General features: G+C 43.5%; 59 protein-coding genes (1 of these 59 running past the window's edge). 33 read left to right on the top strand and 26 right to left on the bottom strand.

What is annotated here, in order from left to right; genetic code table 11:
- The first annotated feature begins 173 nt into the window (after positions 1–173).
- From ACX17N_RS11345 to rdgB, 7 genes are all read left to right on the top strand, one after another.
- Positions 174–2,462 carry a TonB-dependent receptor gene (locus ACX17N_RS11345; protein WP_458892675.1) on the top strand — a complete coding sequence of 763 codons (2,289 nt, stop codon included), beginning with the start codon at positions 174–176 and terminating at the stop codon, positions 2,460–2,462.
- A gap of 103 nt (positions 2,463–2,565) precedes the next feature.
- Positions 2,566–3,249, top strand: a complete 684-nt coding sequence (locus tag ACX17N_RS11340; protein WP_458892674.1) for a Fe2+-dependent dioxygenase — start codon at positions 2,566–2,568, stop codon at positions 3,247–3,249.
- Positions 3,250–3,687: 438 nt separating this feature from the next.
- A complete protein-coding gene (gene leuA / locus ACX17N_RS11335) occupies positions 3,688–5,385 on the top strand; it encodes a 2-isopropylmalate synthase (protein WP_458892673.1) in 1,698 nt (565 codons plus the stop codon).
- Between the two features lie 82 nt (positions 5,386–5,467).
- Positions 5,468–6,628, top strand: coding sequence for a homoserine O-succinyltransferase MetX (gene metX / locus ACX17N_RS11330; RefSeq protein WP_458892672.1), 1,161 nt, complete (start codon positions 5,468–5,470; stop codon positions 6,626–6,628).
- Positions 6,628–7,221, top strand: a complete 594-nt coding sequence (gene metW / locus ACX17N_RS11325; RefSeq protein ID WP_016168236.1) for a methionine biosynthesis protein MetW — start codon at positions 6,628–6,630, stop codon at positions 7,219–7,221. Before metX ends, metW begins: the two co-directional genes overlap by 1 nt.
- The gene (locus ACX17N_RS11320; protein ID WP_458892671.1) at positions 7,218–7,805 is read left to right on the top strand and encodes a tetratricopeptide repeat protein; all 588 of its coding nucleotides are present in this window, start codon (positions 7,218–7,220) and stop codon (positions 7,803–7,805) included. Before metW ends, ACX17N_RS11320 begins: the two co-directional genes overlap by 4 nt.
- 187 nt (positions 7,806–7,992) lie before the next feature.
- Positions 7,993–8,619, top strand: a complete 627-nt coding sequence (rdgB, locus tag ACX17N_RS11315; RefSeq protein ID WP_458892670.1) for an RdgB/HAM1 family non-canonical purine NTP pyrophosphatase — start codon at positions 7,993–7,995, stop codon at positions 8,617–8,619.
- 55 nt (positions 8,620–8,674) lie between these two features.
- Here rdgB and ACX17N_RS11310 read toward each other — a convergent pair whose 3' ends face one another.
- Positions 8,675–9,553, bottom strand: a complete 879-nt coding sequence (locus ACX17N_RS11310; RefSeq protein ID WP_458892669.1) for an AEC family transporter — start codon at positions 9,551–9,553, stop codon at positions 8,675–8,677.
- Between the two features lie 156 nt (positions 9,554–9,709).
- Between ACX17N_RS11310 and tatA the strand changes: the two genes are divergently transcribed.
- The 4 genes from tatA (at position 9,710) to ACX17N_RS11290 (ending at position 13,522) form a co-directional block, all read left to right on the top strand.
- Positions 9,710–9,928 (top strand): Sec-independent protein translocase subunit TatA, encoded by a 219-nt coding sequence (gene tatA, locus ACX17N_RS11305; RefSeq protein WP_458892668.1) that lies wholly within the window; start codon positions 9,710–9,712, stop codon positions 9,926–9,928.
- Positions 9,929–9,946: 18 nt separating this feature from the next.
- The gene (gene tatB / locus ACX17N_RS11300) at positions 9,947–10,411 is read left to right on the top strand and encodes a Sec-independent protein translocase protein TatB (RefSeq protein WP_458892667.1); all 465 of its coding nucleotides are present in this window, start codon (positions 9,947–9,949) and stop codon (positions 10,409–10,411) included.
- The gene (tatC, locus tag ACX17N_RS11295; protein WP_458892666.1) at positions 10,408–11,190 is read left to right on the top strand and encodes a twin-arginine translocase subunit TatC; all 783 of its coding nucleotides are present in this window, start codon (positions 10,408–10,410) and stop codon (positions 11,188–11,190) included. Before tatB ends, tatC begins: the two co-directional genes overlap by 4 nt.
- Positions 11,191–11,347: 157 nt before the next feature.
- On the top strand, positions 11,348–13,522 hold the full coding sequence (locus ACX17N_RS11290) for a PhoX family protein (protein ID WP_458892665.1): 2,175 nt from the start codon (positions 11,348–11,350) through the stop codon (positions 13,520–13,522).
- Between the two features lie 45 nt (positions 13,523–13,567).
- Here the strand turns inward: ACX17N_RS11290 and ACX17N_RS11285 are convergent, their stop codons facing one another.
- The gene (locus ACX17N_RS11285; RefSeq protein ID WP_458892664.1) at positions 13,568–14,356 is read right to left on the bottom strand and encodes an NRDE family protein; all 789 of its coding nucleotides are present in this window, start codon (positions 14,354–14,356) and stop codon (positions 13,568–13,570) included.
- Positions 14,357–14,449: 93 nt separating this feature from the next.
- On the opposite strand from ACX17N_RS11285, the gene lgt reads away from it, so the two are divergent.
- The 3 genes from lgt (at position 14,450) to ACX17N_RS11270 (ending at position 16,124) form a co-directional block, all read left to right on the top strand.
- Positions 14,450–15,259, top strand: coding sequence for a prolipoprotein diacylglyceryl transferase (lgt, locus tag ACX17N_RS11280; RefSeq protein WP_458892663.1), 810 nt, complete (start codon positions 14,450–14,452; stop codon positions 15,257–15,259).
- Positions 15,260–15,357: 98 nt separating this feature from the next.
- The gene (locus ACX17N_RS11275; protein WP_458892662.1) at positions 15,358–15,741 is read left to right on the top strand and encodes a hypothetical protein; all 384 of its coding nucleotides are present in this window, start codon (positions 15,358–15,360) and stop codon (positions 15,739–15,741) included.
- Complete coding sequence (locus tag ACX17N_RS11270) at positions 15,741–16,124, top strand: hypothetical protein (RefSeq protein ID WP_458892661.1); 384 nt, start codon at positions 15,741–15,743, stop codon at positions 16,122–16,124. Before ACX17N_RS11275 ends, ACX17N_RS11270 begins: the two co-directional genes overlap by 1 nt.
- A 77-nt stretch (positions 16,125–16,201) precedes the next feature.
- Here ACX17N_RS11270 and ACX17N_RS11265 read toward each other — a convergent pair whose 3' ends face one another.
- On the bottom strand, positions 16,202–16,711 hold the full coding sequence (locus tag ACX17N_RS11265) for a peptidoglycan amidohydrolase family protein (RefSeq protein WP_458892660.1): 510 nt from the start codon (positions 16,709–16,711) through the stop codon (positions 16,202–16,204).
- 408 nt (positions 16,712–17,119) lie between these two features.
- Here ACX17N_RS11265 and thyA point away from each other — a divergent pair, with 408 nt between their 5' ends.
- The 5 genes from thyA to msrA all read left to right on the top strand — a co-directional run bounded on the left by thyA (position 17,120) and on the right by msrA (position 20,818).
- Positions 17,120–17,962, top strand: a complete 843-nt coding sequence (thyA, locus tag ACX17N_RS11260; protein WP_458892659.1) for a thymidylate synthase — start codon at positions 17,120–17,122, stop codon at positions 17,960–17,962.
- Between the two features lie 71 nt (positions 17,963–18,033).
- A complete protein-coding gene (locus ACX17N_RS11255) occupies positions 18,034–18,546 on the top strand; it encodes a dihydrofolate reductase (protein WP_458892658.1) in 513 nt (170 codons plus the stop codon).
- A 24-nt stretch (positions 18,547–18,570) separates the two neighbouring features.
- On the top strand, positions 18,571–19,608 hold the full coding sequence (locus ACX17N_RS11250; RefSeq protein WP_458892657.1) for an Lnb N-terminal periplasmic domain-containing protein: 1,038 nt from the start codon (positions 18,571–18,573) through the stop codon (positions 19,606–19,608).
- A gap of 109 nt (positions 19,609–19,717) precedes the next feature.
- Complete coding sequence (locus tag ACX17N_RS11245; protein WP_458892656.1) at positions 19,718–20,173, top strand: META domain-containing protein; 456 nt, start codon at positions 19,718–19,720, stop codon at positions 20,171–20,173.
- Positions 20,174–20,293: 120 nt separating this feature from the next.
- The gene (msrA, locus tag ACX17N_RS11240) at positions 20,294–20,818 is read left to right on the top strand and encodes a peptide-methionine (S)-S-oxide reductase MsrA (RefSeq protein WP_458892655.1); all 525 of its coding nucleotides are present in this window, start codon (positions 20,294–20,296) and stop codon (positions 20,816–20,818) included.
- Between the two features lie 54 nt (positions 20,819–20,872).
- Here the strand turns inward: msrA and ACX17N_RS11235 are convergent, their stop codons facing one another.
- From ACX17N_RS11235 to ACX17N_RS11215, 5 genes are all read right to left on the bottom strand, one after another.
- On the bottom strand, positions 20,873–21,277 hold the full coding sequence (locus ACX17N_RS11235; RefSeq protein WP_458892654.1) for an ExbD/TolR family protein: 405 nt from the start codon (positions 21,275–21,277) through the stop codon (positions 20,873–20,875).
- Positions 21,277–21,900, bottom strand: a complete 624-nt coding sequence (locus ACX17N_RS11230; RefSeq protein WP_458892653.1) for a MotA/TolQ/ExbB proton channel family protein — start codon at positions 21,898–21,900, stop codon at positions 21,277–21,279. The genes ACX17N_RS11235 and ACX17N_RS11230 overlap by 1 nt, the downstream gene beginning before the upstream one ends.
- A 20-nt stretch (positions 21,901–21,920) precedes the next feature.
- Entirely contained in the window at positions 21,921–22,691 is a 771-nt protein-coding gene (locus ACX17N_RS11225) for a TonB family protein (protein WP_458892652.1), read from the bottom strand.
- Between the two features lie 215 nt (positions 22,692–22,906).
- The gene (gene purU, locus ACX17N_RS11220; protein WP_458892651.1) at positions 22,907–23,773 is read right to left on the bottom strand and encodes a formyltetrahydrofolate deformylase; all 867 of its coding nucleotides are present in this window, start codon (positions 23,771–23,773) and stop codon (positions 22,907–22,909) included.
- Between the two features lie 80 nt (positions 23,774–23,853).
- Positions 23,854–24,546 carry a TetR/AcrR family transcriptional regulator gene (locus ACX17N_RS11215; protein ID WP_458892650.1) on the bottom strand — a complete coding sequence of 231 codons (693 nt, stop codon included), beginning with the start codon at positions 24,544–24,546 and terminating at the stop codon, positions 23,854–23,856.
- 115 nt (positions 24,547–24,661) lie between these two features.
- Here ACX17N_RS11215 and ACX17N_RS11210 point away from each other — a divergent pair, with 115 nt between their 5' ends.
- The 4 genes from ACX17N_RS11210 (at position 24,662) to ACX17N_RS11195 (ending at position 28,548) form a co-directional block, all read left to right on the top strand.
- The gene (locus ACX17N_RS11210) at positions 24,662–26,110 is read left to right on the top strand and encodes a coniferyl aldehyde dehydrogenase (protein ID WP_458892649.1); all 1,449 of its coding nucleotides are present in this window, start codon (positions 24,662–24,664) and stop codon (positions 26,108–26,110) included.
- Positions 26,111–26,275: 165 nt separating this feature from the next.
- Positions 26,276–26,512, top strand: coding sequence for a 50S ribosomal protein L28 (gene rpmB, locus ACX17N_RS11205; protein ID WP_000048256.1), 237 nt, complete (start codon positions 26,276–26,278; stop codon positions 26,510–26,512).
- 16 nt (positions 26,513–26,528) lie between these two features.
- Entirely contained in the window at positions 26,529–26,684 is a 156-nt protein-coding gene (gene rpmG, locus ACX17N_RS11200) for a 50S ribosomal protein L33 (RefSeq protein ID WP_003654787.1), read from the top strand.
- Positions 26,685–26,829: 145 nt separating this feature from the next.
- On the top strand, positions 26,830–28,548 hold the full coding sequence (locus tag ACX17N_RS11195; RefSeq protein WP_458892648.1) for a cation:proton antiporter: 1,719 nt from the start codon (positions 26,830–26,832) through the stop codon (positions 28,546–28,548).
- A 52-nt stretch (positions 28,549–28,600) separates the two neighbouring features.
- On the opposite strand, the gene ACX17N_RS11190 is transcribed toward ACX17N_RS11195, so the two are convergent.
- The 12 genes from ACX17N_RS11190 to ACX17N_RS11135 all read right to left on the bottom strand — a co-directional run bounded on the left by ACX17N_RS11190 (position 28,601) and on the right by ACX17N_RS11135 (position 40,566).
- The gene (locus ACX17N_RS11190; RefSeq protein WP_016168262.1) at positions 28,601–28,879 is read right to left on the bottom strand and encodes a hypothetical protein; all 279 of its coding nucleotides are present in this window, start codon (positions 28,877–28,879) and stop codon (positions 28,601–28,603) included.
- 107 nt (positions 28,880–28,986) lie between these two features.
- Complete coding sequence (locus tag ACX17N_RS11185; protein ID WP_458892647.1) at positions 28,987–29,490, bottom strand: DUF6586 family protein; 504 nt, start codon at positions 29,488–29,490, stop codon at positions 28,987–28,989.
- A 479-nt stretch (positions 29,491–29,969) separates the two neighbouring features.
- Positions 29,970–30,221, bottom strand: coding sequence for an RNA recognition motif domain-containing protein (locus ACX17N_RS11180; protein WP_458892646.1), 252 nt, complete (start codon positions 30,219–30,221; stop codon positions 29,970–29,972).
- Between the two features lie 74 nt (positions 30,222–30,295).
- Positions 30,296–32,284, bottom strand: a complete 1,989-nt coding sequence (locus tag ACX17N_RS11175) for an ATP-dependent helicase (RefSeq protein WP_458892645.1) — start codon at positions 32,282–32,284, stop codon at positions 30,296–30,298.
- 91 nt (positions 32,285–32,375) lie between these two features.
- Positions 32,376–33,530, bottom strand: a complete 1,155-nt coding sequence (locus ACX17N_RS11170) for a glycerate kinase family protein (RefSeq protein ID WP_458892688.1) — start codon at positions 33,528–33,530, stop codon at positions 32,376–32,378.
- Positions 33,531–33,627: 97 nt separating this feature from the next.
- Positions 33,628–34,200, bottom strand: coding sequence for an HdeD family acid-resistance protein (locus tag ACX17N_RS11165; RefSeq protein ID WP_458892644.1), 573 nt, complete (start codon positions 34,198–34,200; stop codon positions 33,628–33,630).
- A gap of 133 nt (positions 34,201–34,333) precedes the next feature.
- A complete protein-coding gene (locus tag ACX17N_RS11160) occupies positions 34,334–35,092 on the bottom strand; it encodes a hypothetical protein (protein WP_458892643.1) in 759 nt (252 codons plus the stop codon).
- 5 nt (positions 35,093–35,097) lie between these two features.
- On the bottom strand, positions 35,098–35,901 hold the full coding sequence (locus ACX17N_RS11155; protein ID WP_458892642.1) for an NYN domain-containing protein: 804 nt from the start codon (positions 35,899–35,901) through the stop codon (positions 35,098–35,100).
- A 90-nt stretch (positions 35,902–35,991) separates the two neighbouring features.
- Positions 35,992–38,637 carry a type I DNA topoisomerase gene (gene topA, locus ACX17N_RS11150; RefSeq protein WP_458892641.1) on the bottom strand — a complete coding sequence of 882 codons (2,646 nt, stop codon included), beginning with the start codon at positions 38,635–38,637 and terminating at the stop codon, positions 35,992–35,994.
- Positions 38,638–38,673: 36 nt separating this feature from the next.
- Positions 38,674–39,123 (bottom strand): ammonium transporter, encoded by a 450-nt coding sequence (locus tag ACX17N_RS11145; protein ID WP_458892640.1) that lies wholly within the window; start codon positions 39,121–39,123, stop codon positions 38,674–38,676.
- A 70-nt stretch (positions 39,124–39,193) separates the two neighbouring features.
- Positions 39,194–40,186: a hypothetical protein gene (locus tag ACX17N_RS11140; protein WP_458892639.1), complete on the bottom strand. Its 993-nt coding sequence runs from the start codon at positions 40,184–40,186 to the stop codon at positions 39,194–39,196.
- A gap of 134 nt (positions 40,187–40,320) precedes the next feature.
- A complete protein-coding gene (locus tag ACX17N_RS11135) occupies positions 40,321–40,566 on the bottom strand; it encodes a SlyX family protein (protein ID WP_458892638.1) in 246 nt (81 codons plus the stop codon).
- 33 nt (positions 40,567–40,599) lie between these two features.
- On the opposite strand from ACX17N_RS11135, the gene ACX17N_RS11130 reads away from it, so the two are divergent.
- The gene (locus ACX17N_RS11130) at positions 40,600–42,498 is read left to right on the top strand and encodes an ATP-binding cassette domain-containing protein (RefSeq protein ID WP_458892637.1); all 1,899 of its coding nucleotides are present in this window, start codon (positions 40,600–40,602) and stop codon (positions 42,496–42,498) included.
- 109 nt (positions 42,499–42,607) lie between these two features.
- On the opposite strand, the gene ACX17N_RS11125 is transcribed toward ACX17N_RS11130, so the two are convergent.
- Positions 42,608–43,579, bottom strand: a complete 972-nt coding sequence (locus ACX17N_RS11125) for an acyltransferase family protein (RefSeq protein ID WP_458892636.1) — start codon at positions 43,577–43,579, stop codon at positions 42,608–42,610.
- A 388-nt stretch (positions 43,580–43,967) separates the two neighbouring features.
- Here ACX17N_RS11125 and lpxL point away from each other — a divergent pair, with 388 nt between their 5' ends.
- Positions 43,968–44,906 carry an LpxL/LpxP family Kdo(2)-lipid IV(A) lauroyl/palmitoleoyl acyltransferase gene (gene lpxL / locus ACX17N_RS11120; RefSeq protein WP_458892635.1) on the top strand — a complete coding sequence of 313 codons (939 nt, stop codon included), beginning with the start codon at positions 43,968–43,970 and terminating at the stop codon, positions 44,904–44,906.
- 98 nt (positions 44,907–45,004) lie between these two features.
- Positions 45,005–46,114, top strand: coding sequence for a glycosyltransferase family 4 protein (locus tag ACX17N_RS11115; protein WP_458892634.1), 1,110 nt, complete (start codon positions 45,005–45,007; stop codon positions 46,112–46,114).
- A gap of 301 nt (positions 46,115–46,415) precedes the next feature.
- Here the strand turns inward: ACX17N_RS11115 and ACX17N_RS11110 are convergent, their stop codons facing one another.
- Positions 46,416–47,528 carry an endonuclease/exonuclease/phosphatase family protein gene (locus ACX17N_RS11110; protein WP_458892633.1) on the bottom strand — a complete coding sequence of 371 codons (1,113 nt, stop codon included), beginning with the start codon at positions 47,526–47,528 and terminating at the stop codon, positions 46,416–46,418.
- Positions 47,529–47,715: 187 nt separating this feature from the next.
- Here ACX17N_RS11110 and asd point away from each other — a divergent pair, with 187 nt between their 5' ends.
- From asd to truA, 5 genes are all read left to right on the top strand, one after another.
- Positions 47,716–48,834: an aspartate-semialdehyde dehydrogenase gene (asd, locus tag ACX17N_RS11105; RefSeq protein ID WP_458892632.1), complete on the top strand. Its 1,119-nt coding sequence runs from the start codon at positions 47,716–47,718 to the stop codon at positions 48,832–48,834.
- A 142-nt stretch (positions 48,835–48,976) separates the two neighbouring features.
- Complete coding sequence (locus tag ACX17N_RS11100) at positions 48,977–50,401, top strand: FimV/HubP-related protein (protein WP_458892631.1); 1,425 nt, start codon at positions 48,977–48,979, stop codon at positions 50,399–50,401.
- Positions 50,402–50,468: 67 nt separating this feature from the next.
- Positions 50,469–51,764, top strand: a complete 1,296-nt coding sequence (locus tag ACX17N_RS11095; protein WP_458892630.1) for a FimV/HubP family polar landmark protein — start codon at positions 50,469–50,471, stop codon at positions 51,762–51,764.
- A gap of 46 nt (positions 51,765–51,810) precedes the next feature.
- Complete coding sequence (locus ACX17N_RS11090; RefSeq protein WP_458892629.1) at positions 51,811–52,779, top strand: asparaginase domain-containing protein; 969 nt, start codon at positions 51,811–51,813, stop codon at positions 52,777–52,779.
- 18 nt (positions 52,780–52,797) lie between these two features.
- Positions 52,798–53,595 carry a tRNA pseudouridine(38-40) synthase TruA gene (gene truA, locus ACX17N_RS11085; RefSeq protein WP_458892628.1) on the top strand — a complete coding sequence of 266 codons (798 nt, stop codon included), beginning with the start codon at positions 52,798–52,800 and terminating at the stop codon, positions 53,593–53,595.
- Positions 53,596–53,671: 76 nt separating this feature from the next.
- On the opposite strand, the gene ACX17N_RS11080 is transcribed toward truA, so the two are convergent.
- On the bottom strand, positions 53,672–54,679 hold the full coding sequence (locus tag ACX17N_RS11080) for an AraC family transcriptional regulator (protein ID WP_458892627.1): 1,008 nt from the start codon (positions 54,677–54,679) through the stop codon (positions 53,672–53,674).
- Between the two features lie 229 nt (positions 54,680–54,908).
- Here ACX17N_RS11080 and infA point away from each other — a divergent pair, with 229 nt between their 5' ends.
- Together infA and ACX17N_RS11070 are read left to right on the top strand one after the other, a co-directional pair.
- Entirely contained in the window at positions 54,909–55,130 is a 222-nt protein-coding gene (gene infA, locus ACX17N_RS11075) for a translation initiation factor IF-1 (RefSeq protein WP_001284370.1), read from the top strand.
- A gap of 138 nt (positions 55,131–55,268) precedes the next feature.
- Entirely contained in the window at positions 55,269–55,661 is a 393-nt protein-coding gene (locus ACX17N_RS11070) for a hypothetical protein (RefSeq protein WP_458892626.1), read from the top strand.
- 58 nt (positions 55,662–55,719) lie between these two features.
- Here the strand turns inward: ACX17N_RS11070 and leuB are convergent, their stop codons facing one another.
- The 3 genes from leuB to leuD form a co-directional block, all read right to left on the bottom strand.
- A complete protein-coding gene (gene leuB / locus ACX17N_RS11065) occupies positions 55,720–56,799 on the bottom strand; it encodes a 3-isopropylmalate dehydrogenase (RefSeq protein WP_458892625.1) in 1,080 nt (359 codons plus the stop codon).
- A gap of 35 nt (positions 56,800–56,834) precedes the next feature.
- The gene (locus tag ACX17N_RS11060) at positions 56,835–57,404 is read right to left on the bottom strand and encodes a hypothetical protein (RefSeq protein ID WP_458892624.1); all 570 of its coding nucleotides are present in this window, start codon (positions 57,402–57,404) and stop codon (positions 56,835–56,837) included.
- Positions 57,405–57,505: 101 nt separating this feature from the next.
- Positions 57,506–57,671, bottom strand: partial view of a 3-isopropylmalate dehydratase small subunit gene (gene leuD, locus ACX17N_RS11055; protein WP_458892623.1) — the end only. The gene runs 485 nt beyond the window's last position; 166 of the gene's 651 nt are visible here — the last part of the coding sequence; the start codon falls outside the window, past its right edge; it ends in the stop codon at positions 57,506–57,508.

The following is a 57,671-nucleotide window of genomic DNA, read 5'->3' as shown; positions in this document are numbered from 1 at the left end:
TCTATATTTATATAAAATCATGCAGTTACATACAAAATGTTACACAATCTCATTAATTTTTACATTTTCATTACGCCTATTAATCGACAATTCCAATCATTTACAATTGGTAAAATAAATAAGAATTATTATTATTCGCATACGAATTTTTACTACTCTTTGTGAGTTCAGAAATGTCTTTTATTAAAACGCGTAAAAAATTAGTGTCGACGGCAATTGCCTCTTCTTTATCTGTTATCGCAACAACTGCAATCGCTCAGGATGACGCGACACAACTTCCAACAATTCATACTGAAGCAACTCAAGAAGAATCTTTAAAAGTTGATCAATCTGCAAATGCAAAATTTGTCGCACCACTAAAAGATACGCCTAAATCCGTTTCTGTGCTTTCGCAAAAATTACTCAAAGAAACCAATTCAAATACGTTGTTAGAAGCCTTACGCTATGAACCAGGGATCACTTTGGGTGCTGGTGAAGGCGGTACACCTTTTACAGACATGCCATATATTCGTGGTTATAGCGGTCAATCGTCTATCTATGTGGATGGGGTTCGTAATACTACTTCTCAAAGCCGCGACATGTTTGCCATTGAACAGGTTGAAGTCATTAAAGGCTCATCTTCTGCTCTTGGTGGCGGTGGTAGCGTTGGCGGAAGCATTAACCTGATTCCTAAAGTTGCTCATGAAGGCGACACTTATCAAGGCAGCGTTCAAGGCGGAACCGACAACTATAAGCACATTCAGTTAGATGCCAACAAAGATTTTGGTAATGGCGTGGCTGGTCGTGTCATTGTCATGGGGCATGAAAATGAAAAAGCCGGACAAAGTGATGGTGCTGAATTTGCGCGTGCGGGTATTGCAACCAGTCTCGCCTTTGGTCTAGGTTCTGATACTCGCGGTTCTGTAGGCTATTATTATTTACGCAGCAATGATGAGCCAGATGCAGGTATCCCATTCAACAATGCCAATCCAAGCAGCCCTCCTGCTGGCGTAACAGTAACACCAGGCGATGGTAAACCTGTCAGCGTTAAAGCGGGTACCTACTACGGCTGGAAAGCTCGCGACTTTGATAAACGTGAAAATCAAATTGCGACTTTCAAACTCGAGCATGATTTCAATGACAACCTGACTTTGTCGAACATTGCCACGTATAACAAATCTAAATCTGATTATATCTACACCAATGCAGATGACTCTAAAGGCAACATCTACCGTGGTACTGTTGCTCGTCGTGCTCTAACCCGTATTTTGGATACTGATGCGTATAGCGACCAATTATCGTTGCGCGGTAAATTCAATACTGGTGCATTAAAACACTCGTTTAATGTAGGAACCGAATGGAGCCTGCAAGAAACCGATCAAGGTGTACATACTTTTACCAATGCTGCTGGTGAAACTACATCGACCATTTTAGACAGCAATATTAAAAACTGTACTTCAACTGCTGCTATGTCAAATGGCTGGTGTACAAGTTTAAACAATCCAGGTAACGGTTTGTTTACCGATACTATTGGTAGCATTAAAGGCCAGTCTACTACTCGTAGCCAAACCATGTCTGTGTATGCTTTAGATAGCATTGAATTTAACCCACAATGGTTACTTAACTTAGGTATCCGTTGGGATAAATTTGAAACTGAGAAAAAATACAATAAAGACGTAGCGGGACGTATACCTCATAAAGCGGGTGACAAATTAGAAAGTGATACAGATTTCTTCACTTACCAAGCTGGTTTAGTTTTTAAACCAACAGAAGAAGGTAGCATTTATTTAAGTTACGCTACTTCAGCTAATCCTGTAGGTGTTTTAGCAGAAGGTGATTCAAGTTCAGACTCTATCAGCGATTCTGGTATTGCAAGTGCAACAGCTAATGCCCTCAAGCCAGAAGAAGCACGTACTTTTGAAATTGGGACCAAATGGGACTTATTTAATAATCGTGCCAACTTAACTGCTGCCATTTTCCGTACTGAGAAACAAAATACTCGTATTCAGATTGACCCAACTACAACAGCGAATGCAGGTGAAAGCCGTGTTGATGGTTTCGAAGTCAGCTTAAACGGTAAAATTACCAACAAATGGGAAGTTTCAACGGGTTATAGCTACTTAGACAGCGAAATCACTAAAGCGGCATACAATGCAATCGCACAAGAAGGTAAACCACTACCATTCGTCGCGAAAAACAGCGCAACACTATGGTCAACTTACCGTGTTATGCCGAAGTTAACTTTGGGTGCAGGCGCAGAATATCGTGATCAAGTTTTTGTTAACACAACTGCGCCAAAATACTTACCGACTTACACCATTTACAATGCCATGGCGAAATATGATGTAAACCGCAATGTGAATGTTCAGCTGAATGTAAATAATATTTCAGATAAACGTTATTTCACGAGTGCTCATGCTGCACACTACGCATTTGAAGGCAATGGTCGCAATGCGGTATTGGCCATCAACTTTAAATACTAAGACTTAATTCCATATATTAATTATGGAATTAACTTAAGTTAAGATAAAATAGCCTCTGCCCAGAGGCTATTTTTATAACCATTTATTAAGAAGGATATAGGCTGTGATTCATCACATTCCAAATGTTTTATCCAAAGAACAAGTCGCTGAATTCCGCCAATTGATGGCAACAGCCAATTGGGTGGGTGGAAAAGTCACAGCTGGCACCCTCTCTGCTTCAGTCAAACAAAATCAACAATTATCCGAAAATGATCCGCTCACCCATCACCTGAGTGAATTGGTAATTCAAGCGATTTGGAAAAATCCAATTTTTCAAGCCGCCGCATTGCCGCATCAAATCATTCCCCCACTGTTTAACCGCTATGACGAACATGAAAGTTTTGGTTTTCATGTTGATAACTCGATTCGGCTGATTCGTGGGACCTCACAACAAATGCGCACGGATTTATCCTGTACATTATTTTTAAGTGAGCCCGAAGAATATGATGGTGGCGATTTGGTGATTGAAGACACCTATGGTTATCATGAAGTGAAGTTACCCGCAGGCGATGTTGTGCTCTATCCTGCAACCAGCTTACATGAAGTGAGTAGCATTACTCGAGGTACACGTTTTGCTTCTTTCTTTTGGGTACAAAGCTTAATACGTGAGGACCAGAAACGACATCTCCTGTTCAATCTCGATGAAAGCATTCGTCAATTACGTAAAGATCATGATGATGCTTATCCAGAAGTGATGAAATTGACCAATATCTATCACAACTTAATTCGAATGTGGTCAGAATTATAAGTATTGATCTCAGTTTCTTATCTAGTTTTTCAAAAATTACAATTTTCTTGGGAAATTTTTTCTGATATTAAAATAATAATGCAAAATTAGAAAAACATTTCCCTTGCAACCTCATTAGAATAAATGATGAACCTTTGCACGATATCCAATTTTCGCCTAGACTCCATTGAGCTGTATGCGAATGATTGCATAAGTGAAATCTCTGTCTTGATCTTGATGGTTACATGATGAAAACGAATGATATTTTTGCTTTTCCGACTCACGCTCAACCTAAAATGAATCTCCTGATGTTGCGCCACGCGCGCGTATAAAAATTTTGCTATTTTTAAGCAATCCCCCCTGAATATCCCTTTAATTTTGTTGAAATAGACACCATATATTAGTAGTACGTTGCATTTTAATAATACCGAGCAACCGGCACTACACAAGGAGTTCCTCATGATGTTGGCTGATCCAAGTAAAAAATACCGTCGCATGTACCAGCGTGTAGACTTGCCTGACCGTCAATGGCCAAACAAAGAAATTACCCAAGCGCCGATTTGGATGAGTACCGACCTTCGTGACGGTAACCAAGCAATTTTTGAACCGATGGACATGGAACAAAAATTTAAAATGTTCCAAATGTTGGTCAAAATTGGCTTTAAACATATTGAAATTGGCTTCCCTTCGGCATCGCAAATTGACTTTGACTTTACGCGCAAGTTAATTGAAGAAGGTCATATTCCTGATGACGTCTATATTGAAGTTTTGGTTCAAGCACGTGATCACTTAATTCAACGTACCTTTGAATCTTTACAAGGGGCTAAACGCGCAATTGTGCACATCTACAACTCAAACTCTCCGACCTTCCGTCAAAAAGTATTGAATGTGGATATTGCAGGTGCAAAACAATTAGCGATTAACGCAGCAGAAAAAGTCAAAGAATATGCAGCACAGCAACCAGAAACTGAGTGGGTCTTCCAATACAGCCCAGAATGTTTCTCTGCAACTGAATTAGAAGTTGCCAAAGACGTCTGTGATGCTGTGACTGAAATCTGGGATGCTCGCCCAGAACAGAAAGTCATTTTGAACTTGCCTGCAACCGTAGAAGTATCTACACCAAATGTTTATGCCGACCAAATTGAATGGATGCACCGTAACATTGCCCGTCGTGACGGCGTGATTATTTCTGTGCACTGTCACAATGATCGTGGCTGTGGTATCGCCGCTTCTGAATTGGCGATTATGGCGGGTGCTGACCGTGTAGAAGGTTGTGTGTTTGGGAATGGTGAACGTACAGGTAACGTTGACGTAGCAGCAATTGCCTTAAACATGTACACCCAAGGTGTGGCACCAAACTTGGACTTCTCCAACATTAATGAAGTCATTGCCACTGTAGAAGAATGTACGGGTTTACCTGTCCATCCACGTCATCCATATGCTGGTGACTTGGTCTTCACAGCGTTCTCTGGTTCACACCAAGACGCGATTAAAAAAGGTTTTGAATACCAGAAAAATGAAGAAATCTGGGACATGCCATACTTACCAATCGATCCAAAAGACTTGGGTCGTGACTACGATGCGGTGATTCGTGTTAACTCACAGTCAGGTAAAGGTGGTATTTCATACTTGTTAGAATCGAACTACAACGTGGTGTTGCCGCGTCGTTTGCAAATTGAATTCTCACAAGTGGTTCAGCAAGTAGCGGATGAAGAAGGGGTCGAAGTTTCAGCACAACAAATCTGGGGCTTGTTCCAAAGCACCTATGTTGGAACCAAAGATGCACATTATTCAGCGAAAAATTACCGTTTGTCGGATGAAAATGGCAACCAAGTGATTGAGTTAGATATCGAACTTAATGGTGAAACTCAACATTTACGTGGTGAAGGTAACGGCCCGATTTCTGCAATGTTGAATGCACTTCAATTACCAATTGATGTCTTGAACTATGAAGAACGCAGCATTAGCTCTGGCGCACATGCGAAAGCCTTGGCCTTGATTGAGATTCAGGTGAAAGGTACTGGTAAGTCGGCCTTTGGTGCTGGCGTCCATGACAACATTGTTACGGCATCGATTGAAGCAATCCTTGCTTGTACCAATCGCTTAATTGAACAAGGTGTGCTTAGCACTGAACAAGTGATTGCTGCCGCAGTTTAAGCATAAAAAAACTTTAGAAAGGATACCCTCAAGTGGTATCCTTTTGTTTATTGATCGAAAAAATTTAAGGCGAAGTATTTCTGTGTCTTTTCCAGCTGACTCAGTGGGCCTCGTAACCCCACAAAAGTTCCAATTCGAAGAGCCGTTAGAACTTGAATGTGGTCGTGTTTTACCACGTTTTGAAATGATGGTTGAAACCTACGGCACGCTCAACGCAGATCACTCGAATGCCATTCTCATTTGTCACGCCTTGTCGGGACATCACCATGCTGCGGGTTATCATCATGCAGATGATAAAAAAGCAGGTTGGTGGGATGCGTGTATTGGTCCTGGTAAAGCGATTGATACTTCTAAATTCTTTGTAGTTGCCTTAAATAATATTGGCGGCTGTAGTGGCTCTACGGGTCCTATCTCACCCAATCCAGAAAATGACAATCGTCCCTATGGCCCCGACTTTCCTTTAGTCACCGTGCGAGACTGGGTCAAAACCCAAGCCATGCTGTCTGATCGCTTAGGTATTCAAACTTGGTATGCGATTATTGGTGGATCTTTGGGCGGTATGCAGGCGTTACAATGGTCGGTCGATTATCCTGAGCGTTTACAGAAATGCGTGATTATTGCCAGCGCGCCAAAACTCTCCGCACAGAATATTGCTTTTAACGAGGTGGCGCGTCAGTCGATCTTGTCGGATCCTGACTTTCATCAAGGTCGTTATTTAGAACATGACAGCTATCCGAAACGCGGCTTAATTTTGGCGCGTATGGTTGGTCACATTACCTACCTGTCTGAAGAAGCCATGAAACAAAAATTTGGACGTGACTTAAAATCCGGCAAATTTATGTACGGTTTTGATGTCGAATTCCAAGTCGAAAGCTATTTACGTTACCAAGGCGAACAGTTCAGCCGTAATTTTGATGCCAATACTTATCTGATAATGACCAAGGCACTGGATTACTTTGACCCTTCCCGTGAATACGAACATTCATTGACCCAAGCGATGTCTCAGACCCAATGTAAGTTTCTGGTGGTGTCATTTACCACGGACTGGCGCTTTACGCCTGAACGTTCACAAGAAATTGTAGATGCTTTAATTACCAATCATAAACCGGTCAGCTATTTAGATATTAGCGCAGAACAAGGTCATGATTCGTTCTTGTTCCCGATTCCGCTGTATGTCAAATCATTACGTGCATTTTTAGGTGGTGAAGAACAGCTTAAATCTACCCCTAAGGAGGCTGTGTAATGCGTATCGATCATCAACTGGCAGAGGCATGGATTAAACCAGACTCTAAAGTGCTTGACTTGGGCTGTGGTGATGGCGAATTGCTGGCACACATGAGCAAACAGCACAACATTCGTGCATATGGCTTAGAAATTGATCAGGAAAAGATTGCAATTGCCATCAGTCGAGGGTTAAATATTATTCAGCAGGACTTAAATTTAGGTTTAAGTCGTTTTGCCGACCAGTCTTTCGACTATGTGGTCATGGCACAAGCTTTGCAAGCAGTAGATGCGCCTGACGTATTATTACGTGATATGGTGCGCGTGGGGAAACAAGCCATTATTACCTTTCCAAACTTTGCGCATTGGAAGACACGTTCTTTCTTAGCATTAAAGGGAATGATGCCTGTTTCAGAAGCATTACCGTATATGTGGTATAATACTCCAAATATCCACTTATGTACTTTTCGTGATTTTGAAGCACTTTGTGCAGAAAACAACATCCGAATAATTAATCGACTTGCCGTAAATGGGGATCAGCAAGGTAGTTTACTGAGTAAACATATCCCGAATCTGTTTGGTGAAGTCGCAATTTATCGAGTGAGCGCACTATGAAAAAATTATTACTAAGCACACTAGTTTTTGGACTTTTTAGCATTCAGTCTCATGCTGAGTATGTTTCGCCATCTGCTTCCATTGCTAGTCAAGCTGCCCAATATTCTACCATGGACATTGGTAACCTAGTGAAAGCGGCAAAAGCAGGACAACCTGCGGCACAGTTTTACTTAGGCACCAAATACCAAACTGGTAAAGACATTAAGCAAGATGACCGTCAGGCGTTTGCTTGGTTTAAAGCTGCTGCTGATCAGGGTTTATCCCCTGCTCAGTTAAATGTTGGTCGTATGTATGCCGATGGCGTCGGTGTGGCCAAGAATGAAACTTTGGCTCGCCAATACTTTGAAAAGGCAGCCAGCCATGGCGACAACCGTGCCAGCTTTAACCTTGCCATGATGGAAGAGCAAAAGAAAAACTACATTGGTGCTTACCAGTGGTACGAACTTTCTACCCGTGATGGCATGCTCGACAACAAAGTGATTTCGATGTCTGAAGGCAAGAAAACTGCTTTGGCGGCCAACTTGACTCAAGACCAGATTCGTTTGGCACGTGACCGTGCGGACAAATGGATTCAGGCACAGTAATTTGTGTTGCATTTTAAAAGCACCTTCGGGTGCTTTTTTATTGCCCTGTGGTTTGGACTGGCAAGTTTTGCAAACACGAAAAGCCAGATTAATTTTCGTGCGCTCTCAATCTCATTCAAAAAATCGCCTGCTTGATGGCGGCTAAAATCGACTACACTAAGCCAATTCCAACATAAGGGTAATTTTCATGTCTGCACAAGATTGGCTATCTCAAGGCACATTGGTACTTGCCAGTAATAACAAAGGTAAAATTGCTGAATTTGAGAAACTCTTTGCCGAGCTTCAACTCCCAGTCCACGTTGTGCCACAAGGGCAACTGAACATTGAAGATGCGGTTGAAGATGGCTTGAGCTTTGTTGAAAATGCCATCATTAAAGCCCGCCATGCCAGCCGTATTTCAGGCAAACCTGCAATTGCCGATGATTCGGGCATTTGCGTGCCGGTTTTAGGCGGTGCACCAGGCATCTATTCTGCGCGTTTTGCAGGTGAACATGGCGATGATGCGGCCAACAATCAGAAACTCTTGGCCGAACTCCAACCATTGCGTAAAGAGGGTGAGGTGATTGAAGCCATGTTCGTTTGCGTACTGGCATTGGTGCAACATGCCGATGATCCGCTACCACAAATTTTCCAAGGCATTTGGACAGGTGAAGTACTCGAAGCTGCACGGGGTGAAAACGGTTTTGGTTATGATCCGCTGTTCTGGCTACCTGAACTTGGACTGAGCAGTGCCGAACTTTCAAAGGCAGAAAAAAATAAGATCAGTCATCGCGGTCAAGCCATGCAATTATTTAAGCACAGTTTAGAAAAATAACGTTCCCATCTGTTTATGTTTCAAGTTCTCTCTCCGCTCAGGAGAGAGCTCCACCTCAAGAAAACAGATGCAGTAAAGCTCCATACAGACTCACCACCACGCAACTCACAATTGTCCCTGAAGCAATATACTTTGCTGAGGTTCCGGTACCCTGATAATGGGTTTCCAAAGCCACAATATTGGCAGCCGGCGGCAAACAAAACAGTAAAAACATCACACCGATATAGTGTTCGATATGCGGAATAGGGACCAAATAATAGGTCAAACCGCAAAGTACGATGCCACAGAGTAATTTTAGTGCCGCCATTTTGCTACTTTGCCACAAGTCAGTTGCGTACACCTTAGTATGTCTTAACCACATGCCCAGCACACACATGCCTGAAAAGCTCATGCCAAATTTGGCTGCGCTATACAGCCCATCGAGCCCCTGATGGACCGACCAGTACTGCATCCCCATCTCACGAAAAAGTACAGCTAAACTCAAGGCTATCATTGGCGGAGAGCGCATAATTTTTTTCAAAAGCAAAGAGAGTGGCTGCGGAGTCGCACTAACCGCAGTGACTGCCCACACATTGCCAAAAATTGATCCGCCAATATACAGTGCCACCATCGCTGCACTGATTTGTGAACCAAACAAAGCGATTGCTAATGGAAAGCCCAACCAGGCCATGTTGACGTAACTAAAGCACAATGCTTTCAGTTTATTCTTGGAAAAAGCGTAGAAAAAATAGAAGAGTACTACAGCAACCATAAAGCTGAACAACATCAGGCTCAAACTGCCAACCTGATAAAACACCATGTTGTAAATAATCACTATCGGAATAAAACAACGTGCGAGCAGACTCGATAGTCCAGTCTTGAGCTGAGGCGCAAACCTGCTGGTTGCGAGAATGAATCCTGTTATAAATGCCAGCACCGGTAGCAGCAAATTCACCTGAATTTCCTTGAAATTTCACAAAATCATCATAGCACTGCTACTTGCATGTTTGCCTGTATTTTGCCGAGCTGTCTTAAAACTGCAACCTGAGCGTCACACCGCTGTCATACCAAGCTGTTGTGATATGGCTTAAATTAAAAAGAGGAAAAAACAATGGCAGGCTTATCAATTTGGCACGTACTGATTTTTGTTATCGTGGTGATTTTGTTGTTTGGCACATCAAAACTCAAAAATCTCGGCAAAGATGTCGGTGGTGCAATCAAAGATTTTAAAAAATCCGTTAAAGAAGATGAAACAACATCAACACTGAGTGAACCACGTACTCTCGAACATCAAACGACGGCTGAAGTTAAATCTTCAACACGTTCTTAATTTGTAGGTATTCAGCATATGCTCAATATTGGAATGACGGAGTTACTGACCTTCGGCATCATTGCATTATTGGTGCTCGGACCAGATAAGCTTCCTGAAGCTGCACGTTTTGCAGGCAAATGGTATGGCAAACTGAAACGTATGATCAGCAATGTCCAAAATGATATTGACCGGGAATTACGGATGTCTGAACTACGCGAACAAATGCAAAATGAAATGAAACGTATTCAAGAACTTGAGCTAAAAATGCAAGCTCAAATGCAGGAATTACAACAACAAAGTCATAGCGTGATCGAACAACAACAGCAAAACAGCGTTACTGAAAATAAAAATTTAATTTTAAATTATATTCCGCTTACGGAGCACAAATGCTCCATGATTCATCGTCATCCGTTTCATTGTCCTGAATCAAAAACAGATAAAAGCATGGCACCGACTACAGATGCTCTTGTTCAATTACCCGAATTAAAGGTGGCGGTATGAACATGCCCATAGAATCTCAGAATTTACCCAGCCCATTACAACAACCCCAAGCCCCTTTAGAAGAAATGCCGATTACCAAGCATTTGGTGGCTTTAAGGCAGCATTTGTTCAAAGTTGTCGGCTTATTAATCGCACTGTTTTTTTGCCTATTGCCCTTTGCAAATCACACCTACCAGTTAATGTCTGAACCCTTACGTGCACAGTTGCCCGTGTCATCGTCGATGATTGCAACTGATGTAACAGCCACCTTCATGGCGCCTTTTAAGCTGAATTTTTTTGTGGCACTGATGCTTGCCATGCCGTTCATCATTTATCAGGTTTGGGCTTTTATTAAGCCTGCTCTATATGAAAAAGAAAAATCGCTTGCCCTGCCACTTTTGGTCGGCAGTATTGCTTTGTTTTATGCAGGCATTGCCTTTGCCTACTATGTAGCTTTGCCTTCCATCTTACATTTCTTTATGAGTGTCACACCCGAAACTGTGGCGCCCATGACCGACATTAATAGCTATCTCACTTTCTGTTTAAAACTGTTTTTGGTATTTGGCCTAACCTTTGAAATTCCAGTGATCACCCTGCTGCTCATTTTAATTGGTCTGGTTTCAACACAGCAATTGGTCGAGAAGCGCCGCTTTATTGTGGTCGGTTGTTTCTTTGTCTCCATGTTTGTTACCCCACCCGATGCCTTATCCATGATTATGCTGGCAGTGCCGATGTGGTTGCTATTTGAGCTCGGTCTATTTTTTGGCAAGCTGATTGAAAAGCAACGACGTATGGTCTAAACACTACGGGTTTAACTCGGCAGACTTCGGTCTGCTTTTTTTTCATCAAAGTGACTTGATTTCTTCACCAGATTTTCACTGTTTGGTAAAAGCTTTGTCATATTTATTCCATAAGTTAATGAGGACTTTATAACTTATTGATGAATTGGGAAAAATCATGACCGAGCTGACGCCATATCATGAAGATCAGGAACTAGATAACAACACCTCTAACAATGTGCATTTCCGTGACATTTTAGAACAACGTATGACTCGTCGTAGCTTGATTGGGAAAACCGCAAGCGGTGCAGTCGCGCTAGCTTTGGCATCCTCATTAACCGCGTGTAGCGACGATGATGATAATTCAACCCCGCCAAGCACTCCTGTAGATCCAGATCAAAAACCAACCGAATTAACCTTCTCTGTGGTTGATAAAAACCTGAATGACATCGTGACCGTACCCGAAGGCTATCAAGCAACGGTCTTATATGCACTAGGTGACTCAATCAACCCAAGCTATGCTGATTGGGACGACAACAATGTTCCTTCTGGTCCAAGCTTCCAGTTCCGCTCTGGTGACTGCCATGATGGCATGCACTACTTTGGATTAAACAACAGTACTGGTAAATTCGATGACACGGTGTCTACCGAAGGTTTACTGGTCATGAACCATGAATACATCAACCAAACCTTCTTACACCAGACAGGAGCCACCAAAGTCGATGGTCGTCGCCCTGAAGATGAAGTGATTCGTGAAACCAATGCCCATGGTGTTTCAGTCGTTCATATTAAAAAAGACAACTCGACACAAAAAGTTGAGATCGTAAAAAACTCACTGTTTAACCGTCGTATTACCGCTTCAACCGTCATGGATTTTGCCGGTGCAGCAGCAGAGTCAGATTTAGTCAAAACCAAGTTTTCTCCAGCTGGCAAGCAAACCCGTGGTACACATAACAACTGTGGTAACGGTTATACCCCTTGGGGCACCTACCTCACCACAGAAGAAAACTTTATTGGTTACTTTGCCCGTAGCAGCACCGATGATGAAAAACGCAGTGCAGCAGAAATCATTGCCCTTAAGCGCTATGGTTTAAAGGCCGGTTCTAGCTCGCGCTACGGCTGGGAAACGGCTCAAGGTCTACTTGAATCTCAAGACCTGTATGACCGCTGGAATGCTGATGCCGTCGCTGACCAAGCTATTTCAGACTATCGTAATGGTCCAAATACCTTTGGCTGGATGGTCGAGATTGACCCATTTAGCCGTAGTGAAAACCCAGTGAAGCGTACCTCTTTGGGTCGTTTCGCCCATGAAGACAGCGCTTGTCGTGCGGTAGAAGGTGAACCTTTAGCTTTCTATATGGGCGATGACTCACGCGGTGAATACATCTATAAATTTGTTTCTTCTGCCAACTGGGACAGTAAAGACGTGAACGGTGGTTATACCGCTGGCGACAAATACATGAATAACGGTACGTTATATGTCGCTAAATTCAACAGTGATGGTTCAGGTGAATGGCTAGAACTCAGCCACGGTAAGAATGGTTTAGATGTATCCAATAGTATCTATCCATTTAGCTCACAAGCGGATGTCGTGACTTTTGCCCGCCTTGCAGCCGATGCCTTGGGTGCAACCAAAATGGACCGTCCAGAATGGGCAACAGTTAACCCTGTGAATGGTGAAGTTTATGTGACTTTGACCAATAACTCGAAACGCGGCTCAGACTATCCAACCGATGCAGCCAACCCACGTAACTATACCGACCCTGAAGGCGGTAAAGGCAACGTCAACGGTCATATTATCCGCTTTAAAGAAACAGGGGACAAGACCACAGCGACCTCTTTCGCTTGGGACATCTACCTGTTTGGTTCTGAAGCCTCAATGGATTCAAACATTAATTTATCGGGTTTGACTGACAATAATGATTTGTCATCTCCAGACGGCATGTGGTTCGACCCACGTGGGGTACTGTGGATTCAAACGGATGATGGTGCCTATACTGATGTAACCAACTGCATGATGTTGGCAGCACTACCGGGTCAAATTGGGGATGGTGGAGCAACAACAGCGATCAGCGGTCAAGCGACCATTGCTGGTGCTCAAGTGACGGATAAAACCTTACGTCGCTTCTTGGTTGGACCGAAAGAATGTGAGATCACGGGGATTGCCATGACCCCAGATTACAAAGCGATCTTCATTAATGTGCAGCATCCAGGTGAAGACTCAGACAGTTATGATGCTGCAACCAGCCACTGGCCAGCAACCCAAACTGATCCAAACAACAGCACCGCACGTCCACGTTCCGCAACAGTCGTAATTACCCGTAAAGATGGCGGTGTGATCGCAGGTGTTTAATCCATAATCAAAAAATGCCGACCTAGTGTTGGCATTTTTTATGTGTCATTTTGAACAATTCAAAGGGGTTTGCAACTGAATGATCTGCCCTTGCGTTTCACCTTGCTGTGATTTTTCCAGCCATTGCCAACCTTGGTGGCTCATTCTGAGGAAATTAGAGCAACGTGTGCCATAGACTGGACTCTGAATAAAAGTCGAGGACAATAACGCTTCCATTTCAGCACTAATGCCCGTATCTGGCAGTAACTCGGGAATGATTTTTCGCTCATCCTCCAAAATATCCCAAACTGCGTATTGCAACTCCGCTTCACTACTATGCCCGCCTTGCAACATTGGCAACAGCTCTTGGGTAAAGCGTTTCCGTAGATGTCGGGTCTTTTCCCAATGCTCCGTCATCAAACCATTGGAAACCACATACACCCCTTTGGCCAGCACTTGGGGCGCTTCACCGCGATTACTCATATAAACGGCTTGTTCACGATCTCCAACAAACAGATTGAAACCAGCATATTCACATTGATGTTGCTCAAGCTGTTGGGCAAAACGAATCGGAGCCAAGTCCGACTGCAAAAAGGATTGCACCAAATGTCCTCGTGACGTCACGTAGCTTTTCTGATCTCGCCCATCCCGAAAATTGGTGACAATTGCCCAACGTCCCGAAGGGGTAATTCCCATCCACGTCCCACCCGACTGCAAATCTTGGCCGGCAATAATGCCCTGATCGGGCCATTCAAATAAGGCTTGTGTGGGACGATGATAGAATTCATCGCGATTAGAAATCAGGCATAGCGGCGTTTGCGCTAAAATATGCCATGCGATTGCCACAATACACATAAATTTTGCTCTATATCTTTACACATTGAATGTACAACATTTTTCATTGTATTCCGCTAAAATCTGTGCAAAACATAATGACAAGGAACAGGAATGCTGACCTATCCAAATATCGACCCCATTGCCATTTCATTGGGTCCTTTACAAGTCCATTGGTATGGACTGATGTATTTATTGGCCTTCTTGTTTGCATGGGGGCTTGCGACCTACCGCGCCAAACTCAGAACAGGCTGGACCTCAGAAATGGTTTCCGATCTGATTTTTTATGGCGCACTCGGTGTCGTCATTGGCGGGCGTGTTGGTTATGTCTTCTTTTATGGCTTTGAGCAGTTTCTGGCAAATCCTCTTTGGTTATTCCAAGTCTGGACTGGAGGAATGAGCTTCCATGGCGGCTTCTTAGGCGTCATGATCGCGATGTTACTCTGGTGCAAGAAATACCAGATGACATGGTTCCAGACTTTAGACTTTATTGCCCCTTGTGTGCCGACAGGCTTGATGTTTGGTCGTATAGGTAATTTTATTGGTGGTGAATTGTATGGTCGCCCAGTTACTGACCCGAACTTTGCCTTTGGCATGATCTTCCCTACCGACCCGCTCCAGCTGGTACGTCACCCTTCACAGCTCTACCAAGCCCTGTGTGAAGGACTGATCCTCTTTATTGTGCTGTGGTGGTTCAGCTCTAAACCGCGTCCGCGTATGGCGGTTTCAGCACTGTTCTTAATTGGTTATGGGGTTGCCCGTTTTGTGGTGGAATTTTTCCGCGAACCAGACAATGGACAACTCTTCATTGCGTGGATGAGTAAGGGACAATTTCTCACCATCCCGATGATCCTGATTGGCTTCTGGATGATGTGGTATGCCTATCAGAAGAAAATTTATGATTGGGGTCCACTCAAAAAATAATTCATCTCCTGCATTTTGCCCGCTAGAGCACGATTCGTGCGTCGTGCTCTAGCATATGCTAAAGTTTAAGCTGTCTTTCTGATCTTCTCCTAAACCCTATGCTCGAATTCTGGTTTGATCCCAAAATCGCGGTATTCAAGAAACTGGTTCTTTTCATTCTGGTTGCTGTGGTCACCGCAGGCTTGTATTGGATGCAACCCTTAAAGCCTGATGCCATTTTAATGTTTGTCGGTACTGGTATCGTGTTCTTAATCTGCCGATATTGCAAAATTCATTTCGCAGCTCAAAACCCGACTGGACTCCTCTATCGCTTATTGACATGGATTCCACTTGCCCTGTTGTTGGCATTAATCTTTATGCATATGCAGGCGGGTGAAATTTTGCTGCCTGGGGCTCAAGGCATCGGCTTTATGACCTTATCGATTTGCCTGTTTTCCCCCTTGGCTCTACTTAATCGCCAATCTTCAGATCAGGCACCCTGATGCTCGGCTTTTGGTATTCAGAATCATGTAGCCGTGAGATTAAACTCGTCAGCAGTATCACGGTCTGTATCGGCATTTATCTCTGTTCTAGCATTGCTGCGTTGCCTCCAGTTTGGGTCGGATTAAGCCTGCTATTGGGTATGCTCAGCGATGTGCTTTATCGGCAATATCTGAAGCTCGACCCCGCGCATACTTACCGCAAAGCCCTGCATCACGGGATTTATGCGATGCAACTGTTTGCACTTTTTAGTCTGGTCTATCTATTACCAGAACAGCATAAATGGGCGCTGTGGTTACAAGCCCTCGGTTTTAATGCGGTTGGCTTATTTTTGGTGTCGATTTATCACAATCGTGCTAAACGCCATGATCAGCCGGATGAATAACCGCACTTAAAATTAAAAAAGACCGTTTATCTGTTTCAAATAAACGGTCTTTATTATGTCTTATTCACTAGCATGAATTAGTGATCTAAGCGGTAATAACTATAACGAACATTGGCATTTTTATAGACGGCATAACCTGTCTGTTTAAAATCCGATACCCAACCTGAACCCGAATAGCCTGCGATATGCCCATAGGTGTGACCTTGCGTACGGTCAATAATATAAATATCACCTTTCTTGGGTTGATCAAACGACGGACTGATACGACGATAGCCCAGTCGTTCTAGCGTACTGCCCCAGTCTGCTGCTGCCACAGGATGACCCTGTACATTTGCACCCGCAGACTGAAGTGCAAGACGAATACTCTTGGCACATTTCTGTGTGCTGGTACGACGGGTAATGCCCTGTAGTTTTTGAGTGAATTTATCAATATCTATACGCTGTGCATTACTCGATGTATAAGTACGACTGCGTTCTTTATTTGCTGGTGGGGAATCAGGTTTTTGTTGTGCATTGGAACGAACAATGATTTGAGTTGCGGCAGGAGCATGGACATCACTCATACCCGTATTAACATCATAAATCATCCTGAAACCTCAAACTTCTTGCTTCTAACATCAAAATCACTGAGCGCTGATAGTAGCCCGTGAAACTTAAATTTTCATACAGAAAATGTAAAAAAATATAAATATGTAACAGACCAAGCGATAAGCCCCTCTTTTTCTGAGAGTTCCATTTGTGCCTGACTGGTTTCTTTTGAATAAAAAACAAACACACCAAAAGTTACTGCTGCAATCAAATACCGTTAATCTGGCTCGATTCATACTTTTTATCTCACTTTGTAGAGCAGTAATCATGCTGACTGGGCGGAGAATGTTGGGTGCGTTATACCTCGCAATTCAGTATAATCATCCCCAGATTTTATAATTTAAATTGGGAAGATCAGGCGATTCCATTAGCACCCTGCTCTCCCAAATTGTTTATTTGAGAGTTTTATGAAAACGTATTTAGACCTCCTACAACACATCCTCGATCACGGTGGTGATAAAGGCGACCGTACCGGTACAGGTACGCGCTCAGTATTTGGTCATCAAATGCGTTTTGACCTCAATCAGGGGTTCCCTTTACTCACCACCAAAAAAGTGCACTTCCGCTCCATCGTCATTGAACTGTTGTGGTTCCTGAAAGGCGATACCAATGTTCAATATTTGCAAGACCACAAAGTTACGATTTGGGATGAATGGGCAACCGCAGAACAAACCGCGCGTTTTGGTCGTCCAGAAGGTGAGCTCGGGCCTGTGTATGGTCATCAATGGCGCAACTTCGGTGCAACCCAACTTGAAAATGGTTTATATGCCCAAGATGGTTTTGACCAGATTACTTGGCTCGTGAATGAGATTAAGAGCAACCCCAATTCACGTCGTCTGATTGTGTCAGGCTGGAACCCTCAAGAAGCTGGTCAGGTCGCATTACCGCCTTGCCATACCTTGTTCCAGTTTTTCGTACAAGACGGCAAATTATCTTGTCAGCTCTATCAACGTAGTGCCGATGTGTTCCTTGGCGTACCCTTTAACATTGCCAGCTATGCCCTCCTGACGCACATGATCGCGCAGGTCTGTGGCTTAGGGGTCGGTGATTTTGTCTGGACAGGTGGTGATACTCACCTCTATGCCAACCATTTTGAACAAGCCAAATTACAACTGAGCCGTGAACCTTTAGGCTTGTGTCAGTTAAAACTCAATCCTGACATTCAAGATATCTTCGATTTCAAATTTGAAGATATCGAAATTGTCGGCTATGAGTCACATCCAGCAATTAAAGCCCCTGTCGCGGTTTAAGCTACGGGTATGATGTGCCTTAACCTTCAGGCACATCTTTTCTTCAAAATTATCGAACAGGTGATGGGTAAATGGCATTTCAAAATTTAGAAGTTGTACATGTCGTAGCAATGGATCAGCAACGTTGTATCGGTAAAGGCAATGACTTACCTTGGCATATCCCTGCCGATCTCAAACACTTTAAAGCCATTACCCAAGGCGGTGTGGTGGTAATGGGGCGCAAGACCTTAGAATCGATGGGACGCACCTTACCCAACCGGGTCAACTGGGTGATTACTCGCGATCCTAACTGGTCATTCGAAGGCACTAAAATCGCCTACAGTATAGAAGAAGCTTTAACCCAAGCCGTTTCCGATGTCCAAGCTTCGGAAAAACCTGAAAGCATCTTTATTATTGGTGGTGGTGAAATCTTCAAGCAAACCATGGATATTACAGATCGACTGGAATTGACCCATGTTGAACTGGATGTACAGGGAGATGCCTACTATCCCGCCATTCCTGCTGAATTTAAAAAAGTGTCTTCCAGCAAACAACTGGATGAAAACACGGGAATTGCCTTTGAGTTTGCCACCTATACCAAATAAAAAAAACCACATGAGTGACTGAATATGCAGCAACCAGGATCCGACACCTTGCTGATAAAATCTGTGAAATGGTTGATCCACTGTATATTCAGTCTGTTCGTGCTGCTTTCTTCGCTCTGGCTCTGTCTCGCACTATGGGTACAACAACCCATACATCCGATTGTGAGTTACGGCCTTATTGTGGCGTGGGCATGTTTTTCCCTCAGCATTTTGGGGATTTATTTTAGCCAACACCTCATCAGTCGGAATAAAGATATTCTGCTCTATATTTTGGGGTTTGTTTGCGCACTCGGCTGGTACTTCAGCTTAGATGCCCGTCAAGACCGTGACTGGAATCCTGAGGTTTCGCGCTTGTTGAGCTATGAAATACAAGGCAATCAGGTGACCTTGCATAATGTGCGTGATTTTCACTGGCATGCCGATGGTCGCTATGATGCCGTTTGGCAAAACCGTGTCCTGAATCTCAATCAAATTACGGGGGTCAATATTATTACCTCGTATTGGACTGGCCCGCAAATTGCCCACACCTTAGTCAGTTTTGATTTTGCCGATCAGGCACCGCTGACCTTTTCCATTGAAATTCGTAAAGAAAAAGATGAAGAATTTTCTGCAATTGGAGGCTTTTTCCGCAAATATGAATTAAATCTGGTCGCGGCCAACGAAACCGATATTATTTATACCCGCAGCAATATTCGCCATGAACAGGTGTATTTCTTTCCAATCAAAATGTCGCAAAAGCAGAGCCAAGCTTTGTTTCTGGAATATTTAAATAAAGCCCATGAACTGGCTCAGAAACCCAAGTGGTATAACACCCTAAGCAGTAACTGCACGACCTTGGTCTTTGACATGATTCAGGAAGTCAGCCAAAAGCCTTTACCACTCGATTACCGACTGCTGGCTTCCGGTTATTTACCGAATTATCTTTACGATCTGCACGCGATCTCTCACCGTTACAGCTTGCAGGAATGGTATCAACGTGCTCACGTGAATCCACGGGTACAATCCCTCACATCGCTTCAAGACTATTCCAGCACAATTCGCCAAGGGCTACCAAAAGATTAAGCATAAAAGTCTGTGCCAATTTGTCTGAATAAATACGATTTTCAACTAGAAATTTAATTTCACATTGTTTATAACTAAAAAATAACCTTAAAAAAACTGGAATTACAACATGTTAAAAAAATCGCTTAGTGTCGCGCTCCTTGGCTCAGCACTGCTTTTTACAGGCTGCCAATCCATGTCTGCTTCCTCTACAACTGAAGTAAATAACCTAGCGCAATTACAAAACCGCACGTGGATTGTGACGCAAATTGGCGCGCAAATGATTAAAACAGCTCCGACAGCCCGTAATATTCCAAGCTTGCAATTCGATGAAGCCAGCAAACGAGTCTCCGGTGCAGATGGTTGCAACCGTATCATGGGTACCTATCAAGCTACCGCTGATACTTTAGTCCTGTCACAAATGGCATCCACCCAAATGGCATGCATAGACAGCACTATTCCAAATCAATTTAATAGCGCCCTCGCCAATGTCACCAATTACCAAGTGTATGGCAAAACCCTCAAACTTTTAGATCGTCATGGCAACTTGTTGATTCAACTGGGCAGTGCCAAGCAGCCACGTTAAGGATTTAAGCCATATAAAGGTCTGTATTACAGACCTTTTTCATATATACAACGGAACGTACATGGTGATGCCATAAAGTTCTCGTATTCTGCAGATCAATTCGTCATATAGGAAATTTTCATGCAACAGGCATTATTCGGTGGGGGCTGCTTCTGGTGTGTCGAAGCCGTGTTTCTGCAATTAAAAGGCGTCACGCAAGTGGTGAGTGGTTATGCTGGTGGACTGACCGAAAACCCAAGCTACGAAGATATTTGCCGTGGGGATACCGAACACGCAGAAGTGATTTTAGTGGATTTTGATGAAAACCAAATTCAATATTCGCAACTGCTCGAAGTCTTCTTCGCCACACATGATCCGACCACGCTCAACCGCCAAGGTAATGATATTGGCACACAGTACCGCTCAGTGATCTATTATTTTAATGCCGAGCAACAGCAGCTTGCGGCACAAATGATTGAGGAACTACAAGCACAAGGGCTTAATATTGTGACTGAACTGAGTCCTGCACCGACCTTCTACCCTGCCGAAGAATATCATCAGAATTTCTTTGCACGCAATCCATCCCAAGGCTATTGTAATTTTGCCATTCCACCCAAGCTGTTAAAGCTCCACAGTAAATTCCAGACCCTGCTAAAAAGCGACTAACATGACCATAAAAAATGCGACCGTATCGGTCGCATTTTTTCACAGCAGTAATAATTAGTTTTCACTCACAAAAGCAATATCACTGAGTCCGGCTTCACTCGCACGTGACATTACTTGTGCAACGGTATCATAGCGCGATTCTTTATCTGCCCGTAATTGCACCGTTGGTTTCTGCTGTTGCTGACCCGCATCGTTAAAACGTGTTTGCAGTTCATCTAAGCTGATGATTTGGTCATTCCACGCGACTTCACCGTTGGCATTAATACTGACGGTAATGGCTTCAGGCGGTGGATCGACAATATCCGCTGTGGTTTTTGGTAAGGTTAATGGAATTGATGGGTTGGCAACGGTTGCAGTCACCAAAAAGATGATCATCAATACCAACATAATATCGATGAGCGGAATGAGGTTCATCTCATTCATGCCCGAATCGTTGTCTTCACCCAATTGAAAAGCCATTAAGCTTGACCTCCAACTAAACCTTCTTGTGTTGCTTTGACGTCAACTTTTTTGCTCGCAGACTCTTGCTGCAACATGGTATCAATCAACAAGCCATGAGCTTGATCTTGTAGTTCATTTGATAAAGTACGGTTGGCACGTACACAAATGTTGTATGCCAATACGGCTGGAATGGCCACAGCCAAACCTAGACCGGTCATAATCAGGGCTTCACCCACTGGGGTAGCCACTTGTGCCAAACCGGCTTGACCGCTTTTACCCACAGCCACCAAGGCATGGAAAATACCCCAAACGGTACCGAATAAACCCACAAAAGGTGCAATAGACGCAATCGTACCTAAAACTGATACGCCTTTTTCAGCATTGGCTTTTTCCACTGAAATTTGACGAAGCAATGCTTGTTCAGCCACGGCTTTACGCTGTTCAAAACTGAGCGGCATTAATTTCGCTTTCAATTGTGTCAATGCTGCTGAAAGTTGAGCATGTGCTTGCTGTTTAAGTTGACGTGTGCCCATCAGACGTAAAATAAAAATCGTCCATGTTGCGATAGACATTGCCAATAATACGAAATACAGGGTTTTACTCACTGCATCCGCATGTTGCCAATAAACTGAAAAGTTCATACTCGAACTCCTAAAAATAGTTAGCCGTTAGGATTCAATTCCAATTCAAATGGTTGCTCTGCTCGGATTGGATAAGCAACACCATTTTCTTTGTAAGGTTTGAATTTTGCACTGCGCACTGCGCGTAAAATCTTTTCGTCTAAAGCTGGAACACCGGTCGATTTGGTCACACGAGCATTAGTAATTTTACCTTTCTCATCTGCTTCAATCAGTACCACAATGGTACGTGTTTCACCTTTCAAGTCACTATTGCCGTAGCTTGGTCTTGGTGAACGACTCCATTGTACCCCTGAGCCACCAATCGAAACTCGCTTGGTGGTCGGTGTTGGTGCAGGTTTTTCAACAACAGGTTGCGGAGCTGGTTCTGGCTTACTTACCACTTTTTCTACCACGGGTGTGCTCACCACGGCAGGTTTCTGCGGTTGCACTGTCGGCTGAGTCACCGGTTTAACCGTTTCTGCTTTTTTGACTTGTTGAACTTTTTCCACCTTCTTCGGAGGTTGTGGCTGTGGTTTTTCCACCACTTTGACCTCTTTCACTTCTTTCGGCTTAGGCTGCTCTTGTTTCGGTTCAGCTTTCGGCTTTGGAGGTAAAGGCTTTGGTTGTTCTTGAATTTTGACAAATCGTACTTTTAATGGCTCTTTTTCCACTTTAGGGAGTTCAGGTGCTTTCATCTGGCTCACCGCCCACAATACCCCAACATGCCCAATGGCAACTGCAATTAAGGCTGAGATGATTTTCTTTTTCATCGGATTTGGAGCTTGCATAGAAGGAGTAGAAATTTGACCCATTAGAATCTGCGACCTAAAAGAAGCGACTGCTCACGAGAGTGTAATCGTGGATTTAACAATCAAGCTCATCGGTTAGTACAATTAAAGTATCGCAATAATAAATGAGAAGTGTTTTCATTTGCAACTATTAATTTCACTGTTTTGATGAGTTTTTTGAATCAAAATAAAAAAAGGACCTGTAAAAAACAGATCCTTTTTGCAAATGCTAATAATCGTTATTGAAAAACAACGGTTTTATTACCATCCACAATAATACGGTCTTCTAAATGCCACTTCACTGCACGTGCCAATACATTACGCTCGACGTCTTGACCAAGTTCACGTAACTGCTCTACCGTAAAGTCGTGATTCACACGCTCGACATCTTGCTCAATGATCGGGCCTTGGTCTAAATCAGCCGTTACGTAATGCGCCGTCGCACCAATCAACTTCACGCCTTTCTCATAAGCTTGTTTGTATGGATTTGCACCCACAAATGCTGGCAAGAAGGAATGGTGAATATTGATAATTTTCATTTCCCAATGCTTCACAAATTCTTCGTCCAGAATTTGCATATAGCGCGCTAATACCAGCAAATCATTGCCTTGCATCAATTCATCAATCTTGGCATAGGCTTCACGTTTGTTTTCTTTATTGACTGGTACCACTTCGAATGGAATCCCGAAGTTTTCAACCGCTTCACGTAAATCAGGATGATTGGAAACCACTTTGGTAATTTCACATGACAAGCCGCCACGCGCATGACGCCATAACAGCTCAAGTAAGGCGTGGTCGACTTTAGACACCAAAATACCGACTTTTTTCACGTCACTCACGAACGCAAAACGCCATTGCATGGCATACCGCTCTGCCACATTCACAGCAAAGGTCTGAATCAAACTTTCTTTACGTGACTGTAGGTGGTCTAATTCAAACTCAACACGCATGAAATAACGCCCGCCCGTAGCTTCCGTCGCGTATTGATCAAGTGCGGTAATATTTGCTCCCTGATGATACAAAAAGCTCGATACAGCCTGCACGATCCCTGGCTTATCTTCACAAGTAATCAGTAAGCGTGCCGTGTTAGCAGTGGTCATGTTCATGTTGGTTCTTGTTACACCTAATTTAAATAAGCCGAGTATTCTAGCGCGTTTTAAACGCTTTCTAAATAGCTGGTTTCAGTTCAATTGTTTTTCGCAAGCGAGAGGCTGGCAAATAACTCTGAAGGACCAAAACTTTCCAGTAAACGCTCGTAAGTTTCACGGCTTTCGCCACGTAAATACGCCCCTTCAAGAAACACCATCTGACGTAAAGCTTGCCAAACCCATTTTTCTTCCAAGTGATTCGAGTCACTGATATGACCTGACATATATAAGAAGTTGGTCCAGTTGGTGAGCACAATCCACAAGTTAATCACTAAAGCTTCAATTTCTGAAGCCGTCATTTGCATCAGTCCTGCATCCACAAAAGCCTGATAAATCTTTTGACCTTGTTGCATCACCTGCCCTGCAAAACGCGGATACATTTTGCGGAAATCTTCATTATTTTCCACCAAGTGATATACATCACGATGTAAAAAACGATACGCCCACAATTGGTTGCTGAGCACTTGGAAATAACTGATTTTGTCATTTACATCCAAAGCACGGTCGTCAGGTAAAGCGAGCATTTCCAGCGTTTCTTTCTGATACTGCTCCATCAATTCTTTAATAATTTCGTTTTTATTACGAAAGTGGTAATACAAATTGCCCGGGCTCATGCCCAATTCAGCGGCAATATGATTAGTCGTGACCGAGCGTTCACCACGTTCATTAAACAACTGCAAACTCAATTGCAAAATGCGTTCTTTGGTTTTCACCGTTTTGGAGTGAGACATCCTAAAGTAACCATATATTCAATGGGTTAGAAAACTAACACAGAAAGTGACTTGACTATTTAGAGTTATTACTCTAAAAATTAATTATCCGCTTTAATGTAACTGGTAGTGCGTCATGAACAGTCAAACAAAAACAACAGCAATGACACCCAATGCTTTTGATCTCCAATACTTACACGACGTACTTGAACAGCAAAAACATGCTTACCAACGTTATCCTTTACCGACAGCAAAGGAACGTATTGATCGTTTAGCACGGCTTAAGCGTATCTTGGTTAAGTACCAAGATCAATTCGCTGAAGCAATTGATCTCGATTATGGTAACCGTTCTATTGCCGAAACCAAAATCGGGGAATTACTCACTTGCCTAGAACAGATTAAATATTATAGCAAGCATTTAGCCAAATGGATGAAGCCCTCCAAGCGACATGTCGGAATCATCCATCAGCCTGCGAAAGCTTGGGTACAATACCAGCCTTTGGGGGTCATCGGGATTATTGCACCGTGGAACTATCCACTACTCCTCTCTGTGGGCCCACTGATCTGCGCATTGGCCGCAGGCAACCATGCCATGATCAAGATCTCAAGTTCTTCCTGTAATTTTGGTCGTGTGCTTGAAATGGCCCTGTCCGAAATCTTTCCACAAGAATTGGTTGCAGTCATTAATGGCGGCGGGGTCATTTCCGATGCTTTCAGCCATTTGGCTTTCGACAAAATTATTTTTACAGGCTCGACCAATGTCGGAAAAACCGTCATGGCAGCCGCCTCAGAACATCTTGTGCCGGTAATTCTCGAGCTAGGGGGGAAATCCCCTGTCTTGGTACACCCATCAATTGATCTGGACGATGTGGCACAGCGCGTTGCGGTCGGTAAACTCTGGAATGCCGGTCAAACCTGCGTGGCCCCAGATTTTATGTTCTTACCGAAAGGCAAGACTCAAGAATTTGTGGAGAAGTTTCAGTCCTATGTCACCGAGATGTACCCACATCTTAAAGATAATCAGGATTACACCTCGATGATTAACGACAAACAGTACCGTCGGATTCAGGGCTATTTGCAAGATGCTGAGGTGCATGGGGCAAAAATTATCGAGATCAATCCTCAACAAGAAAATTTGACGGCTGTTCGTAAAATTGCGCCAACCATTGTCGCAGACGTGACACCCGACATGCAGATTATGCAAAACGAGATTTTCGGACCAGTACTGCCCATCATGGAATATGATCAAATTGACGATGTAATCGACTTTATTAATAGCCGTCCTCGTCCACTTGCTTTATACTACTTCGACTTTGATCAGGCGCGTGCGGATTATGTCGCACAGCGTACCCATTCAGGGCATTTTGGACAAAACACGGTATTGACCCATGTTGCGCAAGACGACTTACCTTTTGGTGGCGTTGGTGCATCAGGAATGGGGAAATATCATGGTCCAGAAGGTTTCTTCAGTTTGTCGCATGAACGGTCTATGATGTCGAATCCAAAGCTGTATAGCTTTAAATACATTCTCCCGCCGTTTAATAAGCCGATTCACAAATTGATTTTGAAAACTCTTCTTCGTTAAGTGATCAAGGCATGAGCTATCGCACTAGTTCATGTCGAGTTTTAATGAAAATCGCTTGTCTTTTAAGCGCATTTTTGGTATAAAACGCCCCTTGAATGAATTCAATCCGTTTATTTTTGACTGGCCATACAGATTTGCTGTTGGCTAAATCAATGGAGTTACACCATGTCTAAGGTTTGCCAAGTTACCGGCAAGCGTCCAGTCGTTGGTAACAACGTCTCACACGCCAACAACAAAACTAAGCGCCGGTTCGAGCCGAACCTGCACCACCACCGCTTCTGGTTAGAAAGCGAAAAACGTTTCGTACGTCTTCGTCTTACTACTAAGGGTATGCGTATTATCGACAAATTGGGCATTGAAAAGGTTGTTGCTGACCTACGTGCTCAAGGTCAAAAGATCTAAGTAAGGAGTCAGGACAATGCGTGATAAGATTCGCTTAGTTTCTACAGCTGGTACAGGTTATTTCTATACCACTACTAAAAACAAACGTACTATGCCGGAAAAAATGGAAATCAAAAAATTTGATCCAAAAATCCGTCAACACGTAATCTTCAAAGAAGCTAAAATCAAATAATTTTAGATTCTTAAAAGAAAACGACCTTATCTGGGGTCGTTTTTTTTTGCATTTTTTTTATGCGCCTTGATAAACTTAAATAACTTTTTGGCATTCTTTGTGCTTATTTTCTTTTCACCCTTAACTTGTGTTTAAGGAGTTTTTAGTGCCACATAATGTAGATCTCATCATATTACTGGCTTTTGGTTTTGGGTTAGCGCTGATCTTTGGCTATCTTGCTGCGCGTTTACGCCTTCCCCCGCTCATCGGGTATTTAATTGCAGGCATCATTATTAGTCCCAACACCCCAGGGATTGTTGCGGATATTCAACTGGCCAATCAGCTGGCCGAACTGGGGGTCATGTTCCTGATGTTCGGGGTCGGCATGCACTTTTCCCTAAACGACCTCTTACAAGTCCGAAGAATTGCCCTTCCTGGTGCCATCTTACAAATTGCCGTGGCAACATTGTTAGGGATCGGTGTATCCATGCTGTGGGGATGGAGTTTTGGTTCCGCTTTGGTCTTTGGTCTCAGTTTATCGTGTGCCAGTACAGTGGTCTTACTCAAAGCCTTGGCCGATCAAGGCCTCCTCAACTCGATTAACGGTAAAATTGCGGTTGGCTGGCTGCTGGTTGAAGATCTGGTCATGGTGCTAGTTTTGGTGCTCCTACCTGCAACAGCGGTGTTACTGGGCGGAGAATCTATCTCAGGGCATGCTGGGCAGGACAATATCTGGCTGACCCTCGGCTTAACCTTATTAAAAGTCGCAGGCTTTATTGCCTTTATGTTGATCATTGGCAAACGTCTCGTCCCGATGATCATGCAGTTTGTTGCGCGCTTGGGTTCCCGTGAGCTGTTTACCTTGACCGTTGTCGCTGCTGCCGTCTCGATTGCATTTGGGGCCTATAAGGTCTTTGGTGTCTCTATGGCGCTCGGTGCCTTCTTTGCTGGGATGGTGGTAAAAGAATCGGACTTTAGTCATCGCGCTGAAGAAGAAACTCTGCCTTTACGCGAAATTTTCGCCATCTTGTTCTTTGTCTCGGTGGGTATGCTGTTCGATCCACGTATTTTATGGGAACAACCAGAACACGTTTTAGCCGTCGTGGGCATTATCATGATTGGTAAGACCATTGCCGCCATGGCCTTGGTCTTATTCTTTCGCTATCCCATCAATACAGCCCTCACCGTCGGTGCGAGTCTGGCACAGATTGGCGAGTTCTCTTTTATTCTGGCCACACTGGGCGTGTCCTTAAAGCTCTTGTCATTGGAAGGTCAAAACTTAATTTTGGCGGGTGCGCTGATTTCCATCACCCTAAACTCCTTTATTTTTGCTGCGATTGAACCGATTCAAAACTGGATTCGTGAACGTTCTTCACTGGCGCGCTTATTAGAGCGAAGCAGTGATCCCTTGGCGATGCTGCCAGATGAAGTCTCGCAAGATTATTTACGTGACCAAATCGTAATTGTCGGTCATGGTGAAGTCGGGCGTCGTATTACCAAAAGTCTGATGGCGAAAGAAATTAAGGTGGTCATTGCTGAAGAAAACCGCGATATTGTCGAGAATCTACGTGAAAAAGGCATTGCTGCGGTATCAGGGGTGGCGACCGAACCCGGTGTACTGATTCAGGCCCATATTCAGCATGCCCGACTTTTGGTGCTGTCTCCGATGGATATTATCGACATTCATAAAATTGTCGATATTGCCAAAACCTTAAACCCTCAAATACAGGTCTTGATTTGTGCCGAAAGTAAAGAAGAGGCTGAAGTCATTCGCAAAGAAAACCTTGGTGAAGTGTATTTAGCCAAAGAGGAAATGGCGAAAAATATGAGCAATCATATTCTTAATCAAATTGAACTGGCTCACCATCAATCCCCGAGTCATTAATTCTCAGGCATAAAAAAGCGCACATCATGTGCGCTTTTTGGGCTAAAACAGCTTAGCTCATAAACTGTGGTTTTTCGTCCACAACCTCGGCTTGCCATTCATTCACTTGTTTTTCAAGCAAGCCAAACAATGCCGCCTGAATCATGTGCTGTGCAATCACAGCGGTCTGATCACCCAACAAGGCTTTTACTTCATCGTTAAACTGAATTTTCACCAGAGGTTCTTTCTCTGAGCCTGCGTTACGCAATGCCAACTCACCACCTTCAAGTTGAACTAACTCTAAAACCGCTTCCTGATTCCCGAATAACTCTTTCAATTGCTCTATAGACATATCTTCCTCCATGTTCAACATGGTGGCAAAGGCCGTTGCACTTTGCATTGCTTAGATTATTAATATCGGGTCAAAAATCTAAACTTCAAGCATTTGCCTTGATTTACTTAAAACTCCACCATTTCATTGCGAAAACCATCAATCAACTGAGTCAAATCACGATGCCATTCACGTAAAATTTTCGTATCCGGTAACCACGCCTGCGGAGTTTGCGTCACTTTAATAATCAAGTTAGATGAGGTTTCATCTTCTGGTTGTGGCGCAGTTGGCTCAGGTGCGTACTGGCACATCCGATAGGCACGCTTTAATTCCGCAATAAAGCCATCTTTAGCAAGTTGCTGCATCACCGTAACTTCTGGTGAAACTTGACCTTTGGCCGCCATCAACTCCTCAATGGACTTTAAAGTCGGCTGCAAGTCATTTAAACGGTAATAACGCACCAACTCCTGCAAGAAAGCCAGTACCGCACCATGCAGATGAAAAACTGCTGCCTCACGATAGGCCTGTGCTTGTTGAATATGATCGATTTGCTCTGCTTGTTGGCACGACAAACGTGCAAAATATAATTTCTGATTGGTACGGTCGGCATGGAAGCGAGCAACACGGGACATACGGATTTCCTATTTTTTGGGCATTTTGTAACAGCTCTAAGATTAAACTCAATTCAATTCGATGCACAATAAAAAAATTACATCTGTTCCTGTTCTATCCAAGATATTTTACGGTGAGTCATAGTTTTTATTGGGGGTTTATTGGTCTGACATTTTCAATGACCCAAGCGCAATACCGTGTCCTCAATAGAAGGCTTGGGCGAAATCAAGTTCAGGGTTTTCTGAATATGAAGCGAATGATGATTAACGAACGTAACAGCGCAACCTACCTCTATAATGCCGTGGCGATCCCGATCATGCCTCGGCTTCGAGCATCAGTAAATCTTTGCAATAGCGTTGTGTTGATCACCTAGCGCGAATTTCCAATGCTTGTTGGCCTTGGACAATATATTTACTAGCAGGTGCCGACCTAGATTATGCTGAATCAGAGTTTTTATAATTTTTATCAAAAAAAAGGAGCAAATATTGCTCCTTTTAATTTAAGCCTGTGGCTTGTCTTCAGCTTGCTTGACCCGAATACCTGTGCCATGTAAACGCAAGGTATTTAAACCTTTAATCGCTTTTACCGCTTCACGGCCATGTGGCATTTCCACAAAAGCAAAACCTTTGGATTTACCTGTTTCGGCATCCAACACCAACTGACAAGTGTCGACTGTACCGTATTGCTGAAACAGCTTCAGTAATTCATCTTCTGTGACAGTACGTTCTAAATTACGAACTAAAATTTTCATCTTTAAACCTTAAAATAGGCAAATACTCAAAAAGCAGAATGGAATTGGCTTTCAAGCTTCGCAATAGCGATAGTTTAATCGAGATTGATCCCAAAATCTAAATCAATTGACTGACGTTCAATTAAAGCACTTTTCACCGTCTGCTGGCGGGTTTTATGATGCGTTTCTAGCGTACATAAATTTCGCGTCAAATCATTCAGGAAATAACTTTCAACGGTACGTCCTTGTTCATCAATCACATCGCGCGCCCACAGATTTAAGTTCTGCTTCGTTAAAATCAGCTCATTTTTCGCACGAGTCAGCGCGACATACAGCACCCGCCGCTCTTCCTCAACCTCGTCAAAATTCCCCTGCGCTCGCGCATGTGGATACTGCCCTGGCGTTACATTCGCTACATAACAAACCTTCTGTTCGGTGCCTTTGGCAGAATGGATGGTAATCAGAGTCACCACATCACGATCGGACTGACGTTCAATTTCAGAAATCGACACAGGATCAAGCACATATTCCTCAAGAAATTCGCTTAATTGAGCATGTTTGGCAGCCAACTGCTTCACCAGTTCAAAATCACCTTGGCGACGATTCCAGTCTTTTTTATAATTTTCCGCCAGTTGAGCTTCAATCGCCTGAATCCCCAAACTGACACAGGCTTGTACTTCTTGTTTCAGCACCGTCATTTGCTTCATGATCAACAAGACATCTGCTGGAATACGCCCAAACTGTTCCAGCTTCGTAAACATTACCTCGAACTCAGGTTCCAGTAACAATTGCTGTGCTAAACGACTGGCACCGACATCGCCTACACCATTCCACAAGGTAAGAAAGCGCATCCAGGCAATATCATCCAGCGGATTGGCAATCACGCGTAACAGACTCAGTAAATCTTTCACATGGGCCGTTTCCAGCAACTTCATGCCACCAATAAAACGGTACGGGACATTGGCCGCAATACAAGCCGCCTCGATATGCCGTGCAGCAAAGCTAGAACGCACCAAGACCATATGATCTGACCACGGATGCCCCTGCAAGTAATGGCGTTCTTTAATGTCTATGGCAATCCATTTGGCTTCATCAAATTCATTCGGAAAAATATGCATCCGGGGCTTAATTCCCTCCCCCCGATATGCATCCAAACGTTTGTCATAATGAATTTCAGACTGATCCAGTAACCAATTGGATAAATCTAAAATTTCTTGGGTAGAACGATAGTTCTGCTCCAGTTTATAGACCACTGCATCAGGCACGCGTTCTTTAAAGTAGTGTATGTTTTCAAAATCGGCACCACGGAACCCATAAATCGACTGGGCATCATCTCCGACGCAGAACAGGCTAACTTTGTCTTTTAAGGGATCGAGCAGCGCCCACTGTAAGGGATTGGTATCCTGCATTTCATCCACCAGCATATGCTGGCAAATCGAAGCCACATAATCCACCAAGCCTTCTGACTGATCGAGCACCGAAGCAACAATGGCTAAAATATCATCATAGTCCAAAAAGCTGCGGGCACGCTTGCGGCTTTCATATTCTTGCATGATTGCAGCGATTTGATCTTTAAACACCAAATGCTCAGGATGCTGTTTTTCTAAAGCCTCACTCAATTTCTGACGAGTATTGCGTGCAAAAGAATAGAGATCGCATAGCTCTTGTGGCTTAGGCAATTGATTGGGATTTTTCTTGTCGTCTTTACCACGAATCAGACGAAACATCATCAACTGGTCATCCCGATCAATAATCGAGAATTGTTCTAATCCAAAGGCTTTCGGTACGCGGCGCAACAGATACATACAAAAGGTATGAAAAGTCGATGCACGCAGCCCTTTGGCTTGCTCACCCAAAGCCAGTTCTACCCGCGCCACAATTTCACTGGCTGCACGACGCGTAAAGGTGAGGATTTGAATTTGATTGGCAGGCACCCCCTGATCAATCAAATAGGCCGCACGCGCCACAATGGTTTTGGTCTTACCACAGCCTGCCCCTGCCAGCACCAGACTATGTTGCGACGCTGTCGTGGCTGCTTGCTTTTGTTGTGGATTTAATTCATCAATTAGGCTGGCTAAACTCATAATGGCTCATCGTGCTAGATCGATGCCTAGTTTAACAAAATCCCCTCTAAAATGCCGATTTTGCTTTTTATCGCGTACCTAAGCCCATCCTTTAAGTTTCAAGACATGGCTGTAAGGATAAAAGCCGTGCCACATTCTCACAGCTTCGTTCCAAATTATTTTGCCCATTTTTTAAGGCTGTAGGCAAATCACACGCAGCATCCACAATTCCAAAAATGGCAGTAAAACCTTCAGCATATAATTCTTCAACGCGATCACCAATTGCTCCAGCAAAGGCAATCACAGGCTTATTAAATTGCTTTGCTACTTGTGCCACGCCATAGGGCGTTTTACCCAATTTGGTTTGAAAATCAATACATCCTTCACCAGTAAAAACATAATCGGCATCGGCAACATGCTGGGCCAGTTGTGTATGCTGAATTACCATTTCCACCCCAGAACAGATTTTTGCCCCCGTGAACACCATCAAGCCATAGCCCAAGCCACCTGCAGCACCTGCGCCAGCAATATTGGCATAATCGAGCTGCAATTGAGCTTTCACTACATCTGCAAAATGTGCCAAATTGTGATCCAATTGATGCACCATGGCTGGTGTAGCCCCCTTCTGTGCTCCAAAGACCTGAGAGGCGCCATTTTCCCCGCAAAGTGGATTGTTGACATCACTCGCAATCACGATCTCAACCTGCTCCAAGCGTGGATCACGTTGTGACACATCAATCTGAACAACCCGATGCAACTGCCCACCCCCTTGAGCAACATCGTTCCCGTCGCCATCTAAAAATCGCACCCCTAATGCCTGTGCCATGCCCATACCCGCATCGTTGGTCACACTGCCACCTAGTCCAATAATGATTTGAGTCACCCCTCGACCCAATGCTTGTTGGATCATCTGCCCAGTTCCATAGGTCGACGTCAATGCAGGATTGCGTTTAGAGGGTTCCAATAGATGAATTCCATTGGCTTTGGCCATTTCAATCACTGCGGTTTTACCTTCATCCAGCAATCCCCAATAGCTAGTGATCTGCTGTTCGACCAGAGGGCCAGAAACCATGCAAGGTACTTTCCTACCGTGTACTGCCGCGACCAAAGCATCGACCGTTCCCTCACCGCCATCTGCCATTGGAACCTGAACACACACCGCATCTGGATATACACGCTGAATACCACGTTGCATAGCTTCACAGGCTTGTTGAGCGGTCATACTTTCTTTAAAGGAATCTGGAGCAAGCACAAAAGTTTTAGGCATAAGTGTATGAAGCATAACTGGAGTATTCTTGCATCATACGCAATAAAAAAGAGCGCACATAGCACTCTTTTTCCGGTGACTCTAAGGCTATCTTCCCCTATAAGTCTGCCGAACTTTTAGGAACTTCGTGCTTGATATATGAGGCTAAGGTTAAATAATTGATGCCTTGAAATAGAATATCCACAGCAAGGAACATACCCAACACCCAAAATGGCGCAGTCGGAGACATTAAGATCACCACCCCTGTAATGAAGGTGAGCACCCCTGAAAAAAGCGTCCAGCCCCAGCCTGCCAAAGGTTTTAGCATAAAGGCATTTACACTCCGCACAATCCCCGCGATCACCAAGAAAATGGCCAAGAAACTGGTTAATACAATGGCCGTTTTGACAGGCGTGGTAAAGGCATAATAACCCGCAATCAGATAAAAAATCGCAAATGCGGCCCACAGCCAACGATACCCCCCCTCAAAGATTTTAAATGCCGCGACCAAGTGTAGTACCCCACCGATCATCATTAAAATACCAAACAAATAAACCGCTGACAGGGTCGCAAATGGCAAAGCCGCCAACAAAATAAAGCCAAACACGGTCAACAGAATGCCCAGTGCCAAGTACCATTTACGGTTTTCATGTAATTGATGTCGAACCAGATCATTGCCCACAGTTTTCATATTTTTTCTCAATTTTTTGTGATGGATGACCATGATTATTATCGATTTTAAATGACCTGTCTGTTACCAATCTGCATCTTTTTTATCCACAGTCAAGTAAAGAACTGTGGATAAAACTGAAGTTATACCCAGCTTATTTTATCCAACCAATTTCCAGTGCAGTAATTTGATTAATCAATGTGTCTTGTAATGCTTCAGGCATTTTGCTGCTTTGTGCCGATACAGGAATATGCCCGGCCATTAACTCCGCTTTGGCCTGTGGGAATAGCGGCTGCTGCATTGGATAAGCATAACCTTGCGGATACAGGGGCTGTCCTGTCGCAATATCGTATTTGTCCGAAGCACCAAAGGCGTGTAACAGCTCATGAACCAAAACGATCTGATTTTGCCCATTTTGCTTTTTACTGGCATAAAGATTGACCGAACCAATCCGCCCTTTTTCTAAGGCAGTAGAGTGTTTTAACTCATTTGTGAATTGAGGATCATAATAATTTAAATATAGCGTCACTGCCGAAGCACCATCACTACGTTTATGCTGTTGCCAGTCATAAAAACGAAATTTAAGGCTCCACCATATAATGTCCAGCATGTTGGCCTGTTCAGGCACTTTGGGTGGTTTTTGGCTCAGTGCCCGTCCAAAATTTAAATACAACTGAATAGGTTGGCCACGATACTGTGCTGACATCTGCTGTAAATAAGGCTGTACATCAGCAAGATCGTGTAGAGATAATTGTTGAATATAGTGTTGCGTGCTTGCCTGACCATCCGCATTAATCGGATGCAGTAACACGATAATCGGCTTGTTCCAATTTTGATTTTGATCACGCCATGCGTTTACCGCCACAATCAATAAAATCAGCAATAAGCATAAAATTCTTATTTTTTTCCACATATCTTTTAAGCACTCTGCTTTTTCATTTTCTTCAAATACATTTGGCTCATTTCTATTTTAGTTTCAAAAAGATTAAGCGTCTTGATTAAGCCTGATAATTTTGCTCTGCCATAATTGCGAGAATCAAAATCAGGTTTTACAGCACTAATATATTGTCCAACCATACCTAAATTTGCCCAGCCATTCTCATCAGCATTATCTTTGACTGCTTTATAAATTAGATTCAAAGTGGCACGATCCATAACATCTGTCACGGTATTATCTTTCAATTGATTAACAAGTTTTGAATCAGATATTTTACTAGAATCGAATATTTTTCTTACCTGGGTATTCGAGACCTCTTCTTCATCAGAGTTTTTAAGTTCATTCTCTGGAATCAAATTTTCAACAAAAATAAATTTATCACAAGCCTTTTTAAAAGCTTCTGGCGTGGATTTTTTACCAAATCCATAAACACTTAATCCATTTTCACGAATGCGCGATGCTAAAGGAGTAAAGTCACTATCACTGGATACAATACAAAAGCCATCTAATGCTCCTGCATACAGCAAATCCATTGCATCAATAATTAAAATCATATCCGTCGCATCTTTACCTTTTGTGTAGGCAAACTGCTGAACGGGCGTAATTGCATGAGGCAATAAAACATCTCTCCATTTCTTCAGTGTGTCACTACTCCAGTCACCATAAACCCGCTTTACACTCGCAATCCCATATTTAGCGACTTCTTCTAAAACCGATGAAATGGCGCCAATTGATGAATTATCGGCATCAATTAATACAGCAAACTTTTTCGTTTGAATGTCCACAGTTCCCCCAAAAAAATATTTTTTACGTTTTTATATGATTTATTGTGACATAAAAAATGCCCACCGAAGTGAGCATTTATATTCAATCATTTAAGCTTCAACCCACTTGCCATCTTGGAACACCAGTGACCATTTGGTTTGCTTACCTTCAGCCGTTTCCGAACCAATATACTGTGCTTGGTTTTTACGGCTAAATTTCACCAAAGTTGGATTTCCTTCTGGATCAACATCAGGGGCTTGCAAAATAAATTGATACTTTGGATCAAGCTGCTCGGCAACTGAACGTAGCTCAGATACTTTCGGGGCACGCGTTTCACGAATTTTCGGGAACTTGCTTGCAGCCAAAAATAGACCTGCAGCACCATCACGTAAGACAAAGAAGTCATCATGCTTGGTCGAGCGCAAATGTTCCATTTTAATTGGATCAACCCGCGGTGGTGCCGGCTGACCGCTCTTCAACACTTTACGCGTATTATCACAACTGGTGCAGGCAAAATAAGGACCAAAACGACCCGTCTTTAACTGCATTTCACCATCACACTTGTCACATGGAATGGTTGGACCGTCATACCCTTTAATTTTGAACTCGCCTTCTTCCAGTTCAAAACCAGCACAATCTGGATTATTACCGCAAACATGCAGTTTACGACCACCATCAATCACATAGCTGTCCATGGCGGTTGCGCAAATTGGGCAACGCTTCTTCGACATCAAGTCAGCTGTTTCAGCTGCATCATCATCAGACAGTGCCGCTAGAGATTCAACAGGTGTCAGGTTCAAGGTACCTTTACAACGCTCTTTAGGCGGCAGGTTATAACCTGAACAGCCCAAGAACACGCCCGTCGTTCCTGTACGAATCTGCATAGGACGTGAACATTCTGGGCAATGCACCTCTCCCACTTCAACAGGTTGATTGCGACGCATGCCACTATCGCCCTGAGCCGTGGTTAAACGCTTTTTGAAATCGCCATAGAAACTGTCCAGCAAGTCTTTCCAGTTGCGCTCACCTTCTGCAACTTTATCCAACTGACCTTCAAGATCAGCCGTAAAGTCATAGTTCATCAGGTTATTGAAACTTTCATCCAAACGATCCGTGACGATCTCACCCATCTTTTCAGCAAAAAGACGACGATTTTCCAGTTTTACATAACCACGATCTTGAATGGTCGAAATAATCGCAGCATATGTTGATGGACGACCAATACCCCGCTTTTCCAATTCTTTCACCAACGAAGCTTCGGTAAAACGCGCAGGTGGCTTGGTAAAATGTTGTGATGGATCGAGTTTTTCCAGATTCAGGACTTCGCCCACTTTTACCGCAGGTAACAAGACATCATCATCGGATTTGTTTTGACCGCGAACTTTGGTAAAGCCATCAAACACCAAGGTACGACCTTTGGCCTTTAGCTCTACGCCATTGGCATCGACTAAAATCGTAGAAGATAAGTATTCTGCTGGCGTCATCTGACATGCCACAAATTGACGCCAGATCAAGTCATATAAACGCTGAGCATCACGCTCTACACCGACCAAACCATCGCCTTTTAAGCCAACATTCGATGGACGAATCGCCTCATGCGCTTCTTGTGCACCCGCTTTATTGCCATAACGATTCGGCTTGGCAGGTAAATATTTGGCACCAAACTCTGACTCAATATGCTGACGCACCATATTCACGGCATCATCACTCAAGAAGGTCGAGTCGGTACGCATATAGGTAATAAAACCAGCTTCATACAAACGCTGCGCCAACATCATGGTTTTCTTGACCGAGAAACCTAAACGGGTACTGGCAGCTTGTTGTAAGGTCGACGTGATATACGGTGCGCTTGGATTGACCTTAGTCGGTTTATCTTCACGTGCTGAAACTGTGTAATCAGCATCTTTTAAAATTTTCAACAAAGCATCAGTTTCGGCTTTATTGCGTAATTTTAGCGTTTTACCTGCTTGCTTCACCGCCTCTAAACGAATCTCATCGCTCGAAGATTTGGTATCCGCAAACACTTGCCAGTACTCTTCAGGAATAAAGGCACGAATTTCACGTTCGCGCTCTACCACCAGTTTGACTGCAACCGACTGTACCCGTCCTGCAGATAAACCACGGGCAATTTTTTCCCAAAGTAATGGTGAAATCATAAAGCCAACGACACGGTCCAGAAAACGACGTGCCTGTTGTGCATTGACTTTATTGGTATCTAAACGTGCAGGATGCTTAAAGGCTTCTTGAATGGCATTTTTGGTAATTTCGTTAAACACCACACGTTGATAGCGCGAATCATCACCACCAATCACTTCTTTTAAATGCCATGCAATTGCTTCCCCTTCACGGTCCAAGTCCGTCGCGAGGTAAACTTCGTCGACTTGCGAAGCCAGTTTTTTTAACTCAGCAACCACATTTTCTTTACCAGGCAGCACTTCATAATGCGCTTTCCAGTCATGTTCAGGATCGACCCCCATCCGATTGACCAAAGCCTGTTGCGCTTTTTCAGCTTTTTGTGCTTCGGTCAATTTAGTTCGGGTCGCTGCCGCTTTCTTATCTGTACTTTTACCAGAGCCACCCGTCGGCAAGTCACGCACATGACCTACAGAGGATTTCACAATGTAATTTGAACCGAGATATTTGTTGATTGTTTTCGCTTTTGCAGGCGACTCCACAATCACTAAGGCACGCTTATTCCCAGCATCAGAAGATTTTGCTGTAGTGCTTTTGGATGTGGATCGAGGAGCATTCGCCATAGTTAACCGTTTTTCCTATTTCAGTGAATCTAAAAATTAAAGTTCAGCCAAAGAATGTAAATATGCTTTGATGTCTTCTAATTGGGTTGCTTTTAAATCAGCTTCTTCATCCCAATAGAGTCCTACACAGTTTGCCTGCATATCAATAGCATAAATGCCCTTTAATGCAATTGGAAAATTATTAAATTTTTCATCACCATGCACGAGCTTAAGTTGCTGATCTTCAACACGGGCACGCATGAGCGGCAAACGCGCATCGGGAATCAGTACGCTATAGTATGCAACCATACTGGCACGATCTGAAGATGCTTTGGGAATTTTGGTCCAATCGGGAGCCGCCACTAAACGTGGGTGTAGGCCCATTTTGCGTGCTTTTTCGCGCATTAGGCCCAAAGCCTTTTCACGCGGACTGACACGGAGACCAAAAATTGATCCCAGCACAAAAACCACAATGACCACAGCAACCCAAATGCCTGTATGTTCCATAACAAAACCTTATTTATCTTTTATTAGATTTGCATAAGCACAATATAAAACGCAAGTTACAACGACGAAATTAATTCAGGAACATTTCATGACTATATAAGACTTCATGCCCATTCCAGTAAATATATCCCTTCTCAATCAACTCTTTGAGCAACAAACGGATATCGGCTTTGGGAAACATTTGTTCCAATAAATCGCGTAAGGCATAGATGTCTTTAGGCTTATCATTTTTCAGTTCGCGCAGTTTTTTGGCGACCTGAAGCTGCACAGGATCAATTTTTCCAAAGTCCTTAAATAAGGCCTCTTGTGCATGTTGAGTCTCTGGCGCTGAACAGGATTGCTCAGCCGCAGTCTGCAATTGCTCTACCGCTTGATCGAGATTGAGAGACGTTTCCAGTTCAGCCTGATCTTGTGCCAAATGCAGTTGTGCCCATTGTTTTAAGACTTTTTTACGAAAATTAATTTGTTCATCATAGCGTTTGACGATTTTCAGATTAATCAACATGCCGACCACGTGCTGCGCTTTTTCAGGCACCACATGCAAAATATTCATCACTGAATTTTTTAATGAATCGACGGTATTTGGTTTACCCGACATTTTGGCCAAGGCATCACAGTACTGCTTGACCATTTTCAAATACGGTTTACTTTGAATGACATCCAGACTTGGAATTTTGTATTTGGGTTTGCTGATTTCAGCCGCATCTTGAATTTGAATTAAGCTGCAACTCAAAGATGAACTCTGCATTAACTCAATTAATAGCACACTGCTTTTTGCCGCAGAAATCACTTCCACATGGGTATCTGGTTCCAGTAAAGCAATCAGTTGCCCCACTAAAACGGCATATTCAAACTCTTTCTCTTTGGCTTGTGCAGTCTCTAAAATCACCACTTGACCACTGCTCACCCAAGTTGCAAATTCGGTCAGATCTTCCAACGAATATGTAAACTGACCTTTACAGTTAAACAAATACAAGGTGGGATAATGCTCCACGAGATCGCGTAACATCTTTGCCGTTGGCATATTATTTTCTAGATCGAACAAAACCGCTTTAGCAGACATAAATTTACAGTCATGAGAGATAAGCAAAGAGCGTGCATTAGAACGGGAAGCGGACAAAAGGTCAAGCCTCGCCCAGCGTTCCCTCATTTGAAATCAGGCTCATGAACAGAGACACCTTCATGCTACCGACAAGATTAATAATGCGGAGGCACATTGGCTAAAGGATCAAAAGCTTCAATGCCTTCCGATATATCAGCCGACTCTACCCGTTGATACAATAACTGCATTTGTTTCTTTAAATCAGCGATTTCGAGATTTTGGCGTGCCACCTGATCATTCAGCTGATCAACTAAATCATCCAAAAATGCAATTCGGACTTGCAAATCTTCAATGGGTGCGGAAAATGACGCCTGATTATCTAGATTTTTTTGTTTAGTCATTTAAAGTCCTCATTTGAGATTTCAGGAAACATTATGGCCTATATTACTTTAAGGGACGTCCAGCTTGCATTTGGTGGACCTGCCTTGCTCGACGGCGCGAATTTTAACCTAGAACGTGGCGAACGAGTGTGTTTGATTGGCCGTAATGGTGAAGGTAAGTCTACGCTACTTAAACTGATTGAAGGTAGTTTATTGCCCGATGCCGGCGAAGTATCCATTCAAAATGGCTTAACCGTATCCATGTTGGCACAAGACGTTCCTATGGATTCTGGCAAAGTGGCCGATATCGTCGCCGATGGTGCGGGCGAAGCAGCCATCGTGCTTAAAGCATACCACGAAGCCAGTGATGCCTGCATCTTAGGTGATATGGAAGCTTGCGATCGCATGGGCAATTTGCAACACAAATTGGATTTGCTAGATGGCTGGGCTTTAGAAAATAAAGTCAATTCCATTTTAAGCAAGATGGGACTGGATCCGAATGCTGATTTAGCAGATTTATCGGGGGGGCGTAAGCGTCGTGTGCTGTTGGCTCGCGCTTTATTGACGCAACCAGACGTATTATTGCTGGATGAGCCAACCAACCATTTAGATGTGGAAAGCATTGAATGGTTAGAAAAATTCTTGCTCGACCAAAACAATTTAACGTTGTTGTTTATCTCGCATGACCGTGCATTTGTGGACAGTATTGCGACCCGTATTGTTGAGCTAGATCGTGGTACTTTGCGTAGCTACGAAGGCAACTATTCGCGCTACCTCGATCTTAAAGCGCAACAAATGGAAGCCGAAGAAAAACAAAATGCGTTATTTGATAAAAAACTGGCTGAAGAAGAAGCTTGGATTCGCCAAGGGATTAAAGCACGTCGTACCCGTAATGAAGGTCGTGTTCGTGCCCTGAAAGCACTTCGTGAAGAATCCAAAGCACGTCGTTTCCAACAAGGCAAAGTCAGTATGGCCACCCAAGATGCCAATCGCTCTGGCAAACTGGTGTTTGATATTGAGCATCTCAGTGTCGCATACAATGACAAAGCACTGATCAAGGATTTCTCTGCGCTGGTGATGCGTGGAGACCGCATCGGCCTAGTTGGGGATAATGGTGTAGGAAAAACCACCTTAATTAAAGCCATTTTGGGTGAAATTGAGCATGGCGGTTCAGTCAAAACAGGTACACAACTTGAGATTGCCTATTTTGACCAATTACGTAATGCACTTGATCTTGAAAAAACTGTAATGGCAAACGTGTCCGAAGGCTCTGACTTTGTCGATGTAAATGGTAATCGTCGCCATATCTACAGCTATTTACAAGACTTTTTGTTCTCGCCTGAACGTGCCCGTACACCTGTCAAAGCACTTTCTGGTGGTGAAAGAAATCGTATTCTATTGGCTAAACTGTTACTCAAACCGTCCAATTTAATTGTGATGGATGAGCCAACCAACGACTTGGATATGGTGACGCTAGAACTCTTAGAAGAAATGTTGTCTGAATATAAAGGTACGCTGTTATTGATCTCGCATGACCGTGCCTTCATGGACAACGTCGTGACTTCAACGTGGGTGTTTGACGGCAAAGGCAACATCGATGAATATATTGGTGGCTATCAAGACTACTTAGAACAACGCCCAGATCAGAAAGTGGTTGATCAAAAAAGCGATGTAAAAAAAGCACAAGCCAAGGCTGAAGCAGCAACACCTGCACCGAAAAAGGTCAAACTTAGCTATAAAGATCAACGTGAATTGGATAGCTTGCCTGCGGAAATTGAAGCTTTAGAAACTGAGCAAAGCCAACTTTCAGACAAATTGGCAGATGGTTCATGGTTTGTCAGTGATGCAGATGCTGCAACAAAAGCTTCACAGCGTTTAGCAGAGCTTGAAGAGCTATTGCTTGAAAAACTAGAACGTTGGGATGAACTGGAAAACCTCAGCAAAGGCAATTAATTCGTCTGTGCTTGATTCCTCAAATGTCTGTTAGTCAGGCATTTGAGGAGATTCGAATTTTCAAAAAATAACTAATATTATCAACGGTTCTGACGCAACCGTATCTATTTTATTTTTGCCAAAGTCTACTGCTCGGTTTGACTAACCACAACGACAGTTTCCGCAACAGTTGATCAAAAACACTTTGTCTCAACACCCAGCAGGTCATGATCGAAAGTACCATACAAACTCCAATTTTGATGGCAATTGGAACATCCAACTGTATCCAGTGCGCCAGCCAAATCACCACAAAACCATGCAGTAAATACACAGGCAAGGTGTTTTTTCCTAATTCCGTAAATCGGGTGCCTAGACCTTGAAATAAGGTCAAAAGGGTTAAAATCCCCCAACTCGACATCAGCATACAGGCAAATCGAATCAGACTGCCCTGCCAGACGTCTACTTTAAGTTGCGTATAACTTAGGCTGCCATACCACCAGAATTGGCTGAGATGGGTGTAATACAGAATGAGCATAATCAAACCTAGGCTCACACTTCCCAACAAAAACGTATGCTTTTGCTGCTGTAACACTTCTAATATGCGCTGCCCATAACGACATCCCAGTACAAAAAAAGGTAAAAATACCCCTATTCGACCAATCGAATAGGCATAATTATTCCAAGGTGATAAACCTATTCCGAACGCGACCAATATGGCCCACAATAAGACGTATTGACTGCGATAAAACACATGCATGAATAAGGTCCATGCCATCATGCCCATGAGATACCACATCAACCAATATGGTCGTGCAAATAGGGTAAAATGCCACTGCCCAGTCATCAAAGCATTAGACGCCACGTACAACAATTGAAAAGGCACAAATAAAGCAACAAAGAAGATGATATTTTTCAACCAGTTCTTATCTTTATACAACATACCGGAAATAAAAATAAAAGCGGGCATATGTATGGCATAAATGGTTTCAAGAATTAAATGACTTGTAGGTTGCGACCACCCGATCATTCGTTCCAGAAAATGCCCCAGCACCACTAAAAAAATTAGCCCAGCTTTGGCGGTATCAAGTGCTTCATTTCTCATGAATTGCTACGGTGATTTAACAATATCAAATAGTTTAACATTAGTACGCTAGGGTTGATTCAGCATAATGATTTTTGCTGATTGGAATAAAATAAATGCCTTGCACTTCAGTCTACACAACAGAGATAACACAACCTAATTTTTCATAAATCTTTGGTCCATTTACACTGAGGTTTAGGGTAATTTTCTGATTCACCTCTCAGAATTGATCACTTCGCTATTTCATTCTCTTAAATCCGATTTGCCCTGTAAAAAATCGCTCAATTAAGCACTTAGGGGCAACAATCACGTCAAGCACTCAAGTTGCCCCAGTTTCAGCCCAATGGTGTCCAATTATTTCCGCTTCATGCTAAACTCAAAGCTTTCTTTTCTAAGCTTTTCATCAGTTATGAGTAATAAGCCAGACTATCAGCCCGGTGAATTTCAATGGTCCTTTCTTCTGCCTCAATATTGGGGCATTTGGCTTGGCATTGTATTTCTGATGATACTGGCAATTTTACCGTGGGCCATACAGCACCGTTTAGCCACTTTTCTGGGCAATATTGCATTTAACAAACTGAAATCACGCCGCAAGACGACCGTTCGTAATTTGGAAGTGTGTTTTCCTGAGTGGAGTCCAGAACAGGTTCAAGCCAATGCACGTCAAGTGTTTGTCGATCAGATGCTTGGGGTATTTGAGACGCTAAATGCTTGGTATTGCCCGCAATGGTTTAAAAACCGCGTCAGCATTGAAGGCTTAGAACATATTCAAACGGCACAAGCCGCAGGTAAAGGTGTATTGCTATTAGGGACACACTCCACTTTATTGGATGCCGGTGGTTATTTATGCGCACAATATTTTGAACCCGATGTGGTTTATCGTCCGCAAAACAATCCTTTGTTAGACATGCTGATCTACCGTTGTCGTGCCACGATTTATGCAAATCAGATTGACCATGACGACATGCGTGGCTTAATTCGCAATTTAAAAAATGGACATGCCATCTGGTATAGCCCAGATCAAGATTTTGGTTTAAAGCAAGGGGTCATGGCCCCCTTCTTTGGGGTGCCAGCTGCAACAGTCACAGCACATCGACGTCTATTAAAGATTTCGAAGGCCGTGGCTGTGCCTTTATATTTTTATCGTCATGGCGATGTTGCCAATCCGCAATATCACTTATTGATTGAACCCGCTGTCGAAAACTTGCCAAGTGAAGACGAAGTCGCTGATGCAACCCGAGTTAATCAGATTATCGAGCGACAATTGCGCATTGCACCAACCCAATATATGTGGTTCCACCGCCGCTTTAAAACCCGCCCAGAGGGCTATGAAAAGATTTACGAATAGCTAAGTCACTGGCGAGTAAATTCGGTTCCGACACCACACGCTGTTTTTAGTTTTCCTGTAACTTGAACAGCGCAACCTCTCAAATAAGGATAAATTCAATGAAAGTGATGCAGCTTCTTCCTGAACTCAATAGTGGTGGTGTTGAACGTGGTACCCTCGAAATCGCCAGAGCTTTAGTCAGTCAAGGGCATACATCACTGGTGGTTTCCAATGGTGGTCGTCTGGTGACACAGCTTGAAGCAGAGGGTTCGACTCACCTAACCTTACCGATTCACAAAAAGTCACTGTCCAGTTTATGGCAGATTCGTCCATTAAGACAGTTGATCCTGCAACATCGCCCAGACATCGTACATGTCCGTTCCCGTGTCCCCGCGTGGTTAACTCATTTTGCCTTAAAAGGCATACCTGCCGCACAACGTCCCCACTTGATCAGCACGGTGCATGGCTTTTATTCCATTAACCGTTATAGTGCCATTATGACCCAAGCAGAAAAGGTCATTGCTGTTTCAGATAGTGTGGTGCAATACATTACCGATCACTATAAAAATTGCCCGCCTAAAGATATTGTACGGATTTATCGTGGTATTGATCCCAAAGCTTTTCCGCATGGTTATCAACCTTCGGTACAGTGGATCCAGCATACCTTAAAAGACTATCCTCAACTGGAGCACAAATTTTTGTTGTGTCTCCCGGGGCGGATTACTCGCCTAAAAGGACATGAGACCTTAATTGAACTTATTCAGCAACTGCAAGATCATTACCCGTACTTACATGCAGTGGTGGTAGGTGGCGCAGATCCGAAAAAAGCGGCTTATCTGGATGAACTGGAACGGACGATTCAAACTAAGGGTCTAGACCATCACATCACCTTTGTCGGTCACCGTTCAGACATTCGCGAATGGTTGGCCTATAGTGATGTGGTCCTTTCCTTGTCGAATCAAGCTGAAACTTTTGGACGTACCGCATTAGAGGCACTCTCTGTAGGCACACCTGTGGTCGGCTGGAATCGCGGAGGGGTTGCCGAGATTTTATCTCAGCTCTATCCAGAAGGGCTCATTCCGGTTGATGATCAAGCTACCTTAATGCAAGTAATTCAGCAACATATTGACCATCCTAAACATGTTGCCCCAGTGACACAGTTCAGCTTACAAGATATGTGTGATCAAACCTTGGCACTCTATCAACAGGTTTTACAATCGTCATCATGATGAAATAAATTTCAGCTAGACTAAAACACATAACCCGAGTTCTGCATCCTGCAAAACTCGGGCATATGAGGTTGTGCTTTCAATCATCATTTTTGTTTTATCGTGCGGTCATCCTAACCTGCCATCATTTCCGTGATGTTTTCCTTCAGCGTTGTCTTCCTTAGTGGGATTATCCATTCCCTGTTCCGTGTGCTGATGAAATAAGAATAAGATAAATCTGTTCATCCGACCATTCGTCAGAGACCTAAACCTTTGTAAGCAATTTCGTACACTATTTTGATTTGAATTTGCCGACCAATTCTCACTTTTTATAATCTTGTGCAATTTCATCGGTCACGCATTTTTCTTCTTGCTCCGCTTTTGCTATCCCCTCTTGAATGGCTGCCTGAGCTTCCTGTTCATCGGCATCGGTTTGCTCAAGCTCTTGTTGCTGCTGTTCAAATTTACGCCCCGACTGCAACTCCACATAAATCGGGAAATGATCCGAGCCAATATGCGGTAAACGCTGCATTTTAATCAGCGCAAAGTCTGTACTATGAAAGACATGATCTAAAGACCAGCGCAAAAAGGGATAGTCGGCATGAAAGGTATTGACATAATGCCGCCCGACGCGAGGATCCAGTAACCCACTAATGCGCTGAAACAGTCGGGTCGTTCTCGACCATGCCACATCATTTAAATCCCCCATCACAATGCAGCTTTGATCCAATTCTTTGATTTGATCTCCCACAATCAACAGCTCAGCATCACGTAAGGTAGAATCTTTGGCTTCTGTTGGGCTCGGCGGTTTGGGATGCAGACAATACAACTGCACGGGCTGCCCTGAAGGCAGCACTACTGTGGTATGAATCGAGGGAATTTCATCACTCAGAATAAACTTTACTTCGGGCTTTAATAATTTTAGACGGCTGTACAAATGCATGCCATATAAATTATCTAATGGAATCGGGACGCGATAGGGATACTCCGCCTCAATCACCTCTAGGGCCTGTTGCCAGCGCTGATCGGTTTCCAAGGTGAGTACCAGATCGGGCTTCAATGTTAAAATTTGTTCAATCAATAAATGATATTGAGTATTTGGTGTCAGCACATTCGATACGATCAGGGAAATTTGGCGATCGGGTTTTAAGTCCGCCGCAGAAACCGTTTGCACCTGTTTTTTCCAGAGAAAGGTATAGGGCAGAACCATTTTTAACTGATAAGCCAGAGCTGCAATTAATGCCACTAAACTCAGCTCACGTGCCATATCCCAATCGGCTGGACTGAAAAGCAATAAAATAAAAGCCAATATTCCGATGGCCAAAATTTGCAGCCTTGGAAAATCCGCACCGCGAATCCACCATTCATCTCGGGGAATCAGTGACCAAAAGGTCAAGACCACCACCAACATCGCCAAGATTTCCACCCAGATCATTTTGTTTTTCTCGGTCTATCCTGTTCGCAGAATTGATTTTCCCGAACTTTATCAATTTTGTATGTATCATAAACAAGTTATTTCTCTCAATTATATTGATGTTTTACTTATGTAGTGCTTGCAGTTGTGGTCGCTTTTGATACACTCAAACCCCTTTTAATTTTTTAACGCACCGAGGCAAAATGACATGAAAGTAGGTCTGGTCGGTTGGCGCGGGATGGTTGGTTCCGTCCTTATGCAACGTATGGTTGAAGAGAATGACTTTGCTCACTTTGAGCCATTCTATTTTTCTACCAGTAATGCAGGTGGTGAAGCCCCTGCATTTGGTGGTAAGACTGCCCCAGCACTTATGGATGCATCAGACATTAACAGTCTGAAGCAAATGGATGTCATTATTACCTGCCAAGGTGGCGACTATACCTCTGAGGTTTTTCCAAAGCTGAAAGCTGAAGGCTGGAACGGTTATTGGATTGATGCTGCTTCAACGCTTCGTATGGATGATGAAGCCATCATCGTACTTGACCCAGTCAACATGAATGTGATCAAAGACGGTTTAGTCAAAGGCACTAAAACCTTTGTTGGCGGCAACTGTACCGTTTCCTTGATGTTGATGGGCTTAGGTGGTCTATTCCAGAACAATTTGGTGGAATGGGCAACATCCATGACGTATCAAGCGGCTTCTGGTGCAGGCGCGCAAAATATGCGTGAACTAATCACCGGTATGGGCTACTTGTACAACAACACCAAAGATTTACTGGATGACCCGAAATCTGCGATTTTGGACATCGACAGTAAAATTGCAGCGCTACAACGTGGCGAAGGCTTCCCTTCTGCTAACTTTGGTGTGCCTTTAGCAGGCTCCCTCATTCCGTACATTGACAAGCAATTAGAAAGCGGTCAATCGAAAGAAGAATGGAAAGGTCAGGTTGAAACCAACAAAATTTTAGGTAATCAACAGATCGTTCCAATTGATGGTCACTGTGTGCGTATTGGTGCCATGCGTTGCCACTCACAAGCCTTAACTTTAAAGCTCCGTAAAGATGTCCCGCTTGATGAGATCGAAGATATCATTGCCAGTGCCAACGATTGGTCTAAAGTGGTTCCAAATACCCGTGAAGCATCGATGACGGATCTTACTCCAGTTGCAGTCACAGGAACTTTAACTGTGCCTGTTGGTCGCCTGCGTAAACTGAACATGGGTAAAGAATACCTAGGTGCATTCACAGTTGGTGACCAACTGCTTTGGGGTGCTGCAGAACCGTTACGCCGTATGCTCCGCATTCTGATTGATTTTAAAAATGCATAAGTATTTTTAATTATTCACACAAAAGCCGATCAAATATGATCGGCTTTTTATGTAACTAGAATGTTATCCATTTACAATTCCTCCACATCTCGGTAAGGTATAATTCTCTCGTTGCGATATATGACCAGAGTCAAAAACTAAGATGACTGTATATAACAAATTAAAAATAGCTATTCTCGCCATTATTGCATCGCAGAACCTTCATGCGATTAGCATAGAGCCATTACAAATTCAGTCTGCGCCTGGGGAACTACTTTACGCAGAAATTCCGTTCCATCATGCCAAAACCGATGCTCCTGTACAGGTCAGCTTAGCGACGCCTGAAGATTTAAATTCGCTTGGTGTCATGCATCAGCCACCTGGTCATTTAAATTTCTTTTCACGCCAAAGCAGTTCCGGTGAAGGGGTCATTACCATTACGTCCTCTCGTCCATTGACTGAATCTGAACTGAATATTGTGGTCAGAATTCAAGAAGGCAATGCGGTACATTTACAGCATATTCGTACACCAATTCAGCGTACTGCCTTGCCTAAACCTAGGTTCAATGCCAAGGCCAATGAAACAATCCTCAGCCCAATCATGATTGTGAGTGAAAAGGATATTGCGCTGAATTTACCAACCAGCACCCAATTACAGCCACCCGTCATGGCAGCGCAAAGTCCTGCAATACCGGATCAAAAGATTGCAACTCAAGCGAAAATCCAACCTGTAAAACTCGAAGCACGACCAAGCATAAATGACGCCCCGATTGTGGTGTCAAGCGTGGCCAATACATCTGCTCCAAGCGAGCAGACCACAACTACAAACGGGAAAACGAACGCTGTAACCAAACAAGCAACTAATGTTGCAACGACAGCAAGTACACAATCAGCAGATCCTTTAGTCCAGCAATATCAAAAACGGGTTGAAGCTGAGAAGCTTGCGGCTAATGCTGCCCAAACACCAGCTCCTGCTCCCACAAAAGCAGCTAAAACACCTGCAGCTGAAACGGCAAAGTCCGCTCCTGCGCCAGTAGCCGCTAAACCTGCACAGTCCAATCAACATGTGGTACAAAACAACGAATCATTATGGGCAATTGCACAACGGGTGGCTACTGAGCAAAATCGTCCCATTGGCGAAGTGATGCAACAAATTAAAACTGAAAATACCCATGCCTTTATTCAAGGTGATATTAATCGCTTGCGTCGCGGGGCAACCTTAAACCTACAGACCAACACCAACAAGCCGCAAAAACAGGTGGTGAACCCGACGACGACAACTGCAAAACAGTCTGGAAAAGCCAAATACCGCCTTAACCAAGCCGAAATGAGCCTCGTAGCGGAAAAAAATCCAGAATCCACCAATGGCAGTGCCAAACAGAAAGCTGAGAACGAACAAATATCAAATGAATTGTCATTAAAAGTTATGACATCACGAGAAAAAACCGTTAAATTACAGAAAGACGTAACCCAGCTGGAATTGGCACTCCGTCAAAAGGATCAAAGAATTCAATTATTAAATGCTCGTCTTGCACAATTGCAACAACAGTTGAAAGCACAACAAGCACAGAAAAAGCCAAACAGCTAAAGTGTTATATAATTTTGATATTAGAATCAGTGTCTTAAATTTGCATTCGATTCATAAGGGGTAAAACATGCTGATTTATGTGATTCCGTTTGTACTTTTGTTAGTCGTCGCAATTGTTTTAAAAAAGCGCGAAGCAAATAAAGAAGCCGACACGGCACCTAAAAAAACGGCGGCGGCACGCAACAAAGCTAAAACACCTGCAAGCAAACGGAAAACCCCAGCAAAAGCACAAGTTGTGGAAGAAGAGCCCGTTATTGAGCACAAACAGGCAACCGTACTCAATAATGAATTACGCACTCAAATTCAGGGGCTGATTCGTGACCGCAACTTTTTTGCCGCAGAAGCTCAGATTAATCAGGCCCTGAATAAAGATAATTCACAACATGAACTATATTTACTCTTGCTCGAAGTTCATCTTCAACAAAAAGATGAATTTGCTATTGGTCAACTCTTCAATCATTTACGCTCTTTAGAGCTAGATGAAACACTGGCTCAGGCTGAACAGAAAAAAGCTGAATATGATAAAGAACATGCTTTTCAAGCTGAAACAAATGAACATCAGCCTGTCGCAGCGTCTTTAGATTCAACACCTCAATCCAATCTAAACAACAGTTTAGATTTTGATGCCCTGATTCAAGATAAACAGCCGACTCTAGCGAGCCATCAGGCCCAACCAGAAACGCTCGAACAAGATAAACCCTTAGAGTTCAAATCCTTTAGCATTAGCTCGGAAACGATTGAACCCGCGTCTGAACCTGCCGTAAAAGAAAAAACTGTAAGCTCTCCGTCCGACAGTTTAGAGTTAAAGCCACAAGCTGAAGAAATCTCAACGGCAAAACTGGAAGCTGAAGCCGCAGTGACCGAGTTGAAAGATCTGGAATTCTCATTCTCGCTGGATCCAGTTTCAAGCACTGCTTCTACAACTGAACCAGCCGTTACAGCCGCTGAGGAAAAGTCTGAAACTGAAGATCAACCTGAATTTAAATTCTCATTTGATCTTGAGCCATCTACATCGACTCAAGCAGCACCGCAGATTGAGCCAGACATTGCTGCACCAGCAATATCATTTGATCTCGAGCCGCAACAAACAAATCTGGCAACTGAACAGGCCATCACACAAGATCTGACTGAATCTGCACCAGCTAGCGCACAAACAGAGATAAATTTACAAGATCCTTTAGTGCAGTCCTTCCCTGAGCTGTGTGAAGTCAATGAAATTACACTTAATCTGGATTTAGCCCAACAGTACATTCAGTTGGGCGCTTATGAAGCGGCTCGTCGTCTGCTCGCTGAAAAATCGAATAAATTTTCAACGGAACAGCAGCAACAAGCTCAACAGTTACTGAATCAAATAGCTTCTTAAAGCATTTCCCTCTACTATAAAGCAGTCATACTTGACTGCTTTTTTTATGATGAAAAAAATTGCTTTAATTTATATGGGTGGAACTTTTGGCTGTGTTGGAGAACCGCTGAGCCCAATGCCAGCAGCTGAATTTATTCCTCAACTGGAAAAAGTACTGCCCCTCGACCTGAATATTGAATGCCTAGTTGCTCCGGTAATCAAGGATAGCAGTGCCTGTACAGCTGCTGATTGGCTGCAACTGATCCAATTTATACAACACCTGCAATTACAACAATTCCAGCATTTCGTGATTATTCATGGTACAGATACACTGAGTTATGCCAGTGCAATGCTCGCCAGATTTATTGGGCAATCGGCCCATGTTGTGCTGACTGGTAGCCAGTATCCTTTACTCAATATAGAGGGAAGCGATACACGCGAATTTACCGACGCGATTGATAATCTGAATTTTGCCTTACACGCTGTACACAACCAACCTGTCGGGGTGTACTTGGCATTCCATCAGCAGTTATTCCACGGTCGTAGTGTATTAAAACAACATACCACTGAATTAGATGCCTTTGCTGGACTGGACAGCCACGTTAAACTTGCACAGCCTGCTGCTTATGTTGTGAGTGATGATGATCTGGTGAAAGCGCAGGGCTTTAATTGCCTGAATCTCATGGTACAACCGATTGACTTAGCTCAACAATTACAAAATTTACAGTTGATCGCGCAACGCCCTCCGCGTTTCCTGATTTTACAAGGCTTTGGTACAGGCAATATGGCCGTCAATGCCGCTTGTATTGAGTTGTTGCAACAATTACGTCAGCAAGGATGTCTGGTGATCCTCACCACACAAGTCTGCTTCGGTACACTTGATCAGCGCTATGCCATCAGTCGCTGGATTCAGGATGCTGGGGTCTTGGTCAGCGATTGTATCAGTCATGCGGATTTATATGCCAAAGCATTACAGATGTATTTAAAATACGACACAGCTGAGCAATGTTTCGCACATTGGCATGCTTCGGTTTAATTTGAGGTAAATAACCCTATGCAACGTTTCGCCATCGGCATCGAATTTTCTGGTGTTCATTATCGTGGCTGGCAAACTCAGCAAGCTGGTGTCGTCAGTGTGCAAGAAACACTGGAAAAAGTGCTCAGTAAAATTGCGAATGAGCCAATTATGCTGCATGGTGCAGGCCGGACAGACGCAGGGGTTCATGCCACCGATATGGTGGCACATTTCGATACAAATGCCATCCGTCCAGAACGTGGCTGGCTGATGGGAGCCAATAGCCAACTCCCCAAAGATATCGCGATCCAATGGATTAAAGAAATGGATCATGAATTTCATGCCCGTTTCAAAGCTCAGGCACGTCGTTATCGTTATGTGGTGTATAACCATCCACAACGCCCAGCGTTGCTGTATAAACAAGTGACGCATACCTATTGCGCTCTTGATGTAGCCAAGATGATGGCAGCCGCGAAAAAATTTGAAGGCACCCATAATTTCGAGAGTTTTCGTGCAGCGGCCTGCCAATCTAATCAGCCTGTGCGCCATGTCAGCCATTGTCGCCTGATTCAACACGGGGCGTATTTAGTGCTTGATATTCAAGCCGATGGCTTCTTACATCATATGGTGCGCAATATTATGGGTTGCTTGCTTGAAATTGGCCAAGGCATGTATGACGTGGATCATATTGACCATATCTTTGCGGCACAAGACCGTAAAGCCGCAGGGGTGACAGCGCCACCCGATGGTCTGTATTTTATTCATGCCGACTATCCAGCGCAGTTCGATTTACCTAAAGTCGCTTTAGGACCGCATTGGCTGAATATGCCTGAATAAATCAAGCGTTTTTAAATAGGGCTCTGCGCCAACATAAAAAACCTCCCGAATGGAGGTTTTTTATCGACTTTAATGCCTAACGCTGTTTACGTTTCCGATATTCAACCGGGGTTTCATTGGTCCAGCGCTTAAATGCGCGGTAAAAAGTACTTGGTTCAGAGAAGCCTGTGAGATAAACAATTCGCTCCACACTTTCATTGGTATTTGCCAACAATTTCTTTGCCAAGCGACAGCGATAGTCTGAAAGAATCTGCTGAAAACTGGTATTGGCTTCACTCAATTGGGTCCGCAGACGACGGGGGGTAATATTGAGATGTGCTGCGACAGTTTCCAGAGTAGTTTCGCCGCTTTCCAGCGTTGAACCTATTGCACGACGCACTTCACCCACCAGGTCATAACGTGCCAACTCCTGCAATTTCTCAAGCGCGAGTTGCTCATGTAATTGTAACAATTCAGGTTCTGCCTGCCATAATGGATAGGCTAAAATTGACGGATCAAAATATAGGCGAGTTTCTTTTTGCCCTAAACTGACTGGACACTCAAATACGCGAAAGTACTCATCGTCTGGCGCACCTTGAGAAAAGTTAAAATCAATGTATAGCGGTTGAAACCGTCCTTCAGTAATGAATTTAAAAAACCGCAAAATACCAGACATGGCACATTCAGAAAAATGACGATTGATGATATTTTCTGCCCAAGGCTGCTCGCCATTGGTCAAATAACAGCGGTCATCCTCAATCACCAAGCGAGCATGAAAAGCGTCACTGATTAGACGTTGATATGCTAAGGCACGCTTTAAACCTTCACCAAAGTTTTCACTACTGACAAATAGATGCTCAATCACCTGCCCTCGATATAAAGGCAAGTGTTCACCTAAATGTAAACCAATATCTGGGTCCTTACTGACTTCCTCTGCCGCAGCCCAAAAGGCAAATTGTGCATTTAATGGGGTTCGATCATTGGCATGAACTTGTTTTAAAGCCACCCCTGCTTTTGTTAAAATTTCTTCGGTTGGTAATCCTGAACGACGAATCGCCTGATAGCCCAATCGCAGTACAACCGATGCATCCGTTAGCTGACCCACGCAATGACCTTCCTTGTATGTTATTCATTTATACCTAAAACAATAAATTTAGATTAACTGTGATTGACCAAACTGACAACATCTATAGTCAAATTTTTCTGGAATTTTTTGAAACCGACAGTTCGCTTAATTTACTGCCAGCCAGCACGCAAGCGCGGGTTTGATTCTTGATTTTTTCTAAAAAATTGACTATAATTTGCCCCTTTCCAATTTGATCATCAGGTAGGCTATGGCCAATAAAGAGGAACTCATTGAGTTCGAAGGCGTTGTCACCGAAACGCTTCCTAATACGATGTTCCGTGTACGTTTAGAAAACGGTCACGAAGTAATTGCTCACATTTCTGGTAAGATGCGTAAACACTATATCCGCATTTTAACTGGCGACAGTGTGAAGGTAGAAATGACCCCTTATGACCTCACTAAAGGTCGTATCACGTACCGTGCACGCTAATTAGTGAATGCAAATGAAGCCACATGATGTGGCTTTTTTGTTGCCTAAATTTTTGTATAAAACCGTTTATCCAACTCTACAACCATCGCGGCTATACTTGCCTATAATAAGAAAATCATCATCCGCATAGGATCTCCTATGAAGCTGATTTCCTTATTACTATGCAGTCTTTGCTTGTTCCTCTCCACTTGCGCTACTACGCCCACTTCTAGTGTGCAACTGGAGCAGTATTTACAGCGCTATATCGGTCAATCCAGTGCCTATATTAAGCAAAACTTTGATTTACAGGCCTTAGGTTATGCTCCAGCAGAGCTGATGAAACAAGATCAGCACATGCTGTTATATAGTATTCCACGTTCAATCAATATCCCCATTCCCATCCCTCAAGCGCCAAACAGTATGGGCGAAGCCCCGTTATACATTCCCAGCAACAGTAATCAGTACTATTCAACCGATCTTGCCTGTAACATCGTTTTCCAACTGAAAAATGACATTGCCATATCGGTACAGGTGAGCCAACGCACGTGCTAAAACCTTTTATACATAAAAAAACGCAGCCTAGAGCTGCGTTTTTCGTGTGGTCACGCCATTATGCGAGAGCAGCAACAACTGCTTGACCCATTTCCACAGTCCCAACCTTGTTCATGCCTTCAGACATAATATCTGCTGTACGTAAACCTTGATCCAGTACTTGACCTACTGCATCTTCAATGGCCTGAGCTGCTGCTTCTTCACGGAACGTATAACGTAGCATCATTGCCACCGACAAAATGGTGGCCAATGGATTCGCAACATTTTGACCCGCGATATCTGGTGCAGAGCCATGACATGGTTCATACATACCTTTGCCATTTTCATCTAAAGAGGCTGAAGGCAACATACCAATCGAACCCGTCAACATCGCTGCCTCATCCGACAAAATATCGCCAAACAAGTTGCCCGTGACAATCACGTCAAACTGCTTCGGCGCGCGCACCAACTGCATTGCAGCATTATCGACATACATATGCGACAAATTAATTTCAGGATATTGCTGTTCTTTTAATGCAGTAACGGTTTGCTTCCAAAGCTCGGTGACTTCAAGGACGTTGGCTTTATCCACTGAACAAACTTTACCACCGCGTAATCCAGCCATCTCAAAAGCGACTTTGGCAATACGCTTAATTTCTGATTCAGAATAAACATCCGTATTAAAGCCTTGCTTCTCACCATTTTCGAGTTCACGGATACCACGTGGCTGACCAAAATAGATCCCACCTGTTAATTCACGCACGATTAAGATATCTAAACCTGCCACAATTTCAGGTTTCAAGCTTGAAGCATCCGCCAATTGCGGATAGAGAATCGCAGGACGCAAGTTCGCGAATAGATTTAGTTCGCTACGGATTTTTAATAATCCGCGTTCTGGGCGAATTGAACGCTCAATCGTATCCCATTTTGGACCACCGACAGCACCGAGTAAAATCGCATCGGCTTTTTTCGCCTGTTCAGCAGTCACTGCTGGGTAGGGTTCGCCGTGCGCATCAATTGCAGCGCCACCCAGTAAACCATGCTCCCATGTTAAACCTAAATTAAATTTTGTATTGACTCGGTCAAGTACATGCTCGGCAGCTTTGACAATTTCTGGTCCAATACCATCACCCGCCAAAATCAAAATTTGTTTAGACATGAGAACTTCCATTATTTGATCAGTACACTGACTGTTTAGAGATTAATTTTTTGCTCTACAAACTCGCCCAATCCAGTTTGAGGATCATACGGTCTACAGAAGCGGCGAATTGTTTTTTGTTCTTGCTGTAAATCTACACACAATGGATCTGGCGCAGACGCATTCAATAAACTGACATGTTGTCTGGTTCGATCACGATACATTGTAAAGGTATAGCGTTGTTTGGCCTTAAATGCATGAATTACATGTAAAGTTTCAGCTCGATCAGGCGAAATGGGATAAAACCGAATGACCAATTCCTGCTGTTTTGCAGGTGCCGACAAATACAAGGCATTCGGTTGATTCAATGATTTCGCTTGTAAGCGTACCAAGCCTTTATCAATTGCATCGGTGGTCACGCGATGAGTTTTTGAATCTATGATAAAGACATCACCTAGACGCTCAAACTCACAATTATGTGTTCCTGAACAATAAATTAAAGCATTGGCATGTGTGCTTTCGGTATGTTCCACTTGTTTAATGCGGGCACTGTCCAACCACTGGCAACCACTCAGTGCACTCAACAATAATCCTGCAACTACACATCGACCGAAAACCTTCGTCATCTTTCTAGCCCAACCTTGCGTAATAAAGCATTTATCATCTTGATTATGCCTCCGATGTTAGCAAGAGTTGGGCCGTGTTGTCATGACCTAATCTGCACGCTTTATCCCTGAATTTCTTGAAAAACCCATGGACGTGACTGTTTAGTTTTGGCTTCATAAGCACGAATGTCATCTTGGGCTTGTAAAGTTAAACCAATATCATCCAAACCATTTAATAAACAATGCTTACGGAACGGGTCAATTTCAAATTTAAAGGCTTCACCTGAT

This window comes from Acinetobacter sp. GXMZU3951 (genome assembly GCF_054457875.1).
This window is presented reverse-complemented; position numbering and strand designations above follow the sequence as displayed.

Excerpts from the sequence above, each read along its gene's own strand:
- topA (WP_458892641.1), bottom strand. The coding sequence starts at position 38,637 with ATGGCGAATGCTCCTCGATCCACATCCAAAAGCACTACAGCAAAATCT.
- ACX17N_RS11060 (WP_458892624.1), bottom strand. The coding sequence starts at position 57,404 with ATGACGAAGGTTTTCGGTCGATGTGTAGTTGCAGGATTATTGTTGAGT.
- ACX17N_RS11135 (WP_458892638.1), bottom strand. The coding sequence starts at position 40,566 with ATGACTAAACAAAAAAATCTAGATAATCAGGCGTCATTTTCCGCACCC.
- ACX17N_RS11255 (WP_458892658.1), top strand. The coding sequence starts at position 18,034 with ATGGCATTTCAAAATTTAGAAGTTGTACATGTCGTAGCAATGGATCAG.
- ACX17N_RS11140 (WP_458892639.1), bottom strand. The coding sequence starts at position 40,186 with ATGTCTGCTAAAGCGGTTTTGTTCGATCTAGAAAATAATATGCCAACG.
- infA (WP_001284370.1), top strand. The coding sequence starts at position 54,909 with ATGGCCAATAAAGAGGAACTCATTGAGTTCGAAGGCGTTGTCACCGAA.
- ACX17N_RS11170 (WP_458892688.1), bottom strand. The coding sequence starts at position 33,530 with ATGCCTAAAACTTTTGTGCTTGCTCCAGATTCCTTTAAAGAAAGTATG.
- ACX17N_RS11235 (WP_458892654.1), bottom strand. The coding sequence starts at position 21,277 with ATGGCTTTTCAATTGGGTGAAGACAACGATTCGGGCATGAATGAGATG.
- ACX17N_RS11270 (WP_458892661.1), top strand. The coding sequence starts at position 15,741 with ATGCTCGGCTTTTGGTATTCAGAATCATGTAGCCGTGAGATTAAACTC.
- ACX17N_RS11285 (WP_458892664.1), bottom strand. The coding sequence starts at position 14,356 with ATGTGTATTGTGGCAATCGCATGGCATATTTTAGCGCAAACGCCGCTA.
- rpmB (WP_000048256.1), top strand. The coding sequence starts at position 26,276 with ATGTCTAAGGTTTGCCAAGTTACCGGCAAGCGTCCAGTCGTTGGTAAC.
- metW (WP_016168236.1), top strand. The coding sequence starts at position 6,628 with ATGCGTATCGATCATCAACTGGCAGAGGCATGGATTAAACCAGACTCT.
- ACX17N_RS11175 (WP_458892645.1), bottom strand. The coding sequence starts at position 32,284 with ATGAGTTTAGCCAGCCTAATTGATGAATTAAATCCACAACAAAAGCAA.
- ACX17N_RS11245 (WP_458892656.1), top strand. The coding sequence starts at position 19,718 with ATGTTAAAAAAATCGCTTAGTGTCGCGCTCCTTGGCTCAGCACTGCTT.
- ACX17N_RS11090 (WP_458892629.1), top strand. The coding sequence starts at position 51,811 with ATGATGAAAAAAATTGCTTTAATTTATATGGGTGGAACTTTTGGCTGT.
- truA (WP_458892628.1), top strand. The coding sequence starts at position 52,798 with ATGCAACGTTTCGCCATCGGCATCGAATTTTCTGGTGTTCATTATCGT.
- ACX17N_RS11100 (WP_458892631.1), top strand. The coding sequence starts at position 48,977 with ATGACTGTATATAACAAATTAAAAATAGCTATTCTCGCCATTATTGCA.
- ACX17N_RS11185 (WP_458892647.1), bottom strand. The coding sequence starts at position 29,490 with ATGTCCCGTGTTGCTCGCTTCCATGCCGACCGTACCAATCAGAAATTA.
- ACX17N_RS11275 (WP_458892662.1), top strand. The coding sequence starts at position 15,358 with ATGCTCGAATTCTGGTTTGATCCCAAAATCGCGGTATTCAAGAAACTG.
- ACX17N_RS11160 (WP_458892643.1), bottom strand. The coding sequence starts at position 35,092 with ATGTGGAAAAAAATAAGAATTTTATGCTTATTGCTGATTTTATTGATT.
- ACX17N_RS11165 (WP_458892644.1), bottom strand. The coding sequence starts at position 34,200 with ATGAAAACTGTGGGCAATGATCTGGTTCGACATCAATTACATGAAAAC.
- ACX17N_RS11230 (WP_458892653.1), bottom strand. The coding sequence starts at position 21,900 with ATGAACTTTTCAGTTTATTGGCAACATGCGGATGCAGTGAGTAAAACC.
- ACX17N_RS11265 (WP_458892660.1), bottom strand. The coding sequence starts at position 16,711 with ATGATTTATGATGTTAATACGGGTATGAGTGATGTCCATGCTCCTGCC.
- ACX17N_RS11290 (WP_458892665.1), top strand. The coding sequence starts at position 11,348 with ATGACCGAGCTGACGCCATATCATGAAGATCAGGAACTAGATAACAAC.
- ACX17N_RS11320 (WP_458892671.1), top strand. The coding sequence starts at position 7,218 with ATGAAAAAATTATTACTAAGCACACTAGTTTTTGGACTTTTTAGCATT.
- rdgB (WP_458892670.1), top strand. The coding sequence starts at position 7,993 with ATGTCTGCACAAGATTGGCTATCTCAAGGCACATTGGTACTTGCCAGT.
- tatA (WP_458892668.1), top strand. The coding sequence starts at position 9,710 with ATGGCAGGCTTATCAATTTGGCACGTACTGATTTTTGTTATCGTGGTG.
- rpmG (WP_003654787.1), top strand. The coding sequence starts at position 26,529 with ATGCGTGATAAGATTCGCTTAGTTTCTACAGCTGGTACAGGTTATTTC.
- ACX17N_RS11145 (WP_458892640.1), bottom strand. The coding sequence starts at position 39,123 with ATGGAACATACAGGCATTTGGGTTGCTGTGGTCATTGTGGTTTTTGTG.
- leuA (WP_458892673.1), top strand. The coding sequence starts at position 3,688 with ATGATGTTGGCTGATCCAAGTAAAAAATACCGTCGCATGTACCAGCGT.
- leuB (WP_458892625.1), bottom strand. The coding sequence starts at position 56,799 with ATGTCTAAACAAATTTTGATTTTGGCGGGTGATGGTATTGGACCAGAA.
- ACX17N_RS11115 (WP_458892634.1), top strand. The coding sequence starts at position 45,005 with ATGAAAGTGATGCAGCTTCTTCCTGAACTCAATAGTGGTGGTGTTGAA.
- asd (WP_458892632.1), top strand. The coding sequence starts at position 47,716 with ATGAAAGTAGGTCTGGTCGGTTGGCGCGGGATGGTTGGTTCCGTCCTT.
- ACX17N_RS11095 (WP_458892630.1), top strand. The coding sequence starts at position 50,469 with ATGCTGATTTATGTGATTCCGTTTGTACTTTTGTTAGTCGTCGCAATT.
- ACX17N_RS11130 (WP_458892637.1), top strand. The coding sequence starts at position 40,600 with ATGGCCTATATTACTTTAAGGGACGTCCAGCTTGCATTTGGTGGACCT.
- tatB (WP_458892667.1), top strand. The coding sequence starts at position 9,947 with ATGCTCAATATTGGAATGACGGAGTTACTGACCTTCGGCATCATTGCA.
- lpxL (WP_458892635.1), top strand. The coding sequence starts at position 43,968 with ATGAGTAATAAGCCAGACTATCAGCCCGGTGAATTTCAATGGTCCTTT.
- ACX17N_RS11345 (WP_458892675.1), top strand. The coding sequence starts at position 174 with ATGTCTTTTATTAAAACGCGTAAAAAATTAGTGTCGACGGCAATTGCC.
- ACX17N_RS11180 (WP_458892646.1), bottom strand. The coding sequence starts at position 30,221 with ATGAAAATTTTAGTTCGTAATTTAGAACGTACTGTCACAGAAGATGAA.
- ACX17N_RS11190 (WP_016168262.1), bottom strand. The coding sequence starts at position 28,879 with ATGTCTATAGAGCAATTGAAAGAGTTATTCGGGAATCAGGAAGCGGTT.
- ACX17N_RS11225 (WP_458892652.1), bottom strand. The coding sequence starts at position 22,691 with ATGGGTCAAATTTCTACTCCTTCTATGCAAGCTCCAAATCCGATGAAA.
- msrA (WP_458892655.1), top strand. The coding sequence starts at position 20,294 with ATGCAACAGGCATTATTCGGTGGGGGCTGCTTCTGGTGTGTCGAAGCC.
- ACX17N_RS11210 (WP_458892649.1), top strand. The coding sequence starts at position 24,662 with ATGAACAGTCAAACAAAAACAACAGCAATGACACCCAATGCTTTTGAT.
- ACX17N_RS11250 (WP_458892657.1), top strand. The coding sequence starts at position 18,571 with ATGCAGCAACCAGGATCCGACACCTTGCTGATAAAATCTGTGAAATGG.
- ACX17N_RS11125 (WP_458892636.1), bottom strand. The coding sequence starts at position 43,579 with ATGAGAAATGAAGCACTTGATACCGCCAAAGCTGGGCTAATTTTTTTA.
- purU (WP_458892651.1), bottom strand. The coding sequence starts at position 23,773 with ATGAACATGACCACTGCTAACACGGCACGCTTACTGATTACTTGTGAA.
- lgt (WP_458892663.1), top strand. The coding sequence starts at position 14,450 with ATGCTGACCTATCCAAATATCGACCCCATTGCCATTTCATTGGGTCCT.
- ACX17N_RS11070 (WP_458892626.1), top strand. The coding sequence starts at position 55,269 with ATGAAGCTGATTTCCTTATTACTATGCAGTCTTTGCTTGTTCCTCTCC.
- ACX17N_RS11215 (WP_458892650.1), bottom strand. The coding sequence starts at position 24,546 with ATGTCTCACTCCAAAACGGTGAAAACCAAAGAACGCATTTTGCAATTG.
- tatC (WP_458892666.1), top strand. The coding sequence starts at position 10,408 with ATGAACATGCCCATAGAATCTCAGAATTTACCCAGCCCATTACAACAA.
- ACX17N_RS11110 (WP_458892633.1), bottom strand. The coding sequence starts at position 47,528 with ATGATCTGGGTGGAAATCTTGGCGATGTTGGTGGTGGTCTTGACCTTT.
- thyA (WP_458892659.1), top strand. The coding sequence starts at position 17,120 with ATGAAAACGTATTTAGACCTCCTACAACACATCCTCGATCACGGTGGT.